The sequence below is a fragment of the Caballeronia sp. NCF2 genome (assembly GCF_023631205.1).
Classification (GTDB): domain Bacteria; phylum Pseudomonadota; class Gammaproteobacteria; order Burkholderiales; family Burkholderiaceae; genus Caballeronia; species Caballeronia zhejiangensis.
Window position 1 is genome coordinate 111,396 of sequence record NZ_JALQDN010000009.1, and the last position, 57,671, is coordinate 169,066.

The 57,671-nt window shown below is 64.0% G+C and carries 52 protein-coding genes (2 of these 52 cut by a window edge); 37 read left to right on the top strand and 15 right to left on the bottom strand.

The window, feature by feature from the left end:
* Together radA and NCS02_RS06275 are read left to right on the top strand one after the other, a co-directional pair.
* Window positions 1-143, top strand: the 3' portion of a protein-coding gene (radA, locus tag NCS02_RS06270) for a DNA repair protein RadA (RefSeq protein WP_175979974.1). 1,243 nt of this gene lie to the left of the window's left edge; only the last 143 of its 1,386 coding nucleotides appear in the window; the start codon falls outside the window, past its left edge; its stop codon occupies window positions 141-143.
* Window positions 144-305: 162 nt separating this feature from the next.
* A complete protein-coding gene (locus NCS02_RS06275; RefSeq protein WP_008350121.1) occupies window positions 306-569 on the top strand; it encodes a DUF2866 domain-containing protein in 264 nt (87 codons plus the stop codon).
* Here the strand turns inward: NCS02_RS06275 and NCS02_RS06280 are convergent.
* Window positions 566-1,588: a CaiB/BaiF CoA transferase family protein gene (locus NCS02_RS06280; protein WP_250519414.1), complete on the bottom strand. Its 1,023-nt coding sequence runs from the start codon at window positions 1,586-1,588 to the stop codon at window positions 566-568. The two genes, NCS02_RS06275 and NCS02_RS06280, sit on opposite strands and share 4 nt — an antisense overlap.
* Before the next feature lie 15 nt (window positions 1,589-1,603).
* The gene (locus tag NCS02_RS06285) at window positions 1,604-3,544 is read right to left on the bottom strand and encodes an ATP-binding cassette domain-containing protein (protein ID WP_250522947.1); all 1,941 of its coding nucleotides are present in this window, start codon (window positions 3,542-3,544) and stop codon (window positions 1,604-1,606) included.
* A gap of 155 nt (window positions 3,545-3,699) precedes the next feature.
* Here NCS02_RS06285 and NCS02_RS06290 point away from each other — a divergent pair, with 155 nt between their 5' ends.
* On the top strand, window positions 3,700-4,191 hold the full coding sequence (locus NCS02_RS06290; RefSeq protein WP_250434565.1) for a glutathione peroxidase: 492 nt from the start codon (window positions 3,700-3,702) through the stop codon (window positions 4,189-4,191).
* A 6-nt stretch (window positions 4,192-4,197) separates the two neighbouring features.
* Here NCS02_RS06290 and cls read toward each other — a convergent pair whose 3' ends face one another.
* From cls to dapC, 6 genes are all read right to left on the bottom strand, one after another.
* Window positions 4,198-5,688 carry a cardiolipin synthase gene (cls, locus tag NCS02_RS06295; protein WP_033537247.1) on the bottom strand — a complete coding sequence of 497 codons (1,491 nt, stop codon included), beginning with the start codon at window positions 5,686-5,688 and terminating at the stop codon, window positions 4,198-4,200.
* 129 nt (window positions 5,689-5,817) lie between these two features.
* The gene (gene prmB / locus NCS02_RS06300) at window positions 5,818-6,702 is read right to left on the bottom strand and encodes a 50S ribosomal protein L3 N(5)-glutamine methyltransferase (RefSeq protein ID WP_008350110.1); all 885 of its coding nucleotides are present in this window, start codon (window positions 6,700-6,702) and stop codon (window positions 5,818-5,820) included.
* 30 nt (window positions 6,703-6,732) lie between these two features.
* Window positions 6,733-7,869, bottom strand: coding sequence for a succinyl-diaminopimelate desuccinylase (gene dapE / locus NCS02_RS06305; protein ID WP_175979977.1), 1,137 nt, complete (start codon window positions 7,867-7,869; stop codon window positions 6,733-6,735).
* Between the two features lie 95 nt (window positions 7,870-7,964).
* Window positions 7,965-8,336, bottom strand: coding sequence for an ArsC family reductase (locus tag NCS02_RS06310; protein WP_008350107.1), 372 nt, complete (start codon window positions 8,334-8,336; stop codon window positions 7,965-7,967).
* A gap of 2 nt (window positions 8,337-8,338) precedes the next feature.
* Window positions 8,339-9,178 carry a 2,3,4,5-tetrahydropyridine-2,6-dicarboxylate N-succinyltransferase gene (gene dapD / locus NCS02_RS06315; protein ID WP_175979978.1) on the bottom strand — a complete coding sequence of 280 codons (840 nt, stop codon included), beginning with the start codon at window positions 9,176-9,178 and terminating at the stop codon, window positions 8,339-8,341.
* A gap of 51 nt (window positions 9,179-9,229) precedes the next feature.
* Entirely contained in the window at window positions 9,230-10,447 is a 1,218-nt protein-coding gene (dapC, locus tag NCS02_RS06320; protein WP_250519416.1) for a succinyldiaminopimelate transaminase, read from the bottom strand.
* 193 nt (window positions 10,448-10,640) lie between these two features.
* On the opposite strand from dapC, the gene NCS02_RS06325 reads away from it, so the two are divergent.
* From NCS02_RS06325 to def, 5 genes are all read left to right on the top strand, one after another.
* A complete protein-coding gene (locus tag NCS02_RS06325; protein ID WP_034472151.1) occupies window positions 10,641-11,615 on the top strand; it encodes a DMT family transporter in 975 nt (324 codons plus the stop codon).
* Between the two features lie 124 nt (window positions 11,616-11,739).
* Complete coding sequence (gene smc / locus NCS02_RS06330) at window positions 11,740-15,255, top strand: chromosome segregation protein SMC (RefSeq protein WP_250519417.1); 3,516 nt, start codon at window positions 11,740-11,742, stop codon at window positions 15,253-15,255.
* A 175-nt stretch (window positions 15,256-15,430) separates the two neighbouring features.
* Window positions 15,431-16,690 (top strand): cell division protein ZipA C-terminal FtsZ-binding domain-containing protein, encoded by a 1,260-nt coding sequence (locus NCS02_RS06335; protein WP_250519418.1) that lies wholly within the window; start codon window positions 15,431-15,433, stop codon window positions 16,688-16,690.
* A gap of 192 nt (window positions 16,691-16,882) precedes the next feature.
* On the top strand, window positions 16,883-18,961 hold the full coding sequence (ligA, locus tag NCS02_RS06340) for an NAD-dependent DNA ligase LigA (protein ID WP_250480468.1): 2,079 nt from the start codon (window positions 16,883-16,885) through the stop codon (window positions 18,959-18,961).
* The gene (gene def, locus NCS02_RS06345; protein ID WP_008350093.1) at window positions 18,958-19,491 is read left to right on the top strand and encodes a peptide deformylase; all 534 of its coding nucleotides are present in this window, start codon (window positions 18,958-18,960) and stop codon (window positions 19,489-19,491) included. The genes ligA and def overlap by 4 nt, the downstream gene beginning before the upstream one ends.
* 72 nt (window positions 19,492-19,563) lie before the next feature.
* Here the strand turns inward: def and NCS02_RS06350 are convergent, their stop codons facing one another.
* The 4 genes from NCS02_RS06350 to map form a co-directional block, all read right to left on the bottom strand.
* The gene (locus tag NCS02_RS06350; protein WP_008350092.1) at window positions 19,564-19,800 is read right to left on the bottom strand and encodes a hypothetical protein; all 237 of its coding nucleotides are present in this window, start codon (window positions 19,798-19,800) and stop codon (window positions 19,564-19,566) included.
* A 216-nt stretch (window positions 19,801-20,016) separates the two neighbouring features.
* Window positions 20,017-21,885, bottom strand: coding sequence for a pseudouridine synthase (locus tag NCS02_RS06355; RefSeq protein WP_250519419.1), 1,869 nt, complete (start codon window positions 21,883-21,885; stop codon window positions 20,017-20,019).
* A gap of 6 nt (window positions 21,886-21,891) precedes the next feature.
* Window positions 21,892-24,477 carry a [protein-PII] uridylyltransferase gene (locus NCS02_RS06360; RefSeq protein ID WP_250519420.1) on the bottom strand — a complete coding sequence of 862 codons (2,586 nt, stop codon included), beginning with the start codon at window positions 24,475-24,477 and terminating at the stop codon, window positions 21,892-21,894.
* Window positions 24,478-24,541: 64 nt separating this feature from the next.
* Window positions 24,542-25,351, bottom strand: a complete 810-nt coding sequence (gene map / locus NCS02_RS06365) for a type I methionyl aminopeptidase (RefSeq protein ID WP_175979985.1) — start codon at window positions 25,349-25,351, stop codon at window positions 24,542-24,544.
* Between the two features lie 384 nt (window positions 25,352-25,735).
* Between map and rpsB the strand changes: the two genes are divergently transcribed.
* The 16 genes from rpsB (at window position 25,736) to NCS02_RS06445 (ending at window position 41,686) form a co-directional block, all read left to right on the top strand.
* Window positions 25,736-26,488 (top strand): 30S ribosomal protein S2, encoded by a 753-nt coding sequence (gene rpsB, locus NCS02_RS06370; RefSeq protein ID WP_008350088.1) that lies wholly within the window; start codon window positions 25,736-25,738, stop codon window positions 26,486-26,488.
* Window positions 26,489-26,628: 140 nt separating this feature from the next.
* The gene (gene tsf / locus NCS02_RS06375; RefSeq protein WP_008350087.1) at window positions 26,629-27,510 is read left to right on the top strand and encodes a translation elongation factor Ts; all 882 of its coding nucleotides are present in this window, start codon (window positions 26,629-26,631) and stop codon (window positions 27,508-27,510) included.
* 251 nt (window positions 27,511-27,761) lie between these two features.
* Window positions 27,762-28,475, top strand: coding sequence for a UMP kinase (gene pyrH, locus NCS02_RS06380; protein ID WP_008350086.1), 714 nt, complete (start codon window positions 27,762-27,764; stop codon window positions 28,473-28,475).
* A 94-nt stretch (window positions 28,476-28,569) separates the two neighbouring features.
* Window positions 28,570-29,130 (top strand): ribosome recycling factor, encoded by a 561-nt coding sequence (gene frr, locus NCS02_RS06385; protein WP_008350085.1) that lies wholly within the window; start codon window positions 28,570-28,572, stop codon window positions 29,128-29,130.
* Window positions 29,131-29,213: 83 nt separating this feature from the next.
* Window positions 29,214-29,996: a polyprenyl diphosphate synthase gene (gene uppS / locus NCS02_RS06390; protein WP_034471985.1), complete on the top strand. Its 783-nt coding sequence runs from the start codon at window positions 29,214-29,216 to the stop codon at window positions 29,994-29,996.
* On the top strand, window positions 29,990-30,802 hold the full coding sequence (locus tag NCS02_RS06395) for a phosphatidate cytidylyltransferase (RefSeq protein ID WP_250522948.1): 813 nt from the start codon (window positions 29,990-29,992) through the stop codon (window positions 30,800-30,802). The genes uppS and NCS02_RS06395 overlap by 7 nt, the downstream gene beginning before the upstream one ends.
* 18 nt (window positions 30,803-30,820) lie before the next feature.
* Window positions 30,821-32,038 carry a 1-deoxy-D-xylulose-5-phosphate reductoisomerase gene (locus tag NCS02_RS06400; RefSeq protein ID WP_008350081.1) on the top strand — a complete coding sequence of 406 codons (1,218 nt, stop codon included), beginning with the start codon at window positions 30,821-30,823 and terminating at the stop codon, window positions 32,036-32,038.
* Between the two features lie 7 nt (window positions 32,039-32,045).
* Entirely contained in the window at window positions 32,046-33,428 is a 1,383-nt protein-coding gene (gene rseP, locus NCS02_RS06405; RefSeq protein ID WP_008350079.1) for an RIP metalloprotease RseP, read from the top strand.
* Between the two features lie 77 nt (window positions 33,429-33,505).
* Window positions 33,506-35,818: an outer membrane protein assembly factor BamA gene (gene bamA, locus NCS02_RS06410; RefSeq protein WP_008350077.1), complete on the top strand. Its 2,313-nt coding sequence runs from the start codon at window positions 33,506-33,508 to the stop codon at window positions 35,816-35,818.
* Window positions 35,819-35,924: 106 nt separating this feature from the next.
* Complete coding sequence (locus NCS02_RS06415) at window positions 35,925-36,431, top strand: OmpH/Skp family outer membrane protein (RefSeq protein ID WP_008350075.1); 507 nt, start codon at window positions 35,925-35,927, stop codon at window positions 36,429-36,431.
* Window positions 36,432-36,459: 28 nt separating this feature from the next.
* Window positions 36,460-37,551: a UDP-3-O-(3-hydroxymyristoyl)glucosamine N-acyltransferase gene (gene lpxD / locus NCS02_RS06420; protein WP_250522949.1), complete on the top strand. Its 1,092-nt coding sequence runs from the start codon at window positions 36,460-36,462 to the stop codon at window positions 37,549-37,551.
* Window positions 37,552-37,698: 147 nt separating this feature from the next.
* Window positions 37,699-38,157, top strand: a complete 459-nt coding sequence (fabZ, locus tag NCS02_RS06425; RefSeq protein ID WP_008350071.1) for a 3-hydroxyacyl-ACP dehydratase FabZ — start codon at window positions 37,699-37,701, stop codon at window positions 38,155-38,157.
* 64 nt (window positions 38,158-38,221) lie between these two features.
* Window positions 38,222-39,010: an acyl-ACP--UDP-N-acetylglucosamine O-acyltransferase gene (lpxA, locus tag NCS02_RS06430; protein ID WP_008350069.1), complete on the top strand. Its 789-nt coding sequence runs from the start codon at window positions 38,222-38,224 to the stop codon at window positions 39,008-39,010.
* Window positions 39,011-39,021: 11 nt separating this feature from the next.
* Window positions 39,022-40,188: a lipid-A-disaccharide synthase gene (lpxB, locus tag NCS02_RS06435; RefSeq protein WP_250519422.1), complete on the top strand. Its 1,167-nt coding sequence runs from the start codon at window positions 39,022-39,024 to the stop codon at window positions 40,186-40,188.
* Window positions 40,188-40,892 carry a ribonuclease HII gene (gene rnhB / locus NCS02_RS06440; RefSeq protein WP_008350066.1) on the top strand — a complete coding sequence of 235 codons (705 nt, stop codon included), beginning with the start codon at window positions 40,188-40,190 and terminating at the stop codon, window positions 40,890-40,892. Before lpxB ends, rnhB begins: the two co-directional genes overlap by 1 nt.
* Window positions 40,893-40,909: 17 nt before the next feature.
* On the top strand, window positions 40,910-41,686 hold the full coding sequence (locus NCS02_RS06445) for a TrmH family RNA methyltransferase (RefSeq protein WP_175979990.1): 777 nt from the start codon (window positions 40,910-40,912) through the stop codon (window positions 41,684-41,686).
* Between the two features lie 6 nt (window positions 41,687-41,692).
* On the opposite strand, the gene ppsR is transcribed toward NCS02_RS06445, so the two are convergent.
* Window positions 41,693-42,511 carry a posphoenolpyruvate synthetase regulatory kinase/phosphorylase PpsR gene (gene ppsR, locus NCS02_RS06450; protein ID WP_008350062.1) on the bottom strand — a complete coding sequence of 273 codons (819 nt, stop codon included), beginning with the start codon at window positions 42,509-42,511 and terminating at the stop codon, window positions 41,693-41,695.
* Between the two features lie 504 nt (window positions 42,512-43,015).
* Between ppsR and ppsA the strand changes: the two genes are divergently transcribed.
* The 3 genes from ppsA (at window position 43,016) to NCS02_RS06465 (ending at window position 46,913) form a co-directional block, all read left to right on the top strand.
* Complete coding sequence (gene ppsA, locus NCS02_RS06455; RefSeq protein ID WP_033537249.1) at window positions 43,016-45,433, top strand: phosphoenolpyruvate synthase; 2,418 nt, start codon at window positions 43,016-43,018, stop codon at window positions 45,431-45,433.
* A gap of 96 nt (window positions 45,434-45,529) precedes the next feature.
* Entirely contained in the window at window positions 45,530-45,961 is a 432-nt protein-coding gene (locus tag NCS02_RS06460; RefSeq protein WP_008350058.1) for an NfeD family protein, read from the top strand.
* A 25-nt stretch (window positions 45,962-45,986) separates the two neighbouring features.
* Window positions 45,987-46,913 carry an SPFH domain-containing protein gene (locus tag NCS02_RS06465; protein WP_250519436.1) on the top strand — a complete coding sequence of 309 codons (927 nt, stop codon included), beginning with the start codon at window positions 45,987-45,989 and terminating at the stop codon, window positions 46,911-46,913.
* A 44-nt stretch (window positions 46,914-46,957) separates the two neighbouring features.
* Here NCS02_RS06465 and smpB read toward each other — a convergent pair whose 3' ends face one another.
* A complete protein-coding gene (gene smpB, locus NCS02_RS06470; RefSeq protein ID WP_008350055.1) occupies window positions 46,958-47,407 on the bottom strand; it encodes an SsrA-binding protein SmpB in 450 nt (149 codons plus the stop codon).
* A 119-nt stretch (window positions 47,408-47,526) separates the two neighbouring features.
* On the opposite strand from smpB, the gene NCS02_RS06475 reads away from it, so the two are divergent.
* Complete coding sequence (locus NCS02_RS06475) at window positions 47,527-47,964, top strand: type II toxin-antitoxin system RatA family toxin (protein ID WP_008350053.1); 438 nt, start codon at window positions 47,527-47,529, stop codon at window positions 47,962-47,964.
* Complete coding sequence (locus NCS02_RS06480) at window positions 47,961-48,284, top strand: RnfH family protein (RefSeq protein ID WP_008350051.1); 324 nt, start codon at window positions 47,961-47,963, stop codon at window positions 48,282-48,284. The genes NCS02_RS06475 and NCS02_RS06480 overlap by 4 nt, the downstream gene beginning before the upstream one ends.
* 6 nt (window positions 48,285-48,290) lie before the next feature.
* On the opposite strand, the gene NCS02_RS06485 is transcribed toward NCS02_RS06480, so the two are convergent.
* Complete coding sequence (locus tag NCS02_RS06485) at window positions 48,291-49,250, bottom strand: DMT family transporter (RefSeq protein ID WP_250519423.1); 960 nt, start codon at window positions 49,248-49,250, stop codon at window positions 48,291-48,293.
* A gap of 212 nt (window positions 49,251-49,462) precedes the next feature.
* On the opposite strand from NCS02_RS06485, the gene guaB reads away from it, so the two are divergent.
* The 8 genes from guaB to nikC all read left to right on the top strand — a co-directional run.
* Entirely contained in the window at window positions 49,463-50,923 is a 1,461-nt protein-coding gene (guaB, locus tag NCS02_RS06490; RefSeq protein WP_008350049.1) for an IMP dehydrogenase, read from the top strand.
* Window positions 50,924-50,938: 15 nt separating this feature from the next.
* Window positions 50,939-51,739: a hypothetical protein gene (locus tag NCS02_RS06495; protein ID WP_250519424.1), complete on the top strand. Its 801-nt coding sequence runs from the start codon at window positions 50,939-50,941 to the stop codon at window positions 51,737-51,739.
* A gap of 165 nt (window positions 51,740-51,904) precedes the next feature.
* Window positions 51,905-53,488, top strand: coding sequence for a glutamine-hydrolyzing GMP synthase (guaA, locus tag NCS02_RS06500; RefSeq protein ID WP_008350045.1), 1,584 nt, complete (start codon window positions 51,905-51,907; stop codon window positions 53,486-53,488).
* Window positions 53,489-53,511: 23 nt separating this feature from the next.
* Complete coding sequence (gene thpR, locus NCS02_RS06505) at window positions 53,512-54,072, top strand: RNA 2',3'-cyclic phosphodiesterase (protein ID WP_034473566.1); 561 nt, start codon at window positions 53,512-53,514, stop codon at window positions 54,070-54,072.
* Window positions 54,073-54,163: 91 nt separating this feature from the next.
* Window positions 54,164-54,727: a D-alanyl-D-alanine dipeptidase gene (ddpX, locus tag NCS02_RS06510; RefSeq protein WP_008350041.1), complete on the top strand. Its 564-nt coding sequence runs from the start codon at window positions 54,164-54,166 to the stop codon at window positions 54,725-54,727.
* Between the two features lie 13 nt (window positions 54,728-54,740).
* Complete coding sequence (locus tag NCS02_RS06515) at window positions 54,741-56,324, top strand: ABC transporter substrate-binding protein (RefSeq protein ID WP_250522950.1); 1,584 nt, start codon at window positions 54,741-54,743, stop codon at window positions 56,322-56,324.
* A gap of 71 nt (window positions 56,325-56,395) precedes the next feature.
* On the top strand, window positions 56,396-57,370 hold the full coding sequence (locus tag NCS02_RS06520) for an ABC transporter permease (protein ID WP_250434613.1): 975 nt from the start codon (window positions 56,396-56,398) through the stop codon (window positions 57,368-57,370).
* Window positions 57,371-57,389: 19 nt separating this feature from the next.
* A protein-coding gene (gene nikC / locus NCS02_RS06525) for a nickel transporter permease (protein ID WP_244808029.1) crosses the window boundary here: on the top strand, window positions 57,390-57,671 show its 5' end (the start). Its footprint extends 630 nt past the window's final position; the window shows 282 of its 912 coding nt (coding positions 1-282); it begins with the start codon at window positions 57,390-57,392; its stop codon lies off the right edge, out of view.

Genomic DNA, 57,671 nt, shown 5'->3' on the forward strand with positions numbered 1-57,671 from the left:
GCCTGAAGGAAGCGGCGAAGCTAGGCTTTTCCGTCGCGCTCATTCCGAAGGCGAACGCGCCCAAGCAGGCCATCGACGGTCTGAAGGTGATCGCCGTGGACCGCATCGAGGAAGCGATCGACCGCGTTCGCGACCTCGAATGATTTCGCGATCGGACCCTTCGTAACGGCGTGTAAAAATCTCGTTGCTCAATGTAACCCAACGGAGGCGCGGTTTTCCTATCCTTACAGGGCTACGGACCCGGCCAACTTCGCCAAGGGCATTTCAACACGCGAAGTGACCGGAAGGATCGAGAGGACCACGCATTGAAACACGCTAATTCAGCCCGGCCGAAGCCCGCTTTCCACCTGCGCGGATGCCGCGTCTCCGCGCCGCTTCAGCAGCCTTGGGGCAGCGGCTGCCGGATCGTCGAATGGATCGACGAGCAAGGCCAGATCTCGCGTCGCGTCGTCGCGGCCGATGTCACTGAGGATCAAGTCGTCGCGACCATTCGCGAGCATGTGACGGGCCGCAAGCATGTGCTCGTCGACGACGAACGTCAGCCGCGTCAGGTCTTGCCGCGGCGTTAGGCGCTTCTGAAAAGCGGGTGTGCCGCCGCTTCGGCAGGCGTCAGCACGGGCGCGACGCAGCAATCGAGCGGCTCCAGCAACGTCATCCATTCGTCGCGCGTGCGTTCGCGGAAAATCGCGGCAAGCTGCGCGGACAAGTCTGCCGCGTCCGCACCGCCGATCGCCTGTCCGAGGCTCCAGTGCCGCGTCGCCCAATCGGGACGGCCGAGCGCTTCGCACAAGGCCTGCCAGAACTTCAGCTCCAGCGCGCCGACCGCGACGAAACGGTCATCGCGCGTGCGATACACGTCATAGCAGGGCGCGCCGCCGTTCAGCAGGCCAGCGCCCGCGCGCGTCGTGGCTTCGTCGGCATTGGCGAGCGCGATATGCGCCATCACGTTGTGCGCGTGCGCCGCGTGCGTCATCGACACATTCAGGCAACGTCCTTCGCCGCCGCGCGCGACGTGCCACGCCGCCGCCAGTATTTCCATGACCGCCGAAAGCGCGCCGCCGAGCAGATCCGCCAGCTGGAAATTCGGCGCGATGGGGGTGCCGTCGCGCGCCGCGAGCTGATCCAGCACGCCCGCATACGCGATGTAGTTCAGATCGTGTCCGGCCTTCTGCGCGAACGGTCCCTCGCTGCCGAAACCGGTGATCGCGCAATAGACGAGCTTCGGATTTGCCTCGCGCAGCACGTCGTAGCCGACGCCCAGCCGCGCCATCACCGAAGGTCGAAAGCTCTCGACGAGCACGTCTGCATCGCGCGCAAGTTCGATCAATTTCGCGCGGCCTTCGTCCGTTTTGAGATCGAGCGTGAGCTGCCGCTTTCCGCGATTGACGATGCGATAAAACGCGCTCGGCGTGCCGCTTTGCCGATCGGCTTCGCTTTGCAGCATCGTGCGGGTGTAGTCGCCTTCGCCCGGCGGCTCGATCTTGAGCACATCGGCGCCGAGTTCCGCGAGCCGTAGCGTGGCGATGGGGCCAGGTAGAAGCCGCGTCAGATCCAGCACGCGCAGGCCGGTGAGGGAAGGCGTCGTCAAGTTGTCGATCTCCGGTTATGAGCCGATCTGCTCCAGTTCCTCGTGCGCTTCGAGCCACTCCATTTCGAGCGTTTCGAGGCGCGCATTCACTTCGCCCTGGCGTCGGATCGTCTCAGTGAGTTTCGCTTTCATCGGCGCTTCGTAGCTCGCCGGATCGGCGACGAACGCATCGAGTGCCGATTTTTCCGCGTTGAGCTTTTCCATCTCTTTCTCGATCTTGGCGATGCGCGACTTGAGCGGCTTCGTCAGATGCGCAAGCTTTTGCCGTTCCTGAGCTTCCTGCCGGCGCTGTTCCTTGCGATTAAGCGCGCTGTCGGACGCCTCGCCCGAGGCCGCGGCGCTCGCTTCCTTCGCCGCCGCGCGCGTTTCGGCGGCGTGCTGCAGAAGCCAGTCGCGGTAGTCGTCGAGATCGCCGTCGAACGGACTCAGGCGATGCTTCGCGACGAGCATGAACGTGTCGGTCGTCGCGCGCAGCAAGTGCCGGTCGTGCGACACGAGTATGAGCGTGCCTTCGAACTGCGCGAGCGCCATGGTCAGCGCGTGGCGCGTTTCGAGGTCGAGGTGGTTGGTCGGCTCGTCGAGCAGCAGCAGATTCGGCTTTTGCCAGATGATGAGCGCCAGCGCGAGCCGCGCCTTCTCGCCGCCGGAAAAGGGCGCGATCTTCGCGGTCGCCATGTCGCCGGAGAAGTTGAAGCTGCCGAGAAAGTCGCGCAGTTCCTGCTCGCGCGTGTCGGGTGCGAGGCGCGCGAGATGCTGGAGCGGGGAATCGTCCGGGCGCAGCGTTTCCAGTTGATGCTGCGCGAAATAGCCGATCTGCAAGCCTTTGCCCTGCCGGACGTCGCCGGAAAGCGGTTCGAGCGTCTGCGCGAGCGTCTTGATGAGCGTCGATTTCCCCTGACCGTTCGCGCCGAGCAAGCCGATGCGCTGGCCGTTCTGGATCGACAGCGTCACGCCTTCGACGATTGGAATCTCGCCGCCCGCGTCGTTGTGATAGCCGCAACGCACGCTCTCCATGACCATCATCGGATTCGGCGCGGCGTCGGGCTCGCGGAATTCGAACGTGAAGGGCGAGGTTGCGTGCGCGGGCGCGATCAGCTCCATCTTCTCCAGCGCCTTCACGCGGCTTTGCGCCTGCTTGGCTTTGGTCGCCTTGGCCTTGAATCGGTCGATGAAACTCTGCAGATGCGCGACTGTCCTTTGCTGCTTCTCGTACGCGCTTTGTTGCAGCGCGATCTGCTGCGCGCGCAGCACTTCGAACTGGCTGTAGTTGCCGCCGTAGCGCTTCACCTGACGATTTTCCAGATGGAGCGTGACGTTGCAGACCGAATCGAGGAACTCACGGTCGTGCGAGATCACGACGAGCGTGCCCGGATAGCGCCCGAGCCAGTCTTCCAGCCAGACGATGGCGTCGAGGTCCAGGTGGTTGGTCGGTTCGTCGAGCAGCAGCAGATCGGACGGACACATCAGCGCCTGCGCGAGATTCAGGCGCATGCGCCAGCCGCCCGAGAAGCTCGACACCGGCTCGTGCGTCTGCTCGAGCGTGAAGCCGAGACCGAGCAGCAGCGTTTCGGCGCGCGCGGGCGCCGTGTAGCCGTCGGCATCGGCGAAGGCGGCGTGGGCTTCCGCTTCGGCCGCGCCGTCATGCGCGGCGGACGCGGCCACGATGCGCGCCTCGATCGCACGCAGATGCGTGTCGCCGTCGAGCGTGTAGTCGAGTGCGCTGCGATCCACGGCGGGCGTTTCCTGCGCGACGTGCGCGATGTGCCACGACGGCGGCATCGAGAAATCGCCGCCGTCCGCGTGCAATTCGCCGCGCAGCACGGAAAAGAGCGTCGACTTGCCCGCGCCGTTTGCGCCGACGAGACCGGCCTTCTCGCCCGGATTGAGCGTGAAGCTCGTGTCTTCGAAAAGCGGCTTGGTGCCGCGGGACAGGCTGAACTGGTTGAAGCGGATCACGTCGGAATGGCGGCGAAAAGGGCGCGGCTTTGAGGGAAAGCGCTATTTTAGACCGGACCGATTGCGCGGCAGGGGTCGGCCGTTCGGCTAATGGCGGGCGAACGCGCGACGGGTTAGCATCGCGTGACTTTCATCGAATTTTTCCGGAGCACGCCATGAGCACAGCCAGCGAAGGCATCTACGGCTTCTCGGCCGAAACACTCGACGGCGCGACCGTCAGCCTCGACAAGTACCGCGGCAAGGTTCTGCTCATCGTGAATACGGCGAGCGAATGCGGATTCACACCGCAGTACAAGGGTTTGCAGGAGGTTTATCAACAGTACGCGGCGCGCGGTTTCGAGGTGCTCGGCTTTCCGTGCAACCAGTTCGGCAAGCAGGAACCGGGCGATGCCGGGCAAATCGGCGCTTTCTGCGAGCAAAACTACGGCGTCACGTTTCCGATGTTCGCGAAGATCGAGGTGAACGGCTCCAACGCGCATCCGCTCTACAAGTATCTGAAGGACAAGGAACCGGGCCTGCTCGGCATCGAAGCGATCAAGTGGAATTTCACGAAGTTTCTCGTCGATCGCAGTGGCAAGGTCATCAAGCGCTATGCGCCGCAGACCAAGCCGGAATCGATCACCGACGACATCGAAAAGCTGCTCTGACGCCGCTCAGAGAATCGGCGAGAAAAGCCGCGCGACGTGCATCGCCATGCGCCGCCAGAAGGCCTTGCCGCGATAGTCATTGGCGTCGATCTCGAACGAATGCGCGAAGTCGGCGAGCAGCATGGTTTCCACTTCGCTAGCGAACGCGCGATCGACGGTCAGCACCGTGATCTCGAAGTTCAGGCGAAACGAGCGATTGTCGAGATTCGCGCTGCCGATCGACGCGGCGATGCCGTCGACGAGCACGACCTTCTGATGCAGAAATCCCGGCTTGTAGCGGAAGATGCGAACGCCCGCCTGCACGAGGTCGTACGCATAAAGCCGCGACGCCGCGAACACCACGCGATGATCGCGCCGGCTCGGAATCAGGATGCGTACGTCGACGCCACGCATCACGGCGAGCCGCAGCGCCGAGAACACGGCTTCGTCGGGAATCAGATAGGGCGATGTGATCCAGATGCGCTCGCGCGCCGCGTTGATCGCCTCGACAAAGAAAAGCGAACAGGTTTCCTGTTTGTCCGCCGGGCCGCTCGACAGCACCATGCAGTGCATGTTCTCGCCGGAATGCGGCGCGGGGCCGAGTTCCGGCAGGCGTTGCGTCGCCCAGTACCAGTCTTCGGTGAACACGAACTGAATGCTCGCGACCGCCGGGCCGCGCACTTCGATATGCGTGTCGCGCCACGGCGAAAGCCGCGGATTGCCGCCGAGATATTCGACGCCCACGTTGTGCCCGCCGACGAACGCGCATTTGCCGTCCACCACGACGATCTTCCGATGATTGCGGAAGTTGATCTGGAAACGGTGCACGAACTTGCGGGTGGCCGCGAACGGATGCGCCTCGACGCCGCCCGCCCGCAGCGCATTGACGTAGCGATGCGGCAGGTCGAAGCTGCCGATGCTGTCATAGAGGAAGTACACGCGCACGCCGGCCTGAGCTTTCTTGATGAGCGCGTCCTTGAGCATTTCGCCGAGCGCATCGGCGCGCACGATGAAGAACTGCACGACCACATAGCGTTCGGCGCCGGCGATCGCTTCGAGAATCGCGGCGAACGTCGCGTCGCCGTTGATGAGCACGCGGGCCGAGTTGCCGCGCAAGAACGGCATGCCGGACAGGCGCTGCAGCGTGCGGATCGTCGGATTGCCGAGATAAGCGGCAGGCCCCGGCGCGATTTCGCCGCGCGCGCCGGTGGAATCGACGAGCGGAGCGGCTTCGGGCGCATCGCTGCGGGCGCCGGAATCCCATTCGGCAGGCTTCGAACGGCTGCGCAGGATCTCGATTTCCAGCCGCCGTTCGTCGATATAGCCGGCGAACTTGCTGCGGCCGAGGAAGAGATACGGGATCAGCGTGAAGTAGGGCATCGCGACGAGCGACACGGCCCACGCGACCGCGCCTTGCGACGTGCGTGTGTTGATGACGGCATGGATCGCGGCGATCACGCCGAGCACATGCGCGGCCATCACGAGCGTGCCGAGGTGAAGCCAGTCGGATGCTTGCATAGACGCGGGAAGGAGCTAAGGGCTTGGCTAATGGCGATTTGCCATATTACCCAACCCTTCCACGCGAAGTGTCAGCGATCGTTGCAGCGCTTGCGCCGCCGCAACGACCGCTCACGGAGAAGCGGACGCTCAGGCCGGAAGGTCGGCGGCCTGGATGAGGAACACGTTGTCGTCGCCGGCGCTCGTCGAGAGCCAGACGAGATCGAGGCCGCCGAGCGCGGCTTCGACATTCGGGCGCTCATTGCCGATCTCGACGACGAGCACGCCGTCCTCGGTCAGCCACTTGCCCGCGTCGCGCACGATGCGCCGTACCACGTCCATGCCGTCCGCGCCGCCCGCGAGCGCGAGCTCGGGTTCGTGGCGGTACTCTGCCGGCAGCGCCTGCATCGCGTCCGCGTTGACGTACGGCGGATTCGTGATGATGACCTCGTAACGCGCCTCGGGAAGCGGCGCGTACAGGTCGCCTTCGTAGAGGCTCACGCGCTCTTCGAGACCGTAATCGTCCACATTGCGGCGCGCGACCGCGAGCGCATCGGCGGAAATGTCGACGGCATCGACATCGGCGTTTTCGAAGGCCTGCGCCGCGAGAATCGCGAGGCAGCCCGAGCCGGTGCACAGTTCGAGCACGCGCGTGACCTGATCCGGATCGGCCACATACGGCTGCAAGCCGTCCTGCAGCAACTCGCCGATGAACGAGCGCGGCACGATCACGCGTTCATCGACGTAAAAGCGGCGGCCGTGCATCCACGCTTCCTGCGTGATGTACGCGGCGGGAATGCGTTCCTTCGCGCGGCGCTCGATGACTTTCATGACCGCGTCGATCTCGTGGTCGAGCAGGCGCGCGTCGAGGAACGGATCGAGCGTGTCGAGCGGCAGATGCAGCGTATGCAGGATCAGATACGCGGCTTCGTCGTAGGCATTGGACGAGCCGTGGCCGAAGGACAAGCCCGCTTCGGTGAAACGCGAGACGCCGAAGCGCAGCAGGTCGCGCACGGTGGTGAAGGGCAGCGCCATCGAAGGCTCCTTTTTATTGTCGGATTTGAATTAGGCGATCAGTGCTTCGAGCACGCGGCGGTACACGTTCTTCAACGGTTCGATGAAGCGCACTTCGACATGCTCGTCGATCTTGTGGATCGTGCCGTTCGGCGGGCCGAATTCGACGACCTGATCGCAGATTTGCGCGATGAAGCGTCCGTCGGACGTGCCGCCCGTGGTAGACAGCTCGGTGCGCACGCCGGTTTCATCGGCGATGGCTTTTTCGAGCGCGTCGGACAGCGCACCGCGCGGGGTGAGAAACGGCAGGCCGCTCACGATCCACTGCAGGTCGTATTCGAGGCCGTGCTTGTCAAGGATCGCGTGGACGCGGCTTTGCAGGCTCTCGACCGTGCTCGCGGTCGAGAAGCGGAAGTTGAACATCAGGTCGGCATGACCGGGAATGATGTTGGTCGCGCCGGTGCCCGAATGCAGGTTCGACACTTGCCAGGTTGTCGGCGGGAAATATTCGTTGCCGTCGTCCCATTTTTCGGCGACGAGCTCGGCGAGCGCGGGCGCGAGCAGATGCACCGGATTCTTCGCGAGATGCGGATACGCGATATGCCCCTGCACGCCCTTGACGACGAGCTTGCCCGTCATCGAGCCGCGCCGGCCGTTCTTGACCATGTCGCCGAGCGTGGCGTTCGAAGTCGGCTCGCCGACGATGCAGTAATCGAGCCGCGTGCCGCGCGCCTTCAGCGCTTGAACGACCTTGATCGTGCCGTCGGTCGCGGGGCCTTCTTCATCGCTCGTGATGAGAAACGCGAGCGTACCGCGATGTTCCGGATGCTGCGCGACGAATTCCTCGCTCGACACGACGAACGCCGCGAGCGACGCCTTCATGTCCGCCGCGCCGCGACCGTAGAGTTTGCCGTCGCGATGCGTCGGGGTGAAGGGCGGCGAGCTCCACTGTTCGAGCGGGCCGGTCGGCACGACGTCGGTATGGCCGGCGAAGGCGAGCAGCTTGCCGCTTGCGTCCGTGCCGCGCCTGACGGCCCACAGGTTCGTGACGCCGCCCGATTCGATCGTTTCGCATTCGAAGCCGATCGCCGCGAGCCGCTCGATCATGAGCGCCTGGCAAGCCTTGTCGTCGGGCGTGACGGATGCGCGTTCGATCAGCGCTTCGGTAAGGGAAAGGGTGCCGGACATGGTTCTTTTTCCACAGCGATAAAAAATGCCGGCGCGCGGGCCGGCACTCGTAGCAAGCTCGCGATGACCGTCGGATTCACAGTCATCGCATCGGCTCAGGCAAAGAGCGTTTCGTACTGCTCGGCGGAAAATCCGAGCGTCTTCACGCGTCCGTTCACCACCACGACCGGCCGCTTGATGATCGACGGCTTGTGGATCATCAGCGCGATCGCGCCGTTGGTCGTGTCGGCTTCGGCCTTGTGCACGTCCGACAGGCCGCGCCACGTCGTGCCGCGCTTGTTGATGAGCTGATCGAGCGATACGTCCTTCAGCCAGTCCTGAACCAGCTTCTCGTTCACGCCGGCTTTCTTGAAGTCGTGAAACTCGAACGGCACGCCGTGCTCTTCCAGCCACACGCGCGCCTTCTTCACCGTATCGCAGTTCGGAATGCCGTAGACGACAGTCGTCGGGGTGGATCCGCGTGCCAAAATCAGTCGCCTCGCAGCAGTTCGTTCAGGCCGACTTTCGCGCGCGTCTTGGCGTCGACCTTCTTCACGATGACCGCGCAGTACAGGCTGTGCGAGCCGTCCTTCGACGGCAGGTTGCCCGCGACGACGACCGAGCCCGCCGGAATGCGGCCGTACGTGACTTCGCCGGTTTCGCGATCGTAGATCTTCGTCGACTGGCCGAGATACACGCCCATCGAGATCACGGAATTCTCTTCGACGATCACGCCTTCCACGACTTCCGAACGCGCGCCGATGAAGCAGTTGTCCTCGATGATGACCGGGTTCGCCTGCAGCGGCTCCAGCACGCCGCCGATGCCCACGCCGCCCGACAGGTGCACGTTCTTGCCGATCTGCGCGCACGAGCCGACGGTCGCCCACGTATCGACCATCGTGCCTTCGTCGACATATGCGCCGATGTTGGTGTAAGACGGCATCAGCACGACGTTCTTCGCGATGAACGAGCCGCGGCGCGCGATGGCCGGCGGCACGACGCGGAAACCGCCCGCCGCGAAGTCTTCGGCCGTGTAGTTCGCGAACTTCGAGGGCACCTTGTCGTAGAACTGCGTGTAGTTGTAAGACCCGCCACCGGCAGGCATCGGCGCGTTGTCTTCCAGTCGGAACGACAGCAGCACGGCCTTCTTGAGCCACTGATTCACGACCCAGTCGCCATCGCGCTTTTCGGCGACGCGCATCTGGCCTTTGTCGAGCTGCTCGATCGCATGCGCGACGGCTTCGCGGACTTCGGCGGGCGCGGCCTTGGGCGACAGCTCGGCGCGGTTTTCCCAGGCGGTATCGATGATGCTCTGAAGTTGTTGCGACATAGTTGGTATCAAGGATGGGTAGTTGGGCCGGCTACGTTTCAGAACCGTTTGTCAGGAACTGAGCGTGCGGCAGAATTCGACGATGCGGCGAGCGCCTTCGACACATTCCCCGGTTTCAGCGACGAGCGCGATGCGCACGAAACCTTCGCCGGGATTCGTGCCGTGCGCCGTGCGAGCGAGAAAGGAGCCCGGCAGAACCGTCACATTATAGTCGGCGTAAAGGCGTGCAGCGAACTGGGTATCGGTGAGCCCCGTGCCCGAAACGTTCGCCCAGAGGTAGAACGCGGCGTCGGGCAAACGCACGTCGAGGACGTCCGCGAGCATCGGCGTGACCGTCTGGAATTTTTTCAGATACTGCGCGCGGTTGTCGCGCACGTGCGTTTCATCCTGCCACGCGACGATGCTCGCGCGCTGAAACACCGTCGACAGCGCCGCGCCGTGATACGTGCGATAGAGCAGGAAGTCCTTCAGGATCGACGCATCGCCCGCGACGAAGCCCGAACGCATGCCCGGCACGTTCGAGCGCTTGGACAGGCTCGACAGCATCACGAGACGGTCGAAGTTGCGATTGAGCAGCCGCGCGGCTTCGAGGCCGCCGAGCGGCGGATTGCTTTCGTCGAAATAGATCTCCGAATAACACTCGTCCGATGCGATCACGAAGCCGTGCCTGTCCGACAGCGCGAAGAGTTCGCGCCAGTTTTCGAGCGTGAGCACGGCGCCCGTCGGGTTGCCCGGCGAGCAGACGTAGAGCAGTTGCGTGCGCGCCCAGATCTCTTCGGGCACCGCCGAGTAATCGCACGCGAAGTTGCGCGCCGGATCGCTGTTGACGAAGTACGGCTCGGCGCCCGCGAGCAGGGCCGCGCCTTCGTAGATTTGATAGAACGGGTTCGGACAGAGTACGATGGGCGGTTCTGCGGCCTTGTTCGTGCGGCTGTCGATCACGGTCTGCGCGAGCGCGAAAAGCGCCTCGCGCGAGCCGGAGACAGGCAGCACTTCGGTTGCCGGATCGATCGATTCGAGGCCGTAACGCTGCATCACCCATGCCGCGATCGCGCGGCGCAACGGCTCGCTGCCGAGCGTCGCCGGGTAGCTCGCGAGGCCGTCGAGCGAATCGATCACCGCATCGCGGATCAGCGCGGGCGTCGGATGCCTCGGCTCGCCGATGCCGAAGCTGATCGGCGTGAATCCCGCGCGCGGCTCGATGCCCTTGAAGAGCAGACGAAGCTTTTCGAATGGATAAGACTGAAGTTTCTCGAGAAGTGGATTCACGGCGTGACCGGTAAGCAGTGAGCGATGCGCGCGAGGCGAGAAGCGCCTGCGAGCGCGGCAATCGGAAGAATCGAACGGACGTGAAACGAACTCACGATTATAGCGCGTGGCGTCGCGCCGGAAACGGCGGGCGGCGCGCGCCACGAAGGACGAAAACACGAGTGATGCCGGACGCAATGCAAGGACCATCTCGATGACGAGCAGCGTGCGCAACGCATGGCCGACGCTCGCAATCATGCTCGGCGCGTCGGTGTGGGGCCTTGTCTGGTATCCAATGCGGATGCTTGCCGCCATGGGCCTCTCCGGCACGGCCGCGAGCGCGACGACGAGCGCCGCCGCGTGCGTCTTCGTGCTCGTCGCGAAACGCCGCTCGATCAGTACGCTGTCGTGGCACTGGCTGCTCGTCGGGCTCGGCGTGGCCGCGGGCGTGACTAATATCGGTTTCGTGTGGGGCGCGATCCACGGTCAGGTGATGCGCGTGCTGCTGCTCTTCTATCTGACGCCCGCGTGGACCGCGATCTTCGCGCACTTCATCCTGAAAGAGCGTCTCACGCGCGCCGACGCCGCGCTCTCGCTCCTCTCGCTCGCGGGCGCGGTCACCATGCTCTGGTCGCCCGAACTCGGCATGCCGCTGCCGGCCGATCTCGCCGAATGGTCGGGTCTGATGGGCGGCATGGGCTTCGCGATGAGCAACGTGCTCGTCGTGAAAGTCACCCGTACGCTGCCCGCGATGAAGCCCGAGATGCGCACGGCGGTGATCTTCGGCGGCGCGGCGCTCATCGCGTCCATCGTCACGCTGTTCGAGCCGATGCCCGCGCCGCCCGCAGCCGCTCTCTTGCCGACCGTGAGCCTGATCGTGATCGGGCTGGGCGTCGTGCTCGCCGGCAACAACATGATCGTGCAACTCGGCCTCGCGCGCGTGCCGGCCAATCGTGCGTCGATCATCATGCTGTTCGAACTCGTCGTCACGGCGCTGTCGGCGTGGCTCTTCGCAGGCGAAGTCCCCGGCGCGCGAGAATGGGCGGGCGGCGCGTGCATCGTCGTTGCATGCGTGCTGTCGGCGTGGGTGCATCGGCCGCGGGCAGCGCGCTCGCCTTCGTCCGCAGCGTCCGACATCGCGATAGAAGTGCCGGAAAGCAAAAAGAAATCGACTCGCGCGATGGTATGATGGAGTCCGCTTTCGCCGGGCCAGTTGATGGTGCTTCACTGCCGCGCGGCCGGGAAACGACGGGCCGCGCTGCGGCCTGTCTGCCATATATCCTCCGTCACTCATTCAAAACAGCGATATCGCCGTGCGTCTGACCTCGATAAAACTCGCTGGCTTCAAGTCCTTCGTCGATCCCACGCATTTCCAGGTCCCCGGCCAACTGGTCGGCGTCGTCGGGCCGAACGGCTGTGGCAAGTCCAATATCATCGATGCCGTGCGCTGGGTGCTCGGCGAATCGCGCGCCTCCGAGTTGCGCGGCGAATCGATGCAGGACGTGATCTTCAACGGATCGACGGCGCGCAAACCCGGCAGCCGGGCTAGCGTCGAACTCATTTTCGATAACGGCGACGGCCGCGCCGCCGGTCAATGGAGCGCCTACGGCGAAATCGCCGTGAAGCGCGTGCTCACGCGCGACGGCACTTCCAGCTACTACATCAACAATCTGCCCGCGCGCCGTCGCGACATCCAGGACATCTTCCTCGGCACGGGTCTCGGCCCGCGCGCCTACGCGATCATCGGGCAGGGCATGATCGCGCGCATCATCGAGGCGAAGCCCGAAGAGCTGCGCGTGTTCCTCGAAGAAGCCGCGGGCGTGTCGAAGTACAAGGAGCGCCGCCGCGAGACGGAGAACCGTCTGCATGACACGCGCGAGAACCTGACGCGCGTCGAAGACATCATCCGCGAGCTGTCGACGAACCTCGAAAAGCTCGAAGCGCAGGCGGTCGTCGCGACGAAGTACAAGGAACTGCAGGCCGAAGGCGAAGAGAAGCAACGCCTTCTGTGGCTTTTGCGCAAGAAGGAAGCGGGCAACGAAGCCGAGCGTCAGCAGCGCGCCATTCGCGAGGCCCAGGTCGAGCTCGAAGCGCAGACGGCGCGTCTGCGTGAAGTCGAAGCGCAACTGGAAACGCTGCGCGTCGCGCACTACAGCGCGAGCGACGCGATGCAAGGCGCGCAAGGCTCGCTCTACGAAGCCAATGCCGAAGTGAGCAGGCTCGAAGCGGAGATCCGCTTCATCGTCGAGTCGCGCAATCGCGTGCAGGCGCAGATCGCCGCGCTCACCGCGCAGCGCGAGCAATGGCAGGTGCAGGCACAAAAGGCGCGCGACGAAATCGATACCGCGACCGAAGCGCTCGCCGAAGGCGAAGAAAAGGCCGCGATCGCGCAGGAAAATGCCGCCGCGAAACACGACGCGCTCCCCGCGCTCGAAGCGCGCTGGCGCGACGCACAAGCGCAATTGAACGAAGAACGCGCGGGCATCGCGCGCGCGGAACAGGCGCTCAAGCTCGAAGCGGCGCATCAGCGCAACGCGGATCAGCAGCTTCAGCAATTGCAGCAGCGTCAGGAGCGTCTGAAGAGCGAGGCGAGCGGTCTGGATGCGCCCGACGAAGCGCATCTCGAAGAGTTGCGCATGCAGCTCGCGGAAAACGAAGAGATTCTCGCCGAAGCACAAGCGCGTCTCGCCGATGCGCAGGAAACCGTGCCGCGTCTGGACGCCGAGCGCCGCGCCGCGCAGGAACGCGTGCAGAAGGAAAGCGCGCAGATCCATCAGCTCGAAGCGCGTCTCGCCGCGTTGAAGCAGCTTCAGGAAAGCGTGCAGACGGAAGGCAAGGTCCAGCCGTGGCTCGACAAGCACGAGCTCGGCGCGCTGCCGCGTCTGTGGAAGAAGCTGCACGTCGAGACCGGCTGGGAAGCGGCGCTCGAATCCGTGCTGCGGGAGCGTCTCGCCGCGCTGGAAGTATCGAATCTGGATTGGGTCAAGGCGTTCGCCACGGATGCGCCGCCCGCCAAGCTCGCGTTCTACTCGCCGCCCGTCGCGGGCAAGCCGGTCGACGCGCCGCAAGGCTTGCGCTCGCTGCTGTCGCTCGTGCGCATCGACGATCCGGGCCTGCGCGCCGTGCTCAACGAATGGCTCGCCACGACTTTCGTCGCCGACGATCTCGCGCAGGCGCTCGCTTCGCGCAATCAGTTGCCGGATGGCGCCGCGTTCGTCGTGAAGGCGGGGCATATCGTGACGCGCGTGGGCGTGCAGCTTTACGCGTCGGATTCCGAGCAGTCGGGCATGCTCGCGCGTGCGCAGGAAATCGAGAATCTGACGAAGCAGGTGCGCGCGCAGGCTTTGCTGTCCGATGAAGCCAAGGCCAACGCCGTGCGTGCCGATGCCGCCCACACGCAAGGCTCGCAGACGCTCGCGGAAGCGCGCGCCGCCGCTGAACGCGCGACGCAGCGCGTGCACGCGTTGCAGATGGACGTGCTCAAGCTCACGCAGGCGCACGAACGCTATACGCAGCGCAACACGCAGATCGGCGAGGAGCTCGAAGAGATCGCCGCGCAGGTCGACGAGCAGCGTGCCTTGCGCGCCGAATCGGAAGCCGCGTTCGAACGTCACGATGGCGAAATCGCGCAATTGCAGGCGCGTTTCGAAGACAACCAGCTTGCGTTCGAGTCGCTCGACGAGGAACTCACGAACGCGCGCCACGAACTGCGCGAACTGGAACGCGCCGCGAGCGATGCCAGCTTCGCCGTGCGCGGCCTCGCCGCGAAGATCGACGAATACAAGCGCAATATCGAGACGGCGCACGATCAGAGCGAGCGCATCGCGGGCACGCTGGAAGACGCGCGCGCCGAACTCGAAACCATCAACGAACAGACCGCGCAGACCGGCCTGCAGGACGCGCTCGAAGTGCGCGCGGCGCGCGAGGAAGCGCTGCATGCGGCGCGCGTCGAACTGGACGATCTGACCGCGCGTCTGCGTCAGGCCGACGAGCAGCGCCTCATGGCCGAACGTTCGCTGCAGCCGCTGCGCGACAAGATCAACGAGTTGCAACTGAAGGAGCAGGCGGCGCGCATCAGCGGCGAGCAGTTCGTCGAGCAGTTGCAGGCAGCCGGGGTCGATGAAGCCGAGCTCGCCGAAAAGCTCACGCCGGACATGAAGCCGTCGTATCTGCAGGGCGAAGTCACGCGGCTGAACAACGCGATCAACGCGCTCGGCCCGGTCAACATGGCCGCGCTCGAGGAACTCGCAGCAGCGACCGAGCGCAAGCATTTCCTCGACGCGCAGTCCGCGGATCTGAACGACGCCATCGGCACGCTGGAAGACGCGATCCAGAAGATCGATCAGGAAACGCGCGCGCTGCTGCAAGGCACCTTCGACGAAGTGAACCGTCACTTCGGCGAACTGTTCCCGCGCCTTTTCGGCGGCGGTCAGGCGAAGCTCATCATGACCGGCGATGAAATCCTCGACGCCGGCGTGCAGGTCATGGCGCAGCCGCCCGGCAAGAAGAATTCGACGATTCACCTGCTTTCGGGCGGCGAAAAGGCGCTGACCGCGACCGCGCTCGTGTTCGCGATGTTCCAGTTGAACCCTGCGCCGTTCTGTCTGCTCGACGAAGTCGACGCGCCGCTCGACGACGCCAACACCGAGCGCTTCGCGAACCTCGTGCGCGCGATGTCGGCCAAGACGCAGTTCCTGTTCATCTCGCACAACAAGATCGCGATGGAAATGGCGCAGCAACTGATCGGCGTGACGATGCAGGAGCAGGGCGTGTCGCGCATCGTCGCGGTGGACATGGAAGCGGCGGCGGGCTTCGCGCAGAACGGCTGAAGCATCACGCTCGCGAGAGTTTGATTGAGTGAAAGGGCCGGACGAGGTTTCCGGCAGCGTGCGTCAAGGCGCGGAGTGGCGCGCATCGGCCAGGCGGCGGCGAGAAGCCGGAACGCGGCGATGCGCGCGACAGATCGCGCGGCGCTTCGTAACTTAAAAGAATGATGGAGCCTGCATGGACGAGTTGACACTCGGTTTGATTGGAGCCGGAGCCGTGGTGGTGGGCGGCGTGGTCGTGTACAACGCGTGGCAGAGCGCGAAGGTGCGTCGCAAGATGCCGCGTCCGATGCCGGACGAAGCGGCGGATGCGCTTGCGCGCCAGGAAGCGGACGACGAGCAGCCGTTCATCGAGCCCGTGCGTCAGTCGCGGCGCGAGCCCGTAGCGGGCGGCGCCGATGGCGCCGATGCCGAACCGCGCGATACGCGTGTCGAGCCGAGCTTCGGCACGGCGAACGAGTCGACGGCGGCGGCTCCCGTCGCGCCTGCCGATACCGCCGTCGATCTCCAGGCCGAGGCGACGTCCGCCAATGGCGCGTCCGAGGAAGCGCCAAGTGCCACCGAAGACGAGCGCACCGAACCGGTGATGCCCGCCGCGACGACGATTTCGCAGGCGCCGCCGGCGGTCGTCGATCGCCGCATCGATTGTGTCGTGCCGATTCGCCTCGCCGCGCCGGTTGCGGGCGATCGCGTGATTCCGCTTGCGCAGCGCCTGCGCCGCGCGGGCACGAAGCCCGTGACGATCGAAGGCAAGGCCGAAGGCGACAGCGCGTGGGAGTTGCCGCGAAACGGCGTGCGCTACGAGGAGTTGCGCGCGGCCGCGCAACTCGCGAACCGCAGCGGCCCGCTCAACGAACTCGAATTCTCGGAGTTCGTGACCGGCGTGCAGCGGCTTGCCGACGCCATCGACGGCGCGCCCGAATTCCCCGACATGATGGAAACCGTCGCCATGGCGCGCGAGCTGGACGCGTTCGCCGCGCAATGCGACGCGCAGCTCTCGATCAACATCCTCTCCGACGGCGCGCCGTGGTCCGCGAACTACGTGCAGGCGGTGGCGTCGCAAGACGGCCTTTTGCTCTCGCGCGACGGCACACGCTTCGTCAAACTCGACGCGAAGCAGAATCCGGTCTTCATGCTCCAGTTCGGCGACACGAACTTCCTGCGCGACGACCTCACCTACAAGGGCGGCCAGATGATCACGCTGGTGCTCGACGTGCCGGTCGCCGACGAAGACATCCTGCCGTTCCGCCTGATGTGCGATTACGCGAAGTCGCTGTCGGAGCGTATCGGCGCGCGTGTCGTCGACGACCAGCGCCGGCCCTTGCCGGAGTCCGCGCTGCTCGCCATCGAGAAGCAGTTGATGACGCTCTACGCGAAGCTGGAGCAGGCGGGCATTCCGGCCGGCTCGCCCGCGACGCGGCGTCTTTTCAGCCAGTAACTTTTTGCTGCGCGCAGTCGGCAAGGCGCTCGCTTGCCAGGAGAATCGCGCCCCAGCCGGGGCGCTTTTCTTTGCGTGCGCGCCGCCGCACCGACGCCCGCACTTAGGCCGTTTGGCCGAGGCCACGATTTACCGATCTTCTGAGACAATCGAACGGTCGGTTGATTGACTTACCTACTTTCTCGAAGCCGCATGTCCGCAAAATCAAAAGCCGAATCCGCCGCGACCGCGAAGTCGGGCGCCGCCGTGCCCAGCGCCGCTCGTCCGGCCGAGCGCGCGGCGTGGCTGCGTTCGGAACTGGAACGCGCGAACTACGCGTATTACGTACTGGATCAGCCGGATCTGCCCGACGCCGAGTACGACACGCTCTTCAAGGAACTTCAGGGCATCGAGACCGAGCATCCGGATCTGATCACGCCGGATTCGCCGACGCAGCGCGTGGGCGGCGAAGTCGCCGAAGGATTCACGCCGGTCGTCCATGACGTGCCGATGCTTTCGCTCAACAACGGCTTCGCGGACGAGGACATCGCCGCATTCGACAAGCGCGTGTCCGACGCGCTGGGCCACGCGAGCGTCGAATATGCGTGCGAGCTCAAGTTCGATGGTCTCGCCATTTCCCTGCGTTACGAGGACGGCCATTTCGTGCAGGCCGCGACGCGCGGCGACGGCGCGACGGGCGAGGACGTGACGGCGAACGTACGCACCATCCGCTCGATTCCGCTCACGCTGAAGGGCAAGAACGTGCCGAAACGGCTCGACGTGCGCGGCGAAGTGCTGATGTTCAAGCGCGATTTCGAGCGCCTGAATGCGCGTCAGCGCGAAGCGGGCCAGCGCGAGTTCGCGAATCCGCGCAACGCGGCGGCGGGCGGCTTGCGTCAGCTCGATCCGAAAATGACCGCGCAGCGTTCGCTGTCGTTCTTCGCTTATGGCATCGGCGTGCTCGAAGGCGCGGAGATGCCCGCGACGCACGCCGCGTTGCTCGACTGGTACAAGGAAATGGGCTTGCCGGTGAACGCGGAGCGCGCCGTGGTCGAAGGCGCCGACGGTTTGCTCGCCTTCTTCCACCGGATCGGCGAGAAGCGCGAGAAGCTGCCGTACGACATCGACGGCGTCGTCTACAAGGTCGACCGCCGCGACGAGCAGGATAAGCTCGGCTTCGTGTCGCGCGCGCCGCGTTTCGCGCTCGCGCACAAATTCCCGGCGCAGGAAGCGCTGACGCAACTGCTCGCCATCGACGTGCAGGTCGGTCGAACGGGCGCGATCACGCCGGTCGCGCGTCTCGCGCCGGTGTTCGTCGGCGGTGCGACGGTCACGAACGCGACGTTGCACAACGAGGACGAAGTGCGGCGCAAGGACATCCGCATCGGCGATACGGTCACGGTGCGCCGCGCGGGCGACGTGATCCCCGAAGTCGTCGGCGCCATTCTTGAGCGCCGTCCCGCCGACGCGCGCGAATTCGTCATGCCGACGGAGTGCCCCGTCTGCGGCTCGAAGATCGAGCGCCTGCCGGACGAGGCGATCGCGCGCTGCACGGGCGGGTTGTTCTGTCCCGCTCAGCGCAAGCAGGCACTGTGGCACTTCGCGCAGCGCCGCGCGCTCGATATCGACGGGCTGGGTGAGAAGATCATCGATCAACTCGTCGAGCAGAATCTCGTGCGTACGCCCGCGGATCTGTTTAATCTCGGCTTTTCGACGCTCGCGGCGCTCGACCGTTTCGCCGACAAATCCGCGCGGAACCTGATCGATTCGCTCGAAAAAGCGAGGAAGACGACGCTCGCGCGCTTCATCTATGCGCTCGGCATCCGGCACGTGGGCGAATCGACGGCGAAGGATCTCGCGAAGCATTTCGGCTCGCTCGATCCGATCATGGCTGCTTCGGTCGAAGAGCTGCTCGAAGTCAACGATGTCGGGCCGATCGTCGCCGAGGCCATCCACAATTTCTTCAGCGAAGAACACAACAAGCATGTGATCGAGCAGTTGCGCGTCAAGGTGTCGTGGCCGGAAGGGCCGCCCGCGCCGAAAGCGCCGCAGGGCGTGCTGGCCGGCAAGACCGTCGTGCTGACGGGCACGCTGCCCACGCTATCGCGCGAGGAAGCGAAGGAAATGCTGGAGTCGGCGGGTGCGAAGGTTGCCGGTTCCGTATCGAAAAAGACCGACTACGTCGTGGCGGGCGCGGAAGCGGGCAGCAAGCTCGCCAAGGCGGAGGAACTCGGGGTTCCTGTTCTCGACGAAGAGGCCATGCGTAAGCTTTTGGAAGGAGTCACTCCATGATTCGCGAAATCCTGAAGATGGGCGATCCGCGGCTTTTGCGTATCGCGCAGCCGGTCGAGCATTTCGACACGCCCGAACTGCACGCGCTCGTGCAGGATATGTTCGATACGATGCGCGACGCCAACGGCGCGGGGCTGGCCGCGCCGCAGATCGGCGTCGATCTGCAGGTGGTGATCTTCGGCTTCGGGCAGAACGAGCGTTATCCGGACGCGCCGTCGGTGCCGGAGACGGTCCTCATCAATCCGATCATCACGCCGAACGGACACGACATGGAGGAGGGTTGGGAAGGCTGTCTGTCCGTGCCGGGTTTGCGCGGCGCGGTGCAGCGTTTCTCGATGATCCGCTATCAGGGTTTCGATCAGTACGGCAAAGCCATCGAACGGCTCGCGGAGGGCTTTCACGCGCGCGTCGTGCAGCACGAGTGCGACCATCTGATCGGCAAGCTCTATCCGATGCGTATCACCGACTTTTCGAAGTTCGGCTTCACCGAAGTGCTGTTTCCGGGTCTCGATCCCGCGCGCGACGACTGACGCCGCGCGGTTGGAATCGCAACGAATCAGCCTGAATACGGAGAGCCGCTTTCGCGAGAAGCGGCTTTTTCTTTACGCCAACGTTTTCGGATTGCCGCTGACGTCGGGTTGACGAAACAGCGCGACATGCTCCGGATTCGCGGATGCCTGCAGGCGTCCGTCGGGCAGACGGGCGATCACCATTTCACCCACGCCGGGGCTCGTCACGACGACTTCGTCGCGCAGGGCGAGGAGGGCTTCGAGCCGTCGCCGGCCACTCACGATCTCCAGACCGGTTCCCGTCTCACGAACGATGATCTCAACTGACATGGCGATTCTCCATCAATGCCGTTCAATGCTGCTGATCCTGCTGTCTGGTTTATCGGATCGATGACTTATTTTCTTTAGCCAAAAAGCCGCCAAAAATGAAACGGCACGACCGGAATTGCGTCGTGCCGTTTTTTCTGCTGGAACGTCGCATTTTTGCGACGCAATACGACGCCGCGCGAACGTTCGATCGACGTGCGCGCGAACTGCTCGGTTTGCTCAGAAAGTCTCGTTCGGGCCGAGATAGCGCCACTGGCCGGGGGGCAGCGCGCCGAGCGTCACGTGGCCCATGCGAATGCGCTTCAGACCGACCACTTCCAGTCCGACGAGCTCGCACATGCGGCGGATCTGCCGCTTCTTGCCTTCGCGGAGCACGAAGCGCAGTTGTTCGCCGTTTTGCCAGCTCACCTGCGCGGTCTTGAGCGGCACGCCGTCGAGTTCGAGGCCGTGACGCAGGAGCGCGAGTTTTTCGGCGGGGAAATGCTGATCGACATCGACCGTATGCTCGCCGAAGCGCACGCGCACGAGGTATTCCTTGTCGACTTCCGAGTGGCCGCCGATCAGTTGTTTCGCGATGCGGCCGTCCTGCGTGAGCACGAGAAGTCCCGTCGAGTCGATGTCCAGGCGGCCCGCCGGCGCGAGCGTGCGCAGATGGCTCGGCGCGAAGCGCACACCCGAGTGGTCCTCGTTCCAGTGATTGGCCGGGTTGATGAGCGTGACCGCGGGCTCGTAGCCGTCTTCCGCCTGACCCGAGACGTAGCCGACCGGCTTGTGCAGCAGGATCGTGACGAGGCGCGCCTGCGCGGAATGCGCCGCGGGCAGGATTTCGATGTTCTGCGTCGGACGGATGCGCGTGCCGAGCGTGTCGATGACTTCGCCGTCGACGAGCACCCAGCCTTTCTCGATCCATTCGTCGGCTTCACGGCGCGAGCAGAGGCCGAGCTCCGACATCACTTTCGACAGGCGCACGAGGCCGTCGTGGTGATCGCGATGCTTCGGCGCGGACTCCGCGACGGGCGCGGCGGGCTTCGTCGCAGGTTTCGCCGCTGGCTTGCGCGTATCGCCGCGATCGTCGCGTCTGGCGTACGGACGGTCGTTCTCGTCGCGCCGTGCGGGACGCGCTCCGGGCGCGCGATCGTCGCGTGACTTGCGCGGATCGCGTTCGTTGAAAGCGGGACGCGAATCGTCGCCGCGCGGTTTGAAGGGACGACGTTCATCGGCGCCCGATGCGCGTTCGCCACGCGGCGGCCTGTCGTCGAACGACTTGCGCGGACCACGTTCACCGAAAGCGGGACGCGAATCGTCGCCGCGCGGTTTGAAGGGACGACGTTCATCGGCGCCCGATGCGCGTTCGCCACGCGGCGGCCTGTCGTCGAACGACTTGCGCGGACCGCGTTCACCGAAAGCGGGACGCGAATCGTCACCACGCGGTTTGAACGGGCGACGTTCATCGCTACCCGATGTGCGTTCGCCACGCGGCGGCCTGTCGTCGAACGACTTGCGCGGACCACGCTCGCCAAACGCCGGACGCGAATCATCGCCACGCGGTTTGAACGGACGACGTTCATCGCCGCCCGACGCGCGTTCGCCACGCGGCGGCCTGTCGTCGAACGACTTGCGCGGACCACGTTCACCGAAGGCGGGACGCGAATCGTCACCACGCGGTTTAAACGGACGACGTTCATCGCCACCTGACGTGCGTTCGCCACGCGGCGGCCTGTCGTCGAACGACTTGCGCGGACCACGTTCACCGAACGCGGGACGCGAATCATCGCCACGCGGTTTGAACGGACGACGTTCATCGCCACCCGACGGACGCTCGCCACGCGCAGGCGGACGACCTTCGAACGACTTGCGCGGACCGCGTTCACCGAACGCCGGACGCGAATCGTCACCACGCGGCTTGAAAGCACGCGGCTCATGCGGCGCATCGCTGCGCTTGTCGGCCGGCTGGCCCGAGCGCTTCGGACGCGCCTCGTCCGGCGACGGTGCGCGAACGGGCTTGCGCCCGGTGGTCGTGCCGGCTCGAACCGGCGAACGCGTTGCCGAGGTCGGACGCGGATGTTTGGCTGTCAGTTTGACGCGCATAAAGTCTCAGGCTGCGATCGCGCGCAGCAGTTCGGTTTCCACCTGGATCTGGGTGCGGTTGTTCGACAGGCTCTTGCCGTCGAGCAGAAACACGTCTTCGACGCGTTCGCCGAGCGTGTTGATCCGTGCCGCCTGCACGCCGATCCGGTGTTGCGCCAGAACGCGCGCGATCGAATAAAGAAGGCCCTGCCGGTCGTTCGCCGACACGGACAGGATGTAGTACTGGCCGCGATCGTCGGGACGCAAGTCCACGCGCGGCGTGATCGGAAACGTACGCACGAGCCGCGACACGCGGCCCTTCGACGGTTCCGGGAGAATACGCTCGTCCGTGAGCAGCGCGGCCAGTTGCTGCTCGACGAGATTGGCGATGTCGCGATAACTTCCGTCGTGGTCCGGATGGGCCACGAGGAAGTTGTCGAGCGCATAGCCGTGGCGGGTCGTCGTCACGCGCGCATCGAGCACGGAAAGCCCGTTCTTGTCGAAATACGCGCAGATGCCGGCGAAAAGATCCGGCCGATCCTTCAGATAGACGAGCACCTGCAGCGCGGCGCCGATGGGCGAGGGCCGCGCCCGCACGATCGGCTCCTCGCTCGCGACGTGCCGATAGAGCACGCGCGTCTGCCACGCGATGTCGGCCGGATCGTGACGCAGGAAATAGCCGACGTCGAGCTGATCCCAAAGCCGCTTCTGCGCGCCTTCGGGAACCGTTTCGAGCCGCAGCAGCGCGAGCGCCGCTTCCTGCCGCGATTTGAGTTCCGAATGCGCGTCGGTCTGCGCGCCGCCGAGCACGGCTTGCGTCGCGCGGAAGAGATCTTCCAGCAGCTTGCCCTTCCAGTTGTTCCAGACTTTCGGACTCGTGCCGCGGATATCGGCGACGGTCAGCAGATACAGCGCCGTGAGCCGGCGTTCCGTCTTCACGACGGAGGCGAACTGCTTGATGACGTCCGGGTCGCTCGTGTCCTGCTTCTGCGCGACCTGACTCATCGTCAGATGCTGCTGCACGAGCCACACGACGAGCTCGGTGTCTTCCTCGCCGATGTCGTGTTCGCGGCAGAAGCGCCGGGCATCGGCCATGCCGAGCGTCGAATGATCGCCGCCGCGGCCTTTCGCGATATCGTGAAAGAGCGCCGCGACGTACAGCACCCACGGGCGCTCGAAATTGCCCATCAGCTGGCTGCAGAACGGATATTCGTGCGCGTGCTCGGCGATCGCGAAGCGCCGCAGATTGCGCAGCACCATCAGGATGTGCTGATCGACCGTGTAGACGTGATAGAGATCGTGCTGCATCTGTCCGACGATGCGCCGGAAGTTCAGCAGATAGCGCCCGAGCACGCTCGTCTGGTTCATCAGGCGAAACGCGTGCGTGATGCCTTCGGGCTGCTTGAGAATCTCCATGAACAGCCGGCGATTTTCCGGGTCGCGCCGCCAGTCGCGGTTCATCAGATCGCGCGCGTTGTAGATCGCCCGCAGCGTGCGCGCCGAAAATCCCTTGATGCCGCGCGTTTGTTCGTACAGCAGAAACGCTTCGAGAATGGCGTGCGGCTCGCGCTCGAAGACATCGTCGCGGGCGATTTCCAGCATGCCTTGCTTCTCGACGAAACGCCCGTTGACGACGCGCGTGATGCCGCTCGTCGACGGAAAAAGCTGCGCTTCGACGTTCTGGATCAGGATGGTCGCGAGCTGCGTGACGGCTTTCGCCGCCCAGTAATAACGGCGCATCAACTGCTCGCTCGCGCGCTTGGCGGCGGTCGCCTTGAAGCCGAAGCTTTCCGCGAGCGGCGTCTGCAGGTCGAAGACGAGAATGTCCTGACGGCGCTTCGCGATGACGTGCAACCGCGCGCGCAGCGCCTTCAGGAAGCCTTCGTTGCGGCGCAGTTCGCGCGCTTCGCGTTCGGTGATGAGCCCGCGCGTGTCGAGTTCGCGCCAGCTGCTGCCGAAACCCGCTCCGCGCGCAATCCAGAGAATCAGTTGCAGATCGCGCAGGCCGCCGGGACTTTCCTTGATGTTCGGCTCGAGGCTGTAGGGCGTGTCCTGAAACTTCGCGTGCCGCTGGCGCATTTCCAGCACCTTCGCCTGGAAAAACGCGCGCGGATCGAGCGTCTCGTGGTAGCGCGCCGAGAAGCGCTGAAAAAGTTGCGTATCGCCGCAGATGCGCCGCGCTTCGAGCAACGACGTCTGCACGGTGATGTCGTTGCCCGCCTCGGCGATGCATTGCTCCACCGAGCGCACGCTGCTGCCGATATCGAGCCCGAGATCCCACGCCATGCCGATGAAGCGCTCGACGCGGCCGTTGAGCTCCGCGTCGCTGCCGTGCGGCGATGCGTCGGGCAGCAGGACGAGAATGTCGACGTCGGAGTAGGGCGCGAGCTCGCCGCGTCCGTAGCCGCCGACCGCAACGAGCGCCGCGCTGTCCGGCATGTCGCAGGCGGACCACGCGCCTTCGAGGGCGTCGTCGGTGGCGCGGGCGAGCGCGCGCATCAGCGGTTCGACGTTCGAGCCGGACTGAAAGCGTTCGATGAGCGCCGCCTTCGCCACCTTGTAGGCGGCGCGCAACGATTCACAGGGCGTGGCGACAGCGGCGGTGACGCTCATGGATCGACCAAAAAGGAGGTGGGGGCGCGCCGGCGGGAAAGCGGGCGCGCGGGGAGACGGAGAATCAGGCCGTTGCCGCGATCAGCTGCGACGGCGCCTGCGTGCCCGCCGAGACGGTCAGCACTTCGTAGCCCGTCGGCGTGACGAGCACCGTGTGCTCCCATTGCGCCGAGAGGCTGCGGTCGCGCGTCTTGACGGTCCACTGATCCGGCATGGTGCGGATTTCGCGGCGGCCGGCGTTGATCATCGGTTCGACGGTGAAGATCATGCCCGCCTGCAGTTCGATGCCCGTGCCCGCGCGGCCGTAATGCAGCACCTGCGGCTCCTCGTGGAACACCTGGCCGATGCCGTGGCCGCAATATTCGCGCACGACGCTGTAGCCTTGCGACTCCGCGTGCTTCTGGATCGCCGCGCCGATATCGCCGAGATGCGCGCCAGGGCGCACCTGATCGATGCCGAGCCACATGCAGTCGAACGTGGTCTGCACGAGGCGCTTCGCCAGAATCGAGCCCTCGCCGACGATGAACATGCGGCTCGTGTCGCCGAAATATCCGTTCTTGATGACGGTGATGTCGATATTGAGCGCGTCGCCGTTCTTCAGCACTTTCTCGCCGGGGATGCCGTGACAGATCACGTCGTTCACGGAAATGCACGTGGCCTTCGGGTACGGCGGATAGCCGGGCGGCTGATAATTGAGCGGTGCGGGAACGGTGCCTTGTTCCTTCACCATATATTCGTGGCAAAGGCGATCGAGTTCTTCGGTGGTCACGCCGGGAACGATATGCGGCGTGATGAAATCGAGCACTTCGCTGGCGAGCCGGCAGGCGACGCGCATCTGTGCGATATCGTGTTCGTTTTTCAGCGTAATGGACATGACTTGGCCCGGAATGCGTCAATGCGGCAGTGAGCCGCGAAAGCGGCATTATCGCACCTTAGGAAATGCGCCGCACCCGGATAGTTCGAGGCGGGCGGCCGCGAAACACGAAACGCGCGCGCAATTCGGATCGGTCGTGCTGCTTGAGCCGACCAATCCTCACATGCTATACTCGCAGGCTAAGTCGTAATCCATATTGTCGTCACGATTTCATAAGACGATCGTGCCTGCAGGTGTGAAACGCGACTTAGTGTTAGTTGTTCCAGTCTGTTCAAGTCGATACGCAAGCCGGCGCACCCAGGGTGTCCGGCGTCCGGAAAGCAAAGATAACCGGGCGCGGGATGCGGCAGCCGGCTTAAGACCCAACCCTCGCGGAGAATTTTCATGGCAGTCACGATGCGTCAAATGCTGGAAGCCGGTGTCCACTTCGGTCACCAAACCCGCTTCTGGAATCCGAAGATGGCTCCGTACATCTTCGGTCATCGCAACAAGATTCACATCATCAACCTCGAAAAGACCCTGCCGCTCTACAACGACGCGCTGAAGTACGTGCGCCAGTTGGCAGCGAATCGCGGCACGATCCTTTTCGTCGGCACGAAGCGTCAGTCGCGCGACACGATCGCGCAGGAAGCAGCGCGCGCCGGCATGCCTTTCGTCAACGCCCGCTGGCTCGGCGGCATGATGACCAACTTCAAGACGCTGAAGGTTTCGATCAAGCGCCTGAAGGACATGGAAGCAGCGCTGGAATCGGGTGAAACCGAGCGGATGAGCAAGAAGGAAGCGCTTCTGTTCGAGCGCGAAATGGTCAAGCTGCAGAAGTCGATCGGCGGCGTCAAGGACATGGGCGGCATTCCGGACGCGATGTTCGTCATCGACGTCGGCTACCACAAGATTGCTGTCACCGAAGCGAAGAAGCTCGGCATTCCGGTTATCGCCGTGGTCGACACGAACCACTCGCCGGAAGGCATCGACTACGTGATTCCGGGTAACGACGACGCATCCAAGGCCGTCGCGCTGTACGCTCAGGGCGTCGCTGACGCGATCCTCGAAGGCCGCGCGAACGCGGTGAACGACGTTGTGCAAGCTGTCCGTAACGGCGAAGGCGACGAGTTCGTCGAGGTCAACGCAGAGGCGTAATCGAGCCCTGTGGCCGACAAAAAAGGGGGCTTTGCGAAAGGCCCCTTTTTTTTAGTCGGCGCGATAGAAATGCCAATTTTCCTGCCGTGGGCGGGCTGTAAAGCCGGCGGCACGTATCAAACAGACTCAAGGAGCGAATGATGGCGGCAATTACCGCAAGCATGGTGGCAGAACTGCGCGCGAAGACCGATGCGCCGATGATGGAATGCAAGAAGGCGCTGACGGAAGCCGACGGCGACATGGCGCGCGCGGAAGAGTTGCTGCGCGTGAAGCTCGGCAACAAGGCGAGCAAGGCGGCATCGCGCGTGACGGCTGAAGGCATCGTGACGGCGCACGTCGAAGGCGGCGTGGGCGCGCTCGTCGAGCTGAACTGCGAAACCGACTTTGTCGCGAAGAACGACGACTTCCTGGCTTTCGGCAAGACGATTGCTGAACTGGTCGCGAAGAACAACCCGGCCGACGTGGCCGCGCTGTCGGCGCTGCCGCTCGAAAGCTCGACGGTCGACGCAGTGCGTCTGGCGCTCGTCGGCAAGATCGGCGAAAACTTGTCGATCCGCCGCTTCGTGCGCTTCGACTCCGCGAACAAGGTTGCGTCGTACCTGCACGGCACGCGCATCGGCGTTCTGGTCGAATTCACGGGCGCTGACGAGCAAGTCGGCAAGGACGTCGCGATGCACGTCGCCGCGATGAAGCCGGTTTCGCTGTCGTCGGACGAAGTGCCGGCCGATCTGATCGCCAAGGAGCGCAGCATCGCCGAGCAGAAGGCTGCCGAGTCGGGCAAGCCGGCCGAGATCGTCGCGAAGATGGTCGACGGCTCGATTCAGAAGTACCTGAAGGAAGTGTCGCTGCTGAACCAGCCGTTCGTGAAGAACGACAAGCAGACGATCGAGCAGTACCTGAAGGCGGCCGGCGCATCGGTGCAGAAGTTCGCGCTGTTCGTGGTTGGCGAGGGCATCGAGAAGCGTCAGGACGACTTCGCGGCCGAAGTGGCGGCGCAAGTCGCGGCGGCCAAGCAGTCCTAAGGCACGCTAAGGCTCGTTTAAGACGCGTGTGCTGTCATGGCGCGGCCGCGCGTCGGGCCCGCAGTACCGCGGCGGATCGTCCCGCCGCAAGAATTCAGCGATCCGGTTCGCACGAAGAGCGGGCGCGGCAGATCAGGGAAAACCCTGACCTGCCGCGCCCGCCGCCCGATCCGGCCCGCTTGCGGTAAGTAATGTTTCACCCCTACAGTTCTACGTTGTTGCAACCCTCCTCGGCGCGATCGGAACCTCATATGCCCACAGCCTACAAACGCGTACTCCTCAAGCTCTCCGGCGAAGCCCTGATGGGCGACGATGCTTTCGGCATCAATCGCGCAACAATCGAAAGGATGGTGGCGGATGTCGCGGAGGTGGTGCGGATCGGGACGCAACTGGCCGTCGTGATCGGCGGCGGCAACATCTTCCGCGGTGTCGCGGGCGGCGCGGCCGGCATGGACCGGGCGACGGCCGACTACATGGGGATGCTCGCCACGATGATGAACGCGCTCGCGCTGCAAGACGCGATGCGCCACGCGGGCATCGAAGCGCGCGTGCAATCCGCGTTGCGCATGGATCAGGTGGTCGAGCCGTACATCCGCCCCCGCGCGATCCGTCAACTGGAAGAGGGCAAGGTCGTGATCTTCGCGGCCGGCACGGGCAACCCGTTCTTCACGACGGATACGGCCGCCGCGCTGCGCGGCTCGGAAATCGGCGCCGAAGTGGTGTTGAAGGCGACGAAGGTCGATGGCGTATACTCCGCCGACCCGAAGAAGGACCCGCATGCGACGCGTTACAGCACGATCAGCTTCGACGAGGCGATCGGCAAGAATCTTCAGGTGATGGACGCCACCGCGTTCGCACTGTGCCGCGACCAGAAACTGCCGATTCGCGTGTTCTCGATCACGAAGCCGGGCGCATTGAAGCGCATCGTGCAGGGCGACGACGAAGGGACGCTCGTCCACGTGTAAACTCTCGCGGTATCAGGCGCCGCGCAGCGGGGCGGCAAGCCTCGCGCGACCGAGCGCCGCTATCGCCGGTAAAACTTAGGTTTGGAGGTTCAAAATGAGTGTGGCTGACATCAAGAAGAGCGTCGACCAGAAGATGCAGCGGTCGATCGAAGCGTTCAAGGCCGATCTCGCCAAGATCCGTACGGGCCGCGCCCACACCGGGCTGCTCGACCACATCCAGGTCGACTACTACGGTTCGAACGTGCCCATTTCGCAAGTCGCGAACATGACGCTCGTCGATGCCCGTACGATCGGCGTGCAGCCGTGGGAAAAGAAGATGGTCGCGGTGATCGAGAAGGCGATCCGCGAATCGGATCTCGGCCTGAACCCTGCCACGCAGGGCGACCTGATCCGCGTGCCGATGCCCGCGCTGACCGAAGAGCGCCGTCGCGAACTCACGAAGGTCGTGAAGAGCGAAGGCGAGACCGCCAAGGTCGCCGTGCGCAATCTGCGCCGCGATGCGAACGATCAACTGAAGAAACTCGTGAAGGACAAGGAGATTTCGGAAGACGACGAGCGCCGTGCGAGCGACGAAGTGCAGAAGTTCACCGACAAGTTCGTCGCCGAAATCGACAAGCTCGTTCAGACCAAAGAATCCGAAATCATGACGGTGTGAGGCCGTAGAGACGGTCCTGCCAAGCCCGGACGTGCAAGCTCCGGGCTGGCTCTCACTTCTTCAGATTCCCAGATTCAGCGGCCATGACCTATACCAGCTCCACCGTTGCCGTGCCCGATGTCGCGGCTGTCCCGCGTCACGTCGCGATCATCATGGACGGCAATGGCCGATGGGCGACCGAGCGGCGTCTGCCGCGCGTCGCCGGTCATACGCGCGGCGTCGATGCGGTCCGCGCGACCGTCGAAAGCTGCGCGCGGCGCGGCGTCGAATTCGTCACGCTCTTCGCGTTCAGTTCCGAAAACTGGCGCCGTCCGACCGACGAAGTGTCCTTCCTGATGCGCCTGTTCGTGACCGCGCTCGAACGCGAGATCGGCAAGCTGCATGCGAACGGCATTCGTCTGCGCGTCGTCGGCGACATTTCCATGTTCGACGACCGCATCCGCGCGCTCATCCAACGCGCCGAAACCAAGACAGCCCGCAATACGCGACTCACGCTGACCATCGCTGCCAATTACGGCGGGCGCTGGGACATCATGCAGGCGACGAAGAAGCTTATCGCGGAGTCTCTCGAGTCGGGCGTGCCCGCGCGCGTGGACGACGAATCGTTCGCCGAACATCTCGCGATGGCCTACGCGCCGGAGCCGGATCTGTTCATCCGCACGGGCGGCGAGCAGCGCATCAGCAACTTCCTGCTGTGGCAGCTCGCTTACACCGAGTTCTACTTCACCGACACCTACTGGCCCGACTTCGACGCCGACGCCCTGGACCGCGCGATCGCGTCCTACGGTGACCGCGAACGCCGCTTCGGGCGCACCAGCGCGCAACTCGCTTCCCAATCGCAGAAGGCCGACACCCTTTCATGCTAAGAACCCGTGTCATCACGGCAATCGTCCTGCTCGCCGTACTCGTGCCGATCACGCTGTTTGCGCCGATCGGCGCATTCGGAGCGTTGATCGGGTTCGTCGTCGTGTTCGCGGCCTGGGAATGGGGACGGCTCCTCAAGCTGAACGGGGCGGGGCCGGTCGCTTACGCGCTCGTCGCGGGCATCGCGCTCGTTCTGAGCACGTTCCTCGGGATCAAAGCCACGCCGCTCTACCAGATGGCCGGTATTTTCTGGGTGCTGGCGGGGCCTGACGCATTGCTTCGCAAGCCCACGCTGGCCGCGCACGCCTGGCGCGCGTTCCTGCTTTTCGCCGGAATCGTCGTGTTTCTGGCCTGCTGGCACGCGGTCGTCGACGCGCGCACGCGAGGCGTATCCTTCGTGCTATCGCTTCTGCTAGTAGTCTGGCTGGCTGATATAGGCGCATACTTCGCCGGAAAAGCGCTCGGCCGCCATAAGCTCGCCCCGTCGATCAGCCCGGGCAAGACCTGGGAGGGCGCCATCGGCGGGTGGCTCGCCGTTATCGTCATCGGCGCGCTCGCCGCCGCCACCGGCTTTTACGCGCCCACCGTATTCACCGCCTTCGTCGGACAGCTCGGCTGGGATCGCGCGTTCGTCGCGCTTTCCGTGCTGGTCGCGTTCAGCGTCGTCGGCGATCTGTTCGAGTCGCTGCTCAAGCGCCAGGCGGGTGTCAAGGACTCGAGCGGCCTTCTGCCGGGTCACGGCGGCGTCCTCGACCGCATCGACGCATTGTTGCCTGTATTGCCGATCGCATTGCTCATGCTTGGCTGATCGGCTAGAGAAGAATTTATGCAAACACGTCTCACACTGCTCGGCTCCACGGGCTCGATCGGCGATAGCACGCTCGACGTCGTGGCGCGGCATGCGGACCGTTTCTCGGTCTACGCGCTCACCGCTCACCGCAACGGCGACAAACTCGTCGCGCAATGTCTGAAGTTTCAGCCCGAAGTGGCGGTCGTCGGCGACGCCGAAACCGCCGTACGCGTCGCGGCTGCGTTGCGCGCGCAGGGTTGCAAGACCGAAGTGACGCACGGGCCCGAGGCGCTCGTCGAAGTCGCGCGCGCGGCGCAGTGCGATACGGTCGTCGCGGCCATCGTCGGCGCGGCGGGCCTGGCGCCCACGCTCGCCGCCGCACGCGCCGGCAAGCGCATCCTTCTCGCGAACAAGGAAGCGCTCGTGATGTCCGGCCAGATTTTCATGGATGCGGTGCGCGACAACGGCGCGATCCTGCTGCCGGTCGACAGCGAGCACAACGCGGTGTTCCAGTGCCTGCCGCCTTGCGCAGACAAGGAAGCGAAGCTGCACGGCGGCGTCTCGAAGATCATCCTGACGGCGTCCGGCGGTCCTTTCCGCACGCGCGAGCCCGCGACGCTCGTGAACGTCACGCCCGAAGAGGCCGTGAAGCATCCGAACTGGGCGATGGGCCGCAAGATCTCGGTCGATTCCGCGACGATGATGAACAAGGGCCTCGAAGTCATCGAGGCGCACTGGCTCTTCAATCTGCCCGGCTCGCGCATCGAGGTGCTGATCCATCCGCAGAGCGTGATTCATTCGATGGTGTCCTATGCCGACGGCTCGGTGCTCGCGCAACTCGGCAATCCGGACATGCGTACGCCGATCGCGCATGCACTGGCGTATCCTGAGCGTGTCGATTCGGGCGTCGCGCCGCTCGATCTCGCGCAGATCGCGACGCTCACATTCGAAAAACCCGACTTCGCGCGCTTCCCGTGTCTCGCGCTGGCGATTGCCGCGCTGGAAGCAGGCGGCATCGCGAGCGCGGCGTTGAACGCGGCCAATGAAATCGCCGTCGAGGCGTTCCTCGATCGCCGCATCGGCTTCATGGCGATCGGCGACGTGGTGGATCGCGTGCTGAACGCGCTGCCGAATACGAGCGCCGCGACCTTGGCCGACGTTCTCGCCGCGGATGCCGACGCGCGCCGTCTGGCGTCCCGTTTCGTCGCAGAGCTCACCGCGAGCGCGCCGGGCGCCGAACCCATCGCCCATTGAGGCCGTCATGAACTTTCTGACCGAAATCGTCGCCTTCGTTGTCGCGATAGGCGTACTCGTCGTCGTCCACGAATTCGGTCACTACAGCGTCGCGCGACTGTGCGGCGTGAAAGTGCTGCGGTTCTCGGTCGGCTTCGGCAAGCCGCTCGTGCGATGGGTCAGCAAGAAGACGGGCGTCGAATGGACGATCGCCGCGCTGCCGCTCGGCGGCTACGTGAAGATGCTCGACGAACGCGAGGTCGATCCCGAGAGCGGCACGACCATTCCCGCTGAAGACCTGCCGCGCGCGTTCAACCGTCAGAACGTGGGCAAGCGCATCGCGATCGTCGCGGCGGGGCCGATCGCCAATTTCCTGCTCGCAATCGTGCTGTTTTCCGCCGTGTTCGCGGGCGGCGTGACCGAGCCGGCGGCGATCGTTTCGCAGCCCGCTTCCGATACGGCGGCGGCGCAAGCGGGCTTCGAAGGCGGCGAAACGATTCTCTCGATGCGTGACGCGGAAGGCGGCGAGACGCATCCGATCCGCTCATGGTCCGACCTGCGCTGGAAGATGCTCGACGCATCGTTCGATCATCGGCGCATCGTGCTGACGGCGAAGACGCACGACGGCACCTTCGACTTTCCGGTGACGGTCACGGGCATCACCGATTCCGAAGCCGATCAGGATTTCATGGACAAGCTCGGCTTCACGCCGGGCGGCGGCACGCTGACGGTCGCGGGCGTCGAGGCGGGCAGCGCGGCGCAGAAGAGCGGGCTGAAGGCGGGCGACATGCTGCGCGCGATCGACGGCCGCAGCGTCGACAACGCGACGAGCTTCATCGACTACGTGAAGGCGCACGGCGGCAAGCCGGTGACGCTCGTGGTCGAGCGCAACGGCCAGCGCGATTCCGTGCAGATCGTGCCGGACGTGAAGCGCGATGCGTCGACGGGCAAGGACATCGGGCGTATCGGCGCCGCGCTCGCGAATCAACTGCCGACGGTAGATGTGCGCTACGGGCCGCTCGAAAGTCTGCGCCTCGGCGTGAACCGCACGTGGGATATCAGCGTGTACTCGCTGCGCATGTTCGGGCGAATGATCACCGGCGAGGCGTCGCTCAAGAATCTGTCAGGGCCGGTCACGATTGCCGACTACGCGGGCAAGAGCGCAAGGCTCGGCGCGACGGCCTTCATTTCGTTTCTGGCACTCGTGAGCATCAGCCTCGGAGTGTTGAACTTGTTACCGATTCCGGTATTGGACGGTGGGCATCTGTTATATTATTTGGTTGAGGCTGTTACCGGCAAGGCAGTATCCGATCGCTGGCAGCTTGTTCTGCAAAGGGCGGGCCTGGTCTGCATCGTCGCTCTGTCGATGATCGCGCTGTTCAATGACCTCGCGCGTCTGATTCGTTTTTGATCCACTTTGACAATTTCTGGCGGCGTCTTTCGAGCGACCGCCGGAACGAATGCAGCTTTAAATACTGGGGAAGCACGTTGTTCAAACCTCATCGCTTTGTTCCTAAGACGGCTGTGGCCGCGGCGCTCGCCGCAACGGGCATGGCGGCGCACGCCACCACGCCGTTCGTCGTGCAGGATATTCGGATCGACGGTCTCCAACGCATCGAGCCTGGCTCCGTGTTCGCTTATCTGCCGATCAAGCAAGGCGACACCTTCACCGACGACAAGGCCTCCGAAGCGATTCGCGCACTCTACGCAACGGGTTTCTTCAACGACGTTCAGATTGCCACCGAAGGCAACGTGGTGATCGTTCAGGTGCAGGAACGCCCGGCGATTTCGGCCATCGATTTCGCGGGCCTGCACGAGTTCGACAAGGACAACCTCACGAAGGCGCTGCGTTCCGTCGGCCTGTCGCAAGGCCGTTCGTACGACAAGGCGCTCGTCGACAAGGCGGAGCAGGAGCTCAAGCGCCAATACCTGACGCGCGGCTATTACGCCGCGGAAGTCACGACCACCGTGACGCCGGTCGACCGCAATCGCGTGCAGATTCTGTTCTCCGTCGCGGAAGGTCCGAGCGCGAAGATTCGCCAGATCAACTTCGTCGGCAACAAGGCGTTCAGTTCCAGTACGCTGCTCGGCGAAATGCAGCTTTCCACGCCGAACTGGTTCTCGTGGTACACGAAGAGCGATCTCTACGCGAAGGAAAAGCTCACGGGCGACCTCGAGAACGTGCGCTCGTACTATCTGAACCGCGGCTACCTCGAGTTCGCGATCGACTCCACGCAGGTGTCGATCTCGCCGGACAAGAAGGACATGTATCTGACGATCGCCGTGCACGAAGGCGAGCCGTACAAGATCAGCAGCATCACGCTTTCGGGCAATCTGCTCGACCGTCAGGCCGAGCTCAACAAGCTCATCAAGATCAAACCGGGCGAGCGCTTCTCGGCCGAAAAGCTGCAGTCGACCACCAAGGCGATCGTCGACAAGCTCGGCGAATACGGCTACGCGTTCGCGCAGGTCAACGCGCAGCCGCAGATCGATCAGGCGAACCACACCGTGGCGCTCACGCTGCAAGTCGATCCGAGCCGTCGCGTGTATGTGCGGCGCGTGAACATCGTCGGCAATACGCGCACGCGCGACGAAGTGGTGCGCCGCGAAATGCGCCAGCTCGAAAGCTCGTGGTTCGATTCGAGCCGCCTGGCGCTGTCGAAGGACCGTATCAACCGTCTCGGCTACTTCACCGACGTGGACGTCACTACGACGCCCGTGGAAGGCACGAACGACCAGGTCGACGTCGACGTGAAGGTGGCCGAAAAGCCGACAGGCGCGATCACGCTGGGCGCGGGCTTCTCGTCGACGGACAAGGTGGTGCTCTCGGCGGGCGTGTCGCAGGACAACGTGTTCGGCTCGGGCACGAGTCTCGCGGTCAACGTGAACACCGCGAAAACCTATCGCACGCTGACCGTGACGCAGGTCGATCCGTACTTCACGATCGACGGCATCAAGCGCATCACCGACGCTTACTACCGCACGTATCAGCCGCTGTATTACTCGACGGATTCGAGCTTCAAGATCATCACGATGGGCGCGGACACGAAGTTCGGCATCCCGTTCTCGGAGCAGGACACGGTGTTCTTCGGCGTCGGAGCCGAACAGAACACGATGGACGTGGACAGCAACACGCCGCAGTCCTACAAGAACTACGTGAACGAGTTCGGCCGTGTCGTGAACAACTATCCGCTGACCGCGGGCTGGTCGCGAGACAATCGCGACAGCGCGCTCGTCCCGAGCCGCGGCTACTACATCCAGTCGAACGCAGAATACGGCACGCCGCTCGGCAACACGACGTACGCGAAGTTCGACGCGCAGTTCCAGTATTACTACTCGTTCGCGCGCGGTTTCGTGCTCGGCTTCAATCTGCAGGGCGGCTACGGCAAGGGCCTGCAAGGGCAGACGTACCCGATCTTCAAGAACTACTACGCGGGTGGTATCGGTTCGGTGCGCGGTTACTCGCCGAGCTCGCTGGGTCCGCGCGACGCGAAGACCAACGACCCGATCGGCGGCTCGCGCATGGCGGTCGGCAATATCGAGCTGACGTTCCCGCTGCCGGGAACGGGCTACGATCGTACGCTGCGCGTGTTCACCTTCCTCGATGCCGGTAACGTTTGGGGCGATCCGGGTCAAGGCGGTACGAGCGGCGGTGCAAACGGCTTGCGCTACGGTTACGGTCTGGGTCTCGCGTGGATCTCGCCGATCGGCCCGCTCAAGCTGAGCCTCGGCTTCCCGCTGCAGAAGCATGAGGGCGACCAGTATCAGAAGTTCCAGTTCCAGATCGGTACGGCGTTCTAAGCAGCCCGCCGATGAACGCGAACTTCATTTTTTTCGACGTAACGTGAGGAACACTTTGGGAACCGGTAAGCATTCGAAACATAGGGCGCTGGCGCTTGCGTTGTCGATGGTTCTCGGCCTGGGCACGGCGATGTCCGCCAGTGCTCAGGAAGCGCGCATCGCGGCGGTCAATTCGGACCGCATCTTGCGCGAATCGTCCGCGGCGAAGGCCGCCCAGTCGAAGCTCGAGCAGGAATTCTCCAAACGCGACAAGGCGCTGCAGGACATGGCGCAGCGCCTGAAGGCGATGTCGGACAACATCGACAAGAACGGTGCCTCGATGTCGCCGACCGACCGCGCGGCCCGTCAGCGCGATCTGGCGCAGCTCGACGCGGACTTCCAGCGCAAGCAGCGCGAGTTCCGCGAGGACCTGAACCAGCGCCGTAACGAGGAACTCGCGGCGGTGCTGGACCGCGCGAACAAGGTGATCAAGCAGATCGCCGAGCAGCAGCACTACGACCTGATCGTGCAGGAAGCGGTGTACGTGAGCCCGCGCATCGACATTACGGATCAGGTGCTGAAGGCGCTGGCGGCGGGCGCGACCGGCACGGGTTCGCTCACGAACCCGAACTGACGAGGACTGAGACGAGATGGCATCAGGCATGACGGTCACCCTCGGCGAGCTGGTGAAACGCTTCGGCGGCGAGGTGGTCGGCGACGGCGCGCACGCGGTCGGCAGTCTCGCGCCGCTCGACAAGGCGGGCCCCGCGCAGCTCGCGTTTCTCGCGAATCAGAAGTATCTGCCGCAAGTCGAGACGACGCGCGCCGGCGCCGTGCTGATTTCCCCGGCCGACCTCGACAAGGTGACGAATCGCGCGGGCAGTAATTTCATCGTCACGCCGAATCCTTACGCTTATTTCGCTCGCGTGGCTCAGGCGTTCATCGACTTGGCGACGCCCAAGGCCAAGCCTGGCGTGCATCCGAGCGCCTACATCGATCCGGACGCGAAGGTTGCGGCGAGCGCCGTGATCGGCCCTCACGTGACGGTTGAGGCGGGCGCGGTCGTCGGCGAGCGCGTGAAGCTGGATGCGGGCGTAGTCGTCGGGCGCGGCGTTACGCTAGGCGACGACGTTCATCTGTATCCGAACGTCACCGTTTATCACGGCTGCAAGCTCGGCGCGCGCGTGATCGTGCACGCGGGCGCGGTGATCGGTGCGGACGGTTTCGGCTTCGCTCCGGATTTCGTCGGCGATGGCGATGCGCGCACCGGAAGCTGGGTGAAGATTCCGCAGGTTGGCGCGGTGGATATCGCCGACGACGTGGAAATCGGCGCCAACACGACGATCGATCGCGGCGCGATGGCGGACACCGTCATCGAGGAATGCGTGAAGATCGATAATCTCGTGCAGATCGGCCACAACTGCCGCATCGGCGCGTACACGGTCATCGCCGGCTGCGCGGGCATCGCGGGCAGCACGAGCATCGGCAAGCATTGCATGATCGGCGGCGCGGTGGGCATCGCGGGGCACGTGACGCTCGCGGACTACGTGATCGTCACCGCGCAATCCGGCGTGTCGAAGTCGCTCCTGAAGCCCGGCATGTACACGAGCGCGTTTCCGGCCGTGCCGCATGCAGACTGGAACAAGAGCGCGGCGATCATGCGCAATCTGGACAAGATGCGCGAGCGCATCAAGGCGCTCGAGACCGCGCTCGCCGATTCAGGCAAGCGCGACGAGACGAGCGGCGGCGCATAAGCGCCGGGCTCGTTCGAACGAAGAACGAACCACAAGCAAGAGCGGGCCGGTTCAAGCCGCCGAAGCGAGCTGGCAATCCCGGGCGGGCGTCCGATACGGCCCGCCATCCAAATTTCCGCGCCCGACGCGCGCGTGAGCAGAACGACCATGAGCACAGAAAAAATCAATCTCGACATCCACAAGATTCTCACGCTGCTGCCGCATCGCTATCCGATCCTGCTCGTGGACCGCGTGCTCGAACTCGAGCCGCACAAGAGCATCAAAGCGATCAAGAACGTGACGATCAACGAGCCGTATTTCCAGGGCCACTTCCCGACGCGCCCGGTGATGCCCGGCGTGCTGATTCTCGAAGCGCTCGCGCAGACGGCCGCGCTTCTGACGTTCGCGGAAGAGCCGCACGATCCGTCCAACACGCTCTATTACTTCGTCGGCATCGACGGCGCGCGCTTCAAGCGCGTGGTGGAGCCGGGCGATCAGCTCGTTCTCAACGTCACGTTCGAGCGGTACATGCGGGGCATCTGGAAGTTCAAGGCGCGCGCCGAAGTGGACGGCGTGACCGCCGCCGAAGCCGAGCTCATGTGTACCGTCAAGAGCACGGACGCCTGAGCGCCTTCGCGTTCACACCGCGTTCAACGTAACAAGCAGCACGAACAGCATAGGCGAAAAGCGCATGAGCAAGATTCACCCAACCGCGATCATCGAGCCGGGCGCTCAGCTCGACGAGTCCGTCGAAGTCGGGCCGTACGCGATCGTCGGTTCGCACGTCGTGATCGGCGCGGGCACGACCATTGGCTCGCACAGCGTGATCGAGGGCCACACCACGATCGGCCGCGATAACCGCATCGGCCATTACGCGTCGATCGGCGGCCGTCCGCAGGACATGAAGTACAAGGGCGAGCCGACGCGCCTCGAAATCGGCGACCGCAACACCATCCGCGAATTCACGACGCTGCACACGGGCACGGCGCAGGATCAGGGCCTCACGTCGATCGGCAGCGACTGCTGGATCATGGCGTACGTGCACGTCGGTCACGACTGCCGGCTCGGCGACAACGTCATCATGTCGAGCAACGCGCAACTGGCGGGACATGTCATCGTCGGAGACCACGCGATCGTCGGCGGCATGTCGGGCGTGCATCAGTTCGTGCGCATCGGCGCGCATTCCATGCTGGGCGGCGCATCGGCGCTCGTGCAGGACGTGCCGCCGTTCGTCATCGCGGCAGGCAACAAGGCGGAGCCGCACGGCATCAACGTCGAGGGTCTCCGCCGCCGCGGCTTCACGCCCGACGCCATTTCGGCGCTGCGCTCCGCGTATCGCATCGTCTACAAGAGCGGCCTGTCGCTCGAAGAGGCGAAAGCGCAGCTGAAGGAGCTGAGCACGGCAGGCGGCGAGGGCGATGCGCCCGTCAAGGCATTCTCCGATTTCATCGCGGCGTCGCAGCGCGGCATCATCCGCTGACACGCTGTCCGATGACCCTGATCACCAACCCGCCACGCATCGCGATGGTCGCGGGCGAGCCGTCCGGCGACCTGCTCGCGGCATCGCTGCTCAAAGGCCTGCGGCGCACGCTGCCCGAAGGCACGCGCTATAGCGGCATCGGCGGTCCGCGCATGACGGCCGAGGGCTTCGAAGCGCATTGGCCGATGGACAAGCTGACCGTGCGCGGCTATGTCGAAGCGCTGAAGCACATTCCCGAGATTCTCGGCATCCGCAACGAGATCAAGCGTCAGTTGCTTGCCGAGCCGCCGTCGGTTTTCATCGGTGTGGACGCGCCCGATTTCAACTTCGGCCTCGAGCAGCCGCTGCGCGAAGCGGGCATTCCGACCGTGCATTTCGTCTGTCCGTCGATTTGGGCGTGGCGCGGCGGCCGCATCAAGAAGATCGTGAAAGCGGTCGATCACATGCTGTGCGTGTTTCCGTTCGAAACGGCGCTGATGGAAAAGGCGGGCGTCGCCGCGAGCTACGTCGGCCATCCGCTCGCCGATGACATTCCGCTCGAGCCGGACGTCGCGGGCGCGCGCCGCGAACTCGGCATCGCGGAAGGCGGTCCGGTGATCGCGGTCCTGCCGGGCAGCCGTCGCTCGGAGATTTCGCTGATCGGCCCGACCTTCTTCAACGCGATGGAACTGATGCAGCTTCGCGAGCCCAACGTGCGCTTCCTGATGCCTGCGGCGAATCCGGCGTTGCGCGAACTGCTGCGGCCGCTCGTGGACGCGCATCCGCATCTGTCGCTGACGATCACGGACGGCAACGCCCAGCGCGCGATGACCGCCGCCGATGCGATCCTCGTGAAAAGCGGCACGGTGACGCTCGAAGCGGCGCTGCTCAAGAAGCCGATGGTCATCTCGTACAAGGTGCCTTGGCTGACGGGTCAGATCATGAAGCGTCAGGGTTATCTGCCGTATGTCGGCTTGCCGAACATTCTGGCGGGCCGCTTCGTCGTGCCGGAAATCCTGCAGCACTTCGCGACGCCCGAAGCGCTCGCCGACGCCACGCTGAAACAGTTGAACGACGACGCCAACCGCCGTACCCTGACGGAAATATTCACCGACATGCACATCGCGCTGCGCCAGAATACGTCGCAGAAAGCGGCCGAGGCCGTCGCGCGGGTGCTCGACACGCGGAGGCCGCGGTAATGGCCGCTAGACGATCGGCGCAAGCCGGACTCGATTTCAGCTCACCGTTCGACGTCGTTTGTGGCGTCGACGAGGCCGGGCGCGGTCCGCTGGCCGGTCCGGTCGTGGCGGCGGCGGTCATCTTCGATCCGGCGAAGCCGCGCATCAACGGCCTCGACGATTCGAAGGCGCTCTCTGCCAAAAGGCGCGAAGAGCTGTACGAGAAGATCGTCGATCGCGCGCTCGCGTACTGCATCGCGTCGGCGAGCGTCGAGGAAATCGACACCATCAACATCCTGCACGCGAGCATGCTGGCGATGAAGCGCGCGGTGGAAGGCCTCTCGGTCGCGCCGACGCTCGTGAAAGTCGATGGCAATCGCTGCCCGACCTTGTCCATCCGCAGCGAAGCCGTGATCGGCGGCGATGCGCTCGTCAAGCAGATCTCGGCGGCGTCGATTCTCGCAAAGGTCACGCGTGATCGCATGCTGGTCGATCTGCACGAACTTTTTCCGATGTACGGCTTCGCCACGCATTCCGGCTACGGCACGCCGCAGCATCTGAAGGCGCTGCGCGAACATGGGCCGTGCGAGCATCATCGGCGGTCGTTCGCGCCGGTGCGCGAGGCGCACGCGCTCGTGTTCGGTTCGGTGTTGCCCGAGATCGCTCCCGAAGTGCTTCAGGTCGCATCGACGATCGAAGACGATCCCGACGCGCTCGCCTTCTGAGCGTCAACCGAATCAACGTGAAATCCATCACTTCGCGGGACAACCCGCTCTACAAGCGCATGAAGGCGCTCGCCGGGTCGACGGCGCAGCAGCGCAGAAGCGGCCACGCGCTGCTCGAAGGCCTGCATCTGGCGTCAGCGTATCTCGACGCGGCGGGCCAGCCGCAAACGTGCGTCGTCACTGAAGGCGCGCTCACGCACGAGGAAGCGCGCGAGATCGTCGCGCGCATCGAAGAGAAGCGCGTCGTCGTGTTGCCGGATGCGCTTTTCGGGCAGTTGTCGAGCGTCGTTCACGGCGTGGGCATGCTGTTGCTCGTCGAAAAGATCGATGCAGAATTGCCCGCGCGCGTCGCACAAACCTGCGTGATTCTCGATGGCGTTCAGGACGCCGGCAATGTCGGCTCGATTCTGCGCAGCGCGGCGGCGGCGGGCATCACGCGCGTATTCTGCGCGCCGGGCACGGCATACGCGTGGTCATCGAAAGTGCTGCGCTCGGGCATGGGCGCGCATTTTCTGCTGGATATTTTCGAGGACGTCGAACCGGCCGATCTCATCGCGCGACTCGACGCACCCGTGACGATCACCGATTCGCACGGTGCCGTCGCGCTCTACGATTGCGACCTGTCGGGCGCGCTCGCCTGGGTGTTCGGCAACGAAGGCGCGGGCGTGTCGCAAATCTGGCGTGATGCGGTGACGCATCGCGTGACGATTCCGCAGCCGGGCGGCATGGAATCGCTGAACGTGGCGGCCGCGGCGGCGATCTGTCTCTTCGAGCAGTGCCGCCAGCAGCGCTGACAGCCGTCAATAGTAGGAAGGCCGCTCCGGCTTGACCTCCTGCAGGATCGTCGTGGCGATTTCCTCGATCGACTTGTGCGTCGACGAAAGCCACTTGATGCCTTCGCGCTTCATCATCATTTCCGCCTCGTTGATCTCGTAGCGGCAGTTTTCGAGTGCGGCGTACTTGCTGCCCGGACGGCGTTCGTTACGGATCTCGGCCAGCCGCTGCGGATCGATCGACAAACCGAACATCTTCGTCCGATGCTCGAGCAGCGGCGTCGGCAGCTTGCCGCGCTCGAAATCTTCGGGAATCAGCGGATAGTTCGCCGCCTTCACGCCGTACTGCATCGCGAGATAAAGGCTCGTCGGCGTTTTGCCGCTGCGCGATACGCCGACGAGAATGACGTCCGCGTCGGCGAGATTGCGGTTCGACTGGCCGTCGTCGTGGGCGAGCGAGAAATTGATCGCCTCGATGCGATTCTTGTATTCCTCCGTGTCGGCGTTCTGGTGCACGCGGCCCATCGCGTGCGTCGATTTCATTTCCAGTTCGTGCTCGAGCGGCTCGATGAAGGTCTGGAACATGTCGAGCACGAGCGCGTTGCAGCCCTTGACCACTTCATTCGATGCGCTGTCGACGAGCGTCGTGAACACGATCGGCCGGCGGCCATCGAGCGCGACGACTTCGTTGATCTTCTCGACGGTCGCGTAGGCCTTGTCGATCGAGTCGACGAACGGCACGCGCACGAGCCGGAATTTTTGATCGAACTGGGCGAGGATCGAATGCGCGAAGGTTTCGGCAGTGATCCCGGTCCCGTCGGAAACGATGAATACGGAAGGCGGCATCGGCGAAAGAGGGAACGAGTTGGGGCGACGATGCTCAAACGCTGAACCGTGGCTAGCGCGAAAGCACGGACGCCGTAAAAACCTGTGTTAAGGTAGCTGACCGCTGGCAGGCAGTGAACCGGGCGTGAGCGCCGGGGTGTGGGTGAGCCCACGATCAGGCGTTAAAGACCTCGATTTTGCCGTGGAACGACTGCCCGGCCGAAACAATTTTGAAATACGGCAAGGTAGAATAGCGGCAACCTGTTCGATAAGCAATTGCGGAGAAATTGAATCGGATTTTCGTCAAATCGCGGTCGTTTCGTGGCATTTCGTTACGTCAGTCCACGTTTTCGAGCAGATTTCAGACGTACCCCGCTTCTTTTTGACGTGCCCCGGTTCTCGCGGGCGCGTGTCCCCGAAGGTTTATCAAACAGGTTGTACGAGATGCGTGCGCGCTTCCAATGAGCGCGCTCGCATATGAGCCCACTCGTGCGATCGTGAATTCCATCCACCTTAGGGGCTTGTATGACTAACGCAGTCAATGTTGCGAAAGATGTCGCAAAGGATCAGGCGTATGTAGTTCCATTCGAGCAGTTGCGAATGACCGACGTGGAAATCGTCGGCGGCAAGAATGCGTCGCTCGGCGAAATGATCAGCCAGCTTTCCGAAGCCGGCGTTCGCGTGCCGACGGGTTTCGCCACGACTGCGCTCGCATTCCGCGACTTCCTCCATCACAACAATCTGACGGACCGCATCGCCAATCGTCTCGAGACGCTCGATGTCGACGACGTCAAGGCGCTCGCCGAAGCCGGCAAGGAAATCCGTCAGTGGATCGTCGACGCGCCGATGCAGCCGCGCCTCGAAGACGAAATCCGCCGCGGTTTCGAAGTCCTTCAAGCCAGCTCGCCCGAAGAGCTTTCGTTTGCCGTGCGCTCGTCGGCGACGGCCGAGGACTTGCCGGACGCATCCTTCGCGGGCCAGCAGGAAAGCTATCTGAACGTGGTCGGCATCGAGGACGTGCTCGATCGCATGAAGCACGTGTTTGCGTCGCTTTATAACGACCGCGCCATTTCCTATCGCGTCCACAAGGGCTTCACGCATGCGGAAGTCGCGTTGTCGGCGGGCGTGCAGCGCATGGTGCGCTCCGACGTCGGCGCGGCCGGCGTGATGTTCACCATCGACACCGAATCGGGCTTCAAGGAAACCGTCTTCATCACGTCGAGCTACGGCCTGGGCGAAACCGTCGTGCAAGGCGCGGTGAATCCGGACGAGTTCCACGTCTTCAAAACGACGCTCGAACAGGGCAAATACCCGATCATCCGCCGCTCGATCGGCTCGAAGCTCATCAAGATGGAATTCACGAAGCCGGGCGAGCCGGGCCGCGTGAAGACCGTCGACGTGCCGCACGAACAGCGCAACCGCTTCTCGATCACCGACGAAGACGTGATCGAGCTCGCGAAGTACGCGGTCATCATCGAGAAGCACTATCAGCGTCCGATGGACATCGAGTGGGGCAAGGACGGCCGCGACGGCAAGCTGTTCATCCTCCAGGCGCGCCCGGAGACGGTGAAGAGCCAGGCGTCGGGCAAGGCCGAAATGCGCTTCAAGCTGAAGGGGCAGTCGAACGTGCTGGCGACCGGCCGCGCGATCGGCCAGAAGATCGGCGCGGGCCCCGTGCGCGTGATTCACGATCCGTCGGAAATGGAACGCGTGCAGCCGGGCGACGTGCTCGTCGCCGACATGACGGACCCTAACTGGGAACCGGTGATGAAGCGCGCATCGGCCATCGTGACCAATCGCGGCGGCCGTACGTGCCACGCGGCGATCATCGCGCGTGAGCTGGGCGTGCCGGCGGTTGTCGGCTGCGGCGACGCAACGGACATCCTGAAGGACGGCGCACTCGTCACGGTGTCGTGCGCGGAAGGCGACGAAGGCAAGATCTACGACGGCCTGCTCGAAACCGAAGTGACCGAAGTGCAGCGCGGCGAACTGCCGAAGATTCCGGTCAAGATCATGATGAACGTCGGCAATCCGCAACTCGCGTTCGACTTCGCGCAGTTGCCCAACGCGGGCGTCGGCCTCGCGCGACTCGAGTTCATCATCAACAACAACATCGGCGTGCATCCGAAGGCGATTCTGGAGTACCCGAACGTCGATGCCGATCTGAAGAAGGCGGTTGAAAGCGTCGCGCGCGGCCATGCATCGCCGAAAGCGTTCTACGTCGACAAGCTGACCGAAGGCATCGCCACGATTGCAGCGGCGTTCTATCCGAAGCCCGTCATCGTGCGTCTGTCGGACTTCAAGTCGAACGAGTACAAGAAGCTGATCGGCGGTTCGCGCTACGAGCCGGATGAAGAAAATCCGATGCTCGGTTTCCGTGGCGCGTCGCGCTATATCGCGGAAGACTTCGCCGAGGCGTTCCACATGGAATGCATCGCGCTGAAGAAGGTCCGCGAGGAAATGGGCCTGGACAACGTGCAGATCATGGTGCCGTTCGTGCGTACGCTGAAGCAGGCGGATCGCGTGGTCGAGCTGCTGAAGAAGTTCGGTCTCGAACGCGGCAAGAACGACCTGAAGCTCGTGATGATGTGCGAAGTGCCGTCCAACGCGATTCTCGCCGAGCAGTTCCTGGAGCGCTTCGACGGCTTCTCGATCGGTTCGAACGACCTGACGCAGTTGACGCTGGGCCTCGATCGCGACTCGGGCATGGAGTTGCTCGCGGCGGACTTCGACGAGCGCGACGAAGCGGTGCAGTTCATGCTGAAGCGCGCGATCGAGACGTGCCTGAAGCTGAACAAGTACGTCGGCATTTGCGGTCAGGGCCCGTCGGACCACCCTGATCTCGCCGAGTGGCTCGCGAAGCAGGGCATCGAGTCGATGTCGCTTAATCCGGACACGATCATCGATACGTGGCAGCAGCTCGCGAAGACCTTGTCAAAATAAGTCGATGTCACACCTTTCCACTTGCTTTCGGATTGGTGCAGCGTGATATAAAAACACCCCGGACTTTTCCGGGGTGTTTTCGTTTGGAGACCGATGATGGAAACGGGCGGGTTGATCTGGTGGGTCGCTGCGGGCGCGCTGATCGTCGCGGAATTGTTTACCGGAACGTTCTATCTGCTCATGATCGCGCTCGGGATGATCGCGGGCGGCGTCGCTCATGTGCTCGGCGCGTTGCCGCACGTACAGATGGGCGCGGCCGCGGTCATCGCGCTGATCGCGGTGGCGGTGCTGCGGCGCTCGCGCTTCGTCAGCTGGAAGCGGCGTGACGACGCCTCGCGCGATGCGGCCGTGAATCTCGATATCGGCGCGACCCTGGAAGTCGATCAATGGCATCACGGCCACGCGCGCGCAATGTATCGCGGCGCGCAGTGGGATGTCGAGCTCGCACCGGGCGAAACGGAGGGCGCGCGGCTTTATCGCATCACGGCGCTCGACGGCAATCGCCTGATCGTCGCGGCCAAACGGTAGTCCTATAAGGAGAAAAATAATGTCAATGTACTTTGCGCTCATCGTGCTCGTCATCGCGATCGCCATCGTGTCGAAAACGGTCAAGATCGTCCCTCAGCAACACGCATGGATCATGGAACGCCTCGGCCGCTATCATGCAACGCTCACGCCGGGCCTCAACATCGTGCTGCCGTTCATCGATCGCATCGCCTACAAGCACATGCTGAAGGAGATTCCGCTCGAAGTGCCGAGCCAAGTCTGTATCACGCGCGACAACACGCAGCTTCAAGTCGATGGCGTGCTGTACTTCCAGGTCACGGATGCGATGAAGGCTTCGTACGGATCGAGCAACTTCGTGTTCGCGATCACGCAACTGTCGCAGACGACGTTGCGTTCGGTCATCGGCAAGCTGGAGCTCGACAAGACGTTCGAGGAGCGCGACTTCATCAACCAGAGCATCGTGAATGCGCTCGACGAAGCCGCGTCGAACTGGGGCGTGAAAGTGCTGCGCTATGAAATCAAGGATCTCACGCCGCCGAAGGAAATCCTTCACGCGATGCAGGCGCAGATCACCGCCGAGCGCGAGAAGCGCGCGCTGATCGCCGCGTCCGAAGGGCGCAAGCAGGAGCAGATCAATCTGGCATCGGGCGCGCGCGAGGCCGCGATCCAGAAGTCGGAAGGCGAACGGCAGGCGGCGATCAATCAGGCGCAGGGCGAAGCCGCCGCGATTCTCGCGGTGGCGGAAGCGAACGCGCAAGCCATCGAGAAGATCGGCACTGCAATTCAGACAGCGGGCGGCATGGAAGCGGTGAATCTGAAGGTTGCGGAGCAGTATGTCGGCGCGTTCGGCAATCTCGCGAAGCAGGGCAACACGCTGATCGTGCCGGGCAACATGTCCGACATGAGCACGATGATCGCGTCCGCGTTGTCGATCGTGAAAGGCGAGGGCAGCGGCATAATCAGGAAGAGCTGAAGCAATCGGGGGCGCTAAAAAGCGCCCCCGATTCGTTTCACGGTTTAACGCGAGGCGGTTCGCATCAGACGCCCGCGTTCGCGTTCCCAGTCGCGCTTCTTTTCGGTCTCTCGTTTGTCGTGCAACTTCTTGCCCTTCGCGAGGCCGATTTCACATTTCACGCGGCCATCCTTGTAGTGGAAGTTGAGCGGCACGAGCGTGTGCCCGCGCTGCTCGACCTTGCCGATGAGCTTGTCGATCTGTTCGCGGTGGAGAAGCAGCTTGCGCGTGCGCACCGGATCGAGGTTAGCGAATTTCGATGCTTCGGGCAGCGGGCTGATATGCGTGCCGATCAGAAAGAGCTCGCCGTTCTTGATCACGACGTAGCCTTCCTTGATCTGCGCGCGCCCGGCGCGAAGCGCCTTGACTTCCCAGCCCTCGAGCACGAGACCGGCCTCGTAGCGCTCTTCGACGAAGTAATCGAAGAAGGCTTTTCTGTTGTCGATGATGCTCATGAATGGAAAGTGCCCAACTCGTTTAAAATCCTGATTTTAGCAGCGCGCCGGCATGCGTTCGATCCGATGCCTCGTTCTCTTGCGCGTTGCCGCCCAATTCAGCCACCGCTGCGCCCTATATGGCAGACGTCCAGAAAACCGTATTGATCCGCCATTCAGCGGAAGAAATGTTCGACCTCGTCACCGATGTCGCCGACTACCCCAATTTCCTGCCTTGGTGCGGCGGCGTCGAAATCGGCCGCCACGACGAGAACGGCATGGAAGCGAAGATCGACATCAGCTTCAAGGGCATCAAGCAGCATTTCGCGACGCGCAATGTGCAAAAGCGTCCGACCAATATCGATATGGAGTTCCTGAGCGGCCCTTTCAAGAAATTCACCGGATATTGGCACTTTACGCCGCTGCGCGCGGACGCCTGCAAGATCGAATTCGCGCTGCATTACGAATTCTCGAACGTGATTCTGGAGAAGATCATCGGGCCGGTGTTCAGCCATATCGCCAACACGTTCGTCGATTCCTTCGTGAAGCGCGCGGACCAGCGCTACGGCAAGCCATGATGCATATCGATGTCTGCTACGGCCTGCCCGATGGCGCGTTCCTGAAGCGCGTCGACCTGCCCGAGGGCGCGACGGTGCGCGATGCGATCGACGCAAGCGGCGTGCTGCTCGCGCATCGCGACATCGATCTGACGACGCAGAAGGTCGGCGTGTTCGGCAAGCCGAAGCCGCTCGACGCGGCGCTCGCCGATTTCGACCGCGTCGAGATTTATCGGCCGCTGAAGGTGGATCCGAAGGCCGCGCGCCAGCGCCGCGTGGACAAGGCGCGCAAGGCGGGTTCGATCGAAGGGCGCAAGTGGCAGTCGAAGGATTCGCGCTGAGCGAATTCAATGCGCGGGCGCTTCTTTCGCCGCGGCGGGCGCCGGCTCCAGCGTGTGCTGCCTGACCGACCAGATTACGCCGGCGAGCAGCAGCACGATCGCGAGCACTTCGGGCGAGCGCGGCCAGCGGCCGTCGTAGACGAAGGCGTAGAGCAGGGCGAAGAGCGTCTCGAACACGATCATCTGCCCTGACAGCGTGAGCGGCAGGCGCTTCGCTGCCGCGTTCCACAGCATGTTGCCGAGCCACGAGCCGCCGGTGGCCAGCGCAAAAGAAACGGTCCAGAACAGATGCCAGCGCGAGGCGGGCACGCTCGCCTGCACCGTGCCCGCGGGCAGCATCCAGACGATCGCGCCGAGCGCGACGCCGAGCAGACCCGTCACGATGCCCCACAGGATGGACCACTCGTTGCCGTCGAAATGGCGATTCGATTGCAGATACCGCGCGTTGACGACCGCGTACCACGTCCAAGAAGCGAGCGCCCCGAGCGCGCATCCGAGTCCGGCGAGGCGCGTGAGCACGCTCGTCGCGTGATCGGCGTCGCTGAATACATCGAGATTGATGCACGCGATGCCGGCCAGCACGAGCAGGAGCGGCCCGATGAGCCTTTTCAGGTCGACCGCGCCGTGATCCCGCCGTCCGGCGAGCGTGACGGTCACGGGGAGAATGCCGACGATCAGCGACGAAGGCGCGACGCCCACGAGCTGCACCGCGCTCGCGAGCAGCATGTAGTACAGCAGGTTGCCGACCAGCGCGAGCTTCGCGAGCGCGATGAAATCGGCGCGCGTGAGCTTGGCCGCGAGGCGCCGGGCGAACGGCAGCGCCACGGCGAGCGAAACCGCGCCGTACATCAGATAGCGCCCGACGGAGAGCGTCAGCGGCGAAAAATCCGGCAAGAGCCGTGGCGCGAGAAAGATGAAACCCCAGATCGCTCCCGCCGCCATTCCGTACATCACACCGCGCTGCATCGTCCGACTCCTGCCGAAATTTCAACTGACGGCGCGAAGCGTAGCATGTGGCCCCGGGCGGCCGTCTTGTCTAAAACTGCAACAACGCGGACGCCCGGCAGACGGGCGAAAGCGGTCCGGAATTTGCGTCCGAATGGGCTAAGCTGCTGTTCGGGCAGTGAAAATGCAGGGAACTATCGGTATAATCTGCTTTTGCGCCCATAGGATTTGCCATGCGTCTGATCCAGAAAGCACTCACGTTCGATGACGTGCTCCTCGTGCCCGCCTTCTCCAGCGTTCTCCCGCGCGACACCAGCCTGAAATCCCAGCTGACTCGCAATATTTCCCTGAACATGCCTCTCGTGTCCGCCGCCATGGACACGGTCACCGAAGGCCGGCTCGCCATTGCGATGGCGCAGATGGGCGGCATCGGCATCGTCCACAAGAATCTCACCGCCAAGGAACAGGCCCGCGAAGTCGCGAAAGTGAAGCGCTTCGAATCGGGCGTCGTGCGCGATCCGATCACGATTCCGCCGCAAATGCGCGTGCGCGACGTCATCGCGCTGACGCAGCAGCACGGCATTTCGGGTTTCCCGGTGGTCGAAGGCGCGCAACTGATCGGCATCGTCACCAATCGCGACCTGCGCTTCGAAGAACGGCTCGATGAGCCGGTGCGCAACATCATGACGCCGCGCGAACGCCTCGTGACGGTCAAGGAAGGCACGTCGCTCGCCGAGGCGAAGGCGCTGATGCACAGCCATCGCCTGGAGCGCGTGCTCGTGGTGAACGACGCGTTCGAGCTGCGCGGCCTGATGACGGTGAAGGACATCACCAAGCAGACCGAAAACCCGGACGCCTGCAAGGACGAAGACGGCAAGCTGCGTGTGGGCGCGGCCGTGGGCGTCGGTCCGGACAATGAAGAGCGCGTCGAGCTGCTCGCGCAGGCGGGCGTCGACGTGATCGTCGTCGATACCGCGCACGGCCATAGCCAGGGCGTGCTGGAGCGCGTGCGCTGGGTCAAGCAGAATTATCCGCACGTGCAGGTCATCGGCGGCAATATCGCGACGGCGGCGGCAGCCAAGTCGCTCGTCGAGTACGGCGCGGACGCGGTGAAGGTCGGTATCGGCCCGGGCTCGATCTGCACGACGCGGATCGTGGCGGGCGTCGGCGTGCCGCAGATCACGGCGATCGCGAATGTTTCCGAAGCACTGCGCGGCACCGGCGTGCCGGTCATCGCGGACGGCGGCGTGCGCTTCTCGGGCGACGTGTCGAAGGCGCTCGCGGCGGGCGCGAACGTCGTCATGATGGGCAGCATGCTCGCGGGCACCGAAGAATCGCCGGGCGACGTGTTCCTGTATCAGGGCCGCCAGTACAAGTCGTACCGCGGCATGGGTTCGGTCGGCGCGATGAAGGACGGCGCGGCGGACCGCTACTTCCAGGACAACTCGGCGAATATCGACAAGCTCGTGCCGGAAGGCATCGAAGGCCGTGTGGCCTACAAGGGCTCGGTCAACGCGATCCTGTTCCAGATCGTCGGCGGCGTGCGCGCGAGCATGGGCTACTGCGGTTGCCGCACGATTTCCGAACTGCACGAGAAGGCGGAATTCGTTCAGATCACGGCGGCCGGCATGCGCGAATCGCATGTGCACGACGTGCAGATCACGAAGGAAGCGCCCAACTATCACGTCGACTAATCGAGCGGACTGATCATGAAACCGTTGCTGCGGGTCGTGCTCGTCATCAATGCCCTGATTTTTCTGGCGTTCGGCCTGTTGTTTCTGCTGACGCCGTGGGCGGGCCTGTACGGCGCGCTGCAACTGGATTCGATCCGCGTTCAGCCGGCGTTCGCCGGGCAGTTGCTCGGTATCGCGCTCATCGGGCTGTCGTGGCTTGCGTTTCACGCAGCCGTCGATGGCGCGTTGACGGCTCGCGCCGCGCGCGTGTCGGGACACGTGCAGTGGCTGTCGGGGGTGGTGGTGCTGGTCTGGCTGCTCGGACTGCATTCGCCTCAGATCGATGGCTTCGGGCAGATCAGCGCGGCCGTCGTGGGCGCCGTGCTGCTGGTGCTCGGTCTGGGCAGCGTGAGACTGTCGTCGGCGGTGCGTCGGCGCGAGCGCGCGGCGGCGGCCGGCGCGGTATCGGCGCAGCGCGCGGAAAAGAAGGCGGCGCAAAAGCGTGACGAGTTTTCCGCGAGCAACGCGGCATCGTCGGCGCGCGCCGAATCGGTCGATCTCGCGGCGCGTCCCGCAGCGCGCGCACCGGGCGCGACGGCCATCGATCCGGTATCGGGCCGCACGCTCGATTCCGTCTCGCCGGCCGGCGCGGTTCGCGCGCACCCGGACGGCGCGGTCGATCCCGTCACCGGCGGCACGCTCGATCCGCTGACGGGCCGCGCGGTCGATCCGGTCACCGGCAAGCGCATCGAGCCCGTCATCAGCGGCGAGATCGATCCGGCGACGGGTCGAAGAGCCGATCCGCTCGCGCCCGACGCGGGCCGCGCGCCTCGCTGAAGGCGTGAAGCGCATGCTACGAGCCACGCACGCGCAGCAACGGAAACACGCAGGACAAGCACGGTCGGCCTTTGCGCCGGCCGTCGATTTATTTGCAGACCGGGGCGCGAGGCCGCGCTCCGGCAGCACCGACATCATTCGTTCACTTAGCCTTTGGCCGCAGCCATGCACGACAAAATCCTGATTCTCGATTTCGGCTCCCAAGTCACCCAGCTGATCGCGCGGCGCATCCGCGAGTCGCACGTCTACTCGGAAATCCATCCGTACGACGTCGACGAGACGTTCATCCGCGAATTCGCGCCGAAGGGCATCATCCTGTCTGGCGGCCCGAACTCCGTCACCGAGGCGAAGTCGCCGCGCGCCCCGCAGATCGTCTTCGATCTCGGCGTGCCGGTGCTCGGCATCTGCTACGGCATGCAGACGATGGCCGATCAGCTCGGCGGCAAGGTCGAACTCGGCAACGTGCGCGAATTCGGCTATGCGGAAGTTCAGGCGCTGAATCACACGGGCTTTCTGGAAGGCATTCAGGATTTCGCCAGCGACAAGGGCGAGTCGATGCTCAAGGTTTGGATGAGCCACGGCGACAAGGTCGTCGATCTGCCGGCGGGTTTCAAGCTGATGGCCTCGACGCCGTCGTGCCCGATCGCCGCGATGGCCGACGACGACCGGCGCTTCTACGGCCTGCAATGGCATCCGGAAGTCACGCATACGGTGCAGGGCCGCGCGATGCTCGACCGTTTCGTGCTGGAGCTGTGCGGCGCGAAGGCCGATTGGGAGATGGGCCATTACATCGACGAGGCGGTCGAGAACATCCGCGCGCAGGTCGGCAATGAGCACGTGATTCTCGGCTTGTCGGGCGGCGTGGATTCGTCGGTGGCGGCGGCGCTTTTGCATCGCGCGATCGGCGACCAGCTGACGTGCGTGTTCGTCGATCACGGCTTGCTGCGTCAGAACGAGGCGGAGCAGGTCATGTCGACGTTCGCGGATCACCTGGGCGTGAAGGTGATTCACGTCGATGCCAGCGAGGAATTCCTGCAGAAGCTTGCGGGCGTGACCGATCCGGAGGCGAAGCGCAAGATCATCGGCGCGGAGTTCGTCGAAGTGTTTCACAACGAATCGGACAAGCTCACCGATGCCAAGTGGCTCGCGCAGGGCACGATTTATCCGGACGTGATCGAATCGGCGGGCAAGGGCAAGAAGGGCGCGCATACGATCAAGAGCCATCACAACGTCGGCGGTTTGCCGGAGACGCTGAATTTGAAGCTGCTCGAACCGCTGCGCGAGCTTTTCAAGGACGAAGTGCGCGAACTCGGCGTGAAGCTCGGTCTGCCGCCCGCGATGGTGTATCGGCATCCGTTCCCCGGTCCGGGTCTCGGCGTGCGGATTCTTGGCGAAGTGAAGCGCGAATTCGCGGACCTGCTGCGCCGCGCCGATGCGATTTTTATCGAGACGCTGCGCAACACCATCGACAAGGAAACGGGCAAGTCGTGGTACGACCTGACGAGCCAGGCGTTCGCGGTGTTCCTGCCGGTCAAGAGCGTCGGCGTGATGGGCGACGGGCGCACCTATGAATACGTCGTCGCGCTGCGCGCCGTGCAGACGCTCGACTTCATGACCGCGCATTGGGCGCATCTGCCGCATGATCTGCTCGGGCATGTTTCCAATCGCATCATCAACGAAGTGCGCGGGATCAATCGGGTGGTGTATGACATCTCTGGCAAGCCGCCTGCGACAATTGAGTGGGAGTGAGCCGCGTCTGATTGCGAGGGGGCATGACTGATTCCGCGTCCGATCGCCCCACCGACTCGCTCTTCTTCGCGATCTATCCGGACGCAGTCGCCGCCGCGCGCATCGCCGAACTGGCGGCGCGGCTGCGTATCGAGCACACGCTGAAGGCGAGGGCGATTCCCGCCGATCGCCTTCACGTCACCCTGCATTATCTCGGCGCCTTCGCAGGCGTTCCCGCCGATGTGGCCGCGCACGCTTGCGCCGCAGCATCCCGAATCGCGTTGCCGCCCGTCGATGTGACGCTCGACCGTATCGAAAGCTTTTCCGGCCGTCGCGCGAGACGCCCGCTCGTCGTTTCCGGCGATGTCACCGAGCCGCTCGACGCGCTCGAACGAACGCTCGGCACGGCGCTGGAAGCGGCAGGCATCGCACTGAAGCGGCATCCCCGTTTCACGCCTCATGTGACCTTGCTCTACGACGAACACCGCGTCGCGCGTGAGCGCATCGAACCCATCGCATGGACCGTGCGTGAGTTCGCGCTCGTGCGCAGCCGGCTCGGCAAATCGCAACACGAAGTCCTCGCGCGCTGGCCGCTCGTGCCGTGAATCGGCGGAACCACGCGCAATAAAAGGTTTCGCGGATTTTTCTAACGCGTTAAGGTGCGTGTATCGGAATGAATCGAGACGAAGCGCTTACATGACCCGATCCCGCCTGCTGCACATCACGCCCGACACCCACCACGTCCAGATCGATCTCGTCTACGCGACCGACCGCAATTTCACCGGCAAGCCCATCTACAAGGCGCAGCACTGCCTGCTGCTCGAGCCCGCCGAAGCGGCATTGCGTAAAGCCGTCGATATCGCGACGAGCATCGGCATGACGCTCAGGATCTTCGACGCCTATCGTCCGCCGCAAGCGCAGAAAGTGCTGTGGGATTTCCTGCCCGATCCGACCTTCATCGCCGAACTCGGACGCGGCTCGAACCATAGCCGCGGCACGGCGGTGGACCTGACGCTCGTCGATCGTGACGGCAACGAGCTCGACATGGGCACCGGTTTCGATGCGATGGTCGCCGAATCCGAGCACTTTCACTTCGGCTTGCCGGAGCATGTGCAGCGCAACCGCACGCTGCTGCTGGGCGTCATGCACGGCGCGGGCTTCACGCACATCAAAAGCGAGTGGTGGCATTACGAATTGCCCGGCTCGCGCGAACTTGCTCTGATCGACAACGAAGAATGCGGCCCGCTGCGGCTCATGTAATCGGGGATTCGACATGAAACTGACTGCACTGATCACGGCGCTGATGCTCACGTTGATGAGCGCGCCGCCGGCAAGCGCCGCGACGCCGAAAGACATGTTCGTCATGGCCACGTTGCTCGATGAATTCACGTCGCTCGATCCCGGCGAAATCTACGAACTGGTGCCGGAGGAATACGTCGCGAACACGTATGACCGTCTGGTGCGCGTCGATCTGAAGGATCCGTCGAAATTCAATGGCGATGTCGCCGAATCGTGGACGGTGAGTCAGGACGGCCTCACGTTCACGTTCAAGATCCGGCCGGGACTCAAGTTCCATTCCGGCAATACGCTCACCGCCGATGACGTCGCGTGGTCGATCCAGCGCACCGCGCTGCTCGACAAGGGCGCGGCGGCGGTGCTTGCGGGCATCGGGCTGACGAAGGCGAACGCGTTGCAGAACGTGAAGAAGATCGACGATACGACCGTCTCGATCACGACGGATCAGCGCTATGCGCCGACCTTCGTGCTCAACGTGCTCGGTTCGTGGCCGGCGTCGGTGGTGGATCGCAAGCTCGTCGAATCGCACGCGAAGGGCAACGACTACGGCAACGAGTGGCTGAAGACCAACGAAGCGGGTTCGGGCGTGTACAAGCTCGTGAAATGGACCGCGAACGACAGCATCGTGCTGCAACGCTTCGACGGCTATCGCATTCCGCTCGCGATGAAGCGCATCGTGCTGCGTCACGTCACGGAAGCGGCGAGCCAGCGTCTGATGATCCAGAACGGCGACATCGACGTCGCGCGCGACCTCTCGCCCGACGATCTCGACACGCTCTCGAAGAACGGCGTCATCAAGGCGACGGCCGTGCCGCAAGCGACACTCATGTATCTCGGCCTCAACAACAAGAATCCGAATCTCGCGAAGCCGGAAGTCTGGGAAGCGATGAAGTGGCTCATCGACTATCAGGGCATTCAGAAGAACGTGATCCGCACGACCTACAAGGTTCACGAAGCGTTTCTCCCCGAAGGCTTTCTCGGCGCGCTGAACGAAAACCCGTATCACCAGGATGTCGCGAAGGCGAAGGCGCTGCTCGCGAAAGCGGGCTTGTCCAACGGCTTCACGGTGAAGATGGACGTGCGCAACGATTATCCGTACAGCGAGATCGCGCAAGCCGTGCAGGCGAATCTCGCGCTCGCCAACATCAAGGTGCAACTCGTGCCGAGCGACAACAAGCAGACGCTCGGACGATATCGCGCGCGGGCCCACGATATCTACATCGGCGAGTGGTCGGCGGATTACATCGATCCGCACAGTAACGCGCAGGGCTTCGTGTGGAATCCGGACAACTCGGATGCATCGAGCTACAAGATGCTCGCGTGGCGCAACGCGTGGGACATTCCACAACTGACGAAGGAAACCAACGCGGCGCTCGCCGAAAGCGATACGAAAAAGCGCGCGCAGCTGTACGAGAAGATGCAGCGTGAAGTGCTCGCGAAATCGCCGTTCGTCATCATGTTCCAAAAGGTGTCGCAGGTGGCGGCGCGGCCCGGCGTGACCGGTCTCGAAGTCGGGCCGATCAACGATCTCGTGTCGTATCGCAACATCAAGAAGCAGTGAACACGGTCACGCTCATCGGCTCGCGGCGCGGCGGCGCGCGCATCGCATTGGCGCTCGCGCGCTGGATCGCGATGCTCGCCATCACGTTCACGGGCTTGCTCGCGATCACGTTTTTCATCGGCCGCAAGATTCCGATCGATCCGGTGCTCGCGATTCTCGGCGATCGCGCGTCCGCGACGGCTTATGCCGCCGCGCGTCTGCGGCTCGGTCTCGACAAGCCGCTCATCGAACAATTCCTGATCTACGCGCGCGACGTGCTGCACGGCAATCTCGGCATTTCGCTGTTGACGGCAAATCCGGTCATCGACGACATCAAGCGCGTCTTTCCCGCGACGCTCGAACTCGCGACGCTCTCGACCTCCATCGGCATCGCGATCGGCGTGCCGCTCGGCGTCGCGGCGGCGGTGAAGCACAATCACATCGTCGATCACATCGCGCGCGTGATCGGGCTCGCCGGAAGCTCGGTGCCGGTGTTCTGGCTCGCGCTGATGGGCCTGCTGCTCTTTTACGCGCGGCTGCATTGGGTGTCGGGGCCGGGACGCATCGATCCGCTTTACGACGGCATGGTCGATACCCGCACGGGCAGTTTGCTCATCGATTCGCTCATCGCCGGCGAATGGGATGTCTTCGAGAACGCGTTCTCGCATATCGCGCTGCCGGCGAGCGTGCTCGCGTTCTATTCGATCGCGTATCTGTCGCGGATGACGCGCTCGTTCATGCTCGAACAACTGAGCCAGGAATACGTGACGACCGCGCGCGCGAAAGGGCTGCCCGAGCGCCGCGTGATCTGGCGGCACGCGTTCGGCAATATCGCGGTGCCGCTGCTGACGGTGATCGCGCTCGCATACAGCTATCTGCTCGAAGGCTCGGTGCTGACGGAGATCGTGTTCGCGTGGCCGGGCATCGGCTCGTATCTGACGGGCGCGCTGTTGAACGCCGACATGAACGCCGTGCTCGGCAGCACGCTCGTGATCGGCGCGACGTTCATCGCGCTCAATCTGTTGACCGACGCGCTGTATCGCGTGTTCGATCCGCGTGCGCGCTGACATGGAGGATCTTGCGCAGATGAAACAGCCGCGAACGGGCTTGCGCGCGTGGCTCCTGACCGATACGCCCGCGTCGCCGCGTCAAGCCGCGCTCGGGCGCGCGTATCGGCGCTGGCGGCGGTTCTCGTCGAATCCGTTGAGCATGCTCGGACTCGCGATCCTGCTGCTGCTGATCGTAGTCGCGGCGTTCGGGCCGATGCTCGTCACGCAGGATCCGTTGCAGCAGGTGCTCGCCGAACGTCTGACGCCGCCCGGCGCGGCGCACTGGTTCGGCACCGATCAACTCGGCCGCGACATCCTT

Coding starts and splice junctions, on each gene's coding strand:
- lpxD (WP_250522949.1), top strand. CDS start 36,460: ATGACGGTCACCCTCGGCGAGCTGGTGAAACGCTTCGGCGGCGAGGTG.
- ppsA (WP_033537249.1), top strand. CDS start 43,016: ATGACTAACGCAGTCAATGTTGCGAAAGATGTCGCAAAGGATCAGGCG.
- guaB (WP_008350049.1), top strand. CDS start 49,463: ATGCGTCTGATCCAGAAAGCACTCACGTTCGATGACGTGCTCCTCGTG.
- NCS02_RS06475 (WP_008350053.1), top strand. CDS start 47,527: ATGGCAGACGTCCAGAAAACCGTATTGATCCGCCATTCAGCGGAAGAA.
- rseP (WP_008350079.1), top strand. CDS start 32,046: ATGAACTTTCTGACCGAAATCGTCGCCTTCGTTGTCGCGATAGGCGTA.
- NCS02_RS06480 (WP_008350051.1), top strand. CDS start 47,961: ATGATGCATATCGATGTCTGCTACGGCCTGCCCGATGGCGCGTTCCTG.
- NCS02_RS06485 (WP_250519423.1), bottom strand. CDS start 49,250: ATGCAGCGCGGTGTGATGTACGGAATGGCGGCGGGAGCGATCTGGGGT.
- dapD (WP_175979978.1), bottom strand. CDS start 9,178: ATGTCGCAACAACTTCAGAGCATCATCGATACCGCCTGGGAAAACCGC.
- NCS02_RS06290 (WP_250434565.1), top strand. CDS start 3,700: ATGAGCACAGCCAGCGAAGGCATCTACGGCTTCTCGGCCGAAACACTC.
- thpR (WP_034473566.1), top strand. CDS start 53,512: ATGACTGATTCCGCGTCCGATCGCCCCACCGACTCGCTCTTCTTCGCG.
- NCS02_RS06415 (WP_008350075.1), top strand. CDS start 35,925: ATGGTTCTCGGCCTGGGCACGGCGATGTCCGCCAGTGCTCAGGAAGCG.
- lpxB (WP_250519422.1), top strand. CDS start 39,022: ATGACCCTGATCACCAACCCGCCACGCATCGCGATGGTCGCGGGCGAG.
- rpsB (WP_008350088.1), top strand. CDS start 25,736: ATGGCAGTCACGATGCGTCAAATGCTGGAAGCCGGTGTCCACTTCGGT.
- prmB (WP_008350110.1), bottom strand. CDS start 6,702: ATGGCGCTGCCCTTCACCACCGTGCGCGACCTGCTGCGCTTCGGCGTC.
- NCS02_RS06325 (WP_034472151.1), top strand. CDS start 10,641: ATGACGAGCAGCGTGCGCAACGCATGGCCGACGCTCGCAATCATGCTC.
- ppsR (WP_008350062.1), bottom strand. CDS start 42,511: ATGCCGCCTTCCGTATTCATCGTTTCCGACGGGACCGGGATCACTGCC.
- NCS02_RS06495 (WP_250519424.1), top strand. CDS start 50,939: ATGAAACCGTTGCTGCGGGTCGTGCTCGTCATCAATGCCCTGATTTTT.
- NCS02_RS06395 (WP_250522948.1), top strand. CDS start 29,990: ATGCTAAGAACCCGTGTCATCACGGCAATCGTCCTGCTCGCCGTACTC.
- fabZ (WP_008350071.1), top strand. CDS start 37,699: ATGAGCACAGAAAAAATCAATCTCGACATCCACAAGATTCTCACGCTG.
- cls (WP_033537247.1), bottom strand. CDS start 5,688: ATGCAAGCATCCGACTGGCTTCACCTCGGCACGCTCGTGATGGCCGCG.
- pyrH (WP_008350086.1), top strand. CDS start 27,762: ATGCCCACAGCCTACAAACGCGTACTCCTCAAGCTCTCCGGCGAAGCC.
- NCS02_RS06465 (WP_250519436.1), top strand. CDS start 45,987: ATGTACTTTGCGCTCATCGTGCTCGTCATCGCGATCGCCATCGTGTCG.
- NCS02_RS06400 (WP_008350081.1), top strand. CDS start 30,821: ATGCAAACACGTCTCACACTGCTCGGCTCCACGGGCTCGATCGGCGAT.
- NCS02_RS06355 (WP_250519419.1), bottom strand. CDS start 21,885: ATGCGCGTCAAACTGACAGCCAAACATCCGCGTCCGACCTCGGCAACG.
- lpxA (WP_008350069.1), top strand. CDS start 38,222: ATGAGCAAGATTCACCCAACCGCGATCATCGAGCCGGGCGCTCAGCTC.
- rnhB (WP_008350066.1), top strand. CDS start 40,188: ATGGCCGCTAGACGATCGGCGCAAGCCGGACTCGATTTCAGCTCACCG.
- smpB (WP_008350055.1), bottom strand. CDS start 47,407: ATGAGCATCATCGACAACAGAAAAGCCTTCTTCGATTACTTCGTCGAA.
- map (WP_175979985.1), bottom strand. CDS start 25,351: ATGTCCATTACGCTGAAAAACGAACACGATATCGCACAGATGCGCGTC.
- ligA (WP_250480468.1), top strand. CDS start 16,883: ATGTCCGCAAAATCAAAAGCCGAATCCGCCGCGACCGCGAAGTCGGGC.
- NCS02_RS06520 (WP_250434613.1), top strand. CDS start 56,396: ATGCTCGCCATCACGTTCACGGGCTTGCTCGCGATCACGTTTTTCATC.
- uppS (WP_034471985.1), top strand. CDS start 29,214: ATGACCTATACCAGCTCCACCGTTGCCGTGCCCGATGTCGCGGCTGTC.
- guaA (WP_008350045.1), top strand. CDS start 51,905: ATGCACGACAAAATCCTGATTCTCGATTTCGGCTCCCAAGTCACCCAG.
- NCS02_RS06460 (WP_008350058.1), top strand. CDS start 45,530: ATGGAAACGGGCGGGTTGATCTGGTGGGTCGCTGCGGGCGCGCTGATC.
- NCS02_RS06350 (WP_008350092.1), bottom strand. CDS start 19,800: ATGTCAGTTGAGATCATCGTTCGTGAGACGGGAACCGGTCTGGAGATC.
- def (WP_008350093.1), top strand. CDS start 18,958: ATGATTCGCGAAATCCTGAAGATGGGCGATCCGCGGCTTTTGCGTATC.
- ddpX (WP_008350041.1), top strand. CDS start 54,164: ATGACCCGATCCCGCCTGCTGCACATCACGCCCGACACCCACCACGTC.
- NCS02_RS06515 (WP_250522950.1), top strand. CDS start 54,741: ATGAAACTGACTGCACTGATCACGGCGCTGATGCTCACGTTGATGAGC.
- frr (WP_008350085.1), top strand. CDS start 28,570: ATGAGTGTGGCTGACATCAAGAAGAGCGTCGACCAGAAGATGCAGCGG.
- tsf (WP_008350087.1), top strand. CDS start 26,629: ATGGCGGCAATTACCGCAAGCATGGTGGCAGAACTGCGCGCGAAGACC.
- dapE (WP_175979977.1), bottom strand. CDS start 7,869: ATGTCCGGCACCCTTTCCCTTACCGAAGCGCTGATCGAACGCGCATCC.
- NCS02_RS06360 (WP_250519420.1), bottom strand. CDS start 24,477: ATGAGCGTCACCGCCGCTGTCGCCACGCCCTGTGAATCGTTGCGCGCC.
- NCS02_RS06335 (WP_250519418.1), top strand. CDS start 15,431: ATGGACGAGTTGACACTCGGTTTGATTGGAGCCGGAGCCGTGGTGGTG.